Here is a 57,671-nt window from a genome sequence, read left to right on the forward strand (position 1 = left end):
CTACCTATTCAAAATGAAGCCTGTCATCTATGATTTCTCCATCCAAATCTTGAATCAAAAAATATTCAGCCAGAGTCTTATCATTAAAGCTTATTCTTAAAGAAGTAGATACATATTCAATATCGCTTTCATGCAAAAAATTTAAAACTAAAGAACCGCGCCATTTTTCAACTTCCAGTAGATCAATATCAATATTTTCGAAAGCTTCAAAAAATTCTTCTGGCTCTTCTTCTTTCCAACTTTGAACATAAATTTTAAAAGTTTTTTTAGCCACTTCAAAAGATTGATGTGTAAGCAAAAATGATTTTAATTCTGAGGTTTCCAAAGATATCACATTCCCTTTTCAGAGTTTACAAATGTTTACCAAAGTAATCAAAAATGTAATGACCATTTTCGTTCTCATATCCATAAATTCGATACATTTCATATTCACTATTTTTCACTTTTAATTCATGCGTATATAAGTTACCCTTCTTAACAAACCCTCCTCCTTTTAACGGCTTTATTCCATTAGCTCCAAATTCCGTTACAAATCCCCTAGCTGCTGCTTTTTCAAAAGCTTTAATAGCTTTAGGTCCATTTGTTTTTCCCCATTGCTTCATTACTGATTCGATTGCATTTGTTGTAATAGTATAAGCTATCTTGGCTTCTCCAGGACCAGTAGTAAATCCTAAAAAAATGAATAATGGATCATCCAAAAATGATATTGGAGTAGCATTACCATAAAAATGTTCATTATACATAGACATAGTAAACTCATACTGTTCTTTTGTTTTGCTCGGTTGTTGAGTTGCCAGACTAATATACGAAGTACGATAAACAGATTTTTGATACCCCAACCTTACTATATTAGCCATGTCATGCGCTGCTTGCATAAGGTAAGCATCATTTTGTTTTTGTCCAAAAGAAAAAAGTTGTTGATACATTTTTATTAAATTTTTGTCTCCAGCAGAATACGCGTTTCCGATCTCTGTATACATATGTCCGCTTGGATCTTTATATATTAGCGGATTAGACTGCACATACGCATATGAGTTTAAGGTACTAGGATCTTCTATCTTACCTTCATACGTATCCTCATTAATAAACCGTCCCATCGAAGGGTCATACCAACGCGCTCGCAAGTATTGCAGGTTCGTGGTATCGTCCCACAATTCGCCCGAATAGCGGAAAGGGTTGTGGACTTTCTCTTCTTTCATCAGAATATTTCCCCAGATGTCGTACGTATAGCGATTCAGCACTGCGCCCTGTTCGTCGCGAAGTTCGGTAATATCGCCGTGGCCGTTGGATTCTACGTACGCTTTGCTACCGTCCGCGTATTGGATCGCTTCAAGCTGCGCGCCGCGGATATAGTTGGCCGTCAGGGTCGGAGTACCGTCCACTACTTCGGCTTCCGCAATGATTTGGGCTGCATCGTCATAATAGTAACGGGTGACCTTGCCGTTCTCCGTGCGCTCCACGAGCAGATTATCGCCGTTATACGCGTAGTTTACCTGAGCGCCATTTTTTGCGGCGGCAGTCAATCGGTTTTTCTTATCGTACGTATAATCGCTTGCGGCCAAATCCGGATCGGCTTGGCTCGAAAGCGTTAAACGATTGCCTTGCCGGTCATACGTATATTCGTCCTGGTTAACCGTCGAGGTCAAAATTCGATCGAGCTGATCGTAAGAGAACGTATCCGTGGCATCGTCTTGCGTACGGTTCACGATATTTTTGTTTTCGTCGTATCCGTACGCATAGCGTTTTAACGTCTCCTGATTGCGTATTTGATTCAACCCGACCAGATCCAAGCCTCGATATTCCGTTTGAGTTTGAACGCCGTTTTGCGAAGTGGCTTCGCTCATTAATCCGTTTCGCTTATAGCTATATTGCGTATCCGGGGCGGTCGGCGAAGTTCCGACGGAAGTCAGACGGTTCATCGCGTCATGTCCGTAGTAGACGGTAGTTCCGAAAGGCCCGGTCATCGAAGTGCGTCTTCCGCTGATATCGTATTCGAACGTCGTTTGCAGCTTGTCCGGATACGTGATTTGTTTTAACTGGTCCGTAGCTTGGTTGTATGCATAAGTCGTCGTTCCGGTTCGATCGGTCATGCTTGTCCGCTTGCCGAGTCGATCGACGGTGAATGTAACGGTTTCTTCCGCATCGCTTTGCGCGATCAGATTGCCGCGCGCGTCGTACGTATACGTGAACGCATTTCCGTTTCGGTCTATCGAACGAGCGAGCGTACCGTCAGCATTGTAATAATTTTTCGCCGCGTTGCCCGATTTATCGGTGGTCTGAACACGACGCCCGACTTCGTCGAAACGATTTTGCTTCACGTTTCCGGCCGCATCCGTGGTCTGCGTCAGGTTGCCGAGAAGATCGTAACCGTAACGGGTTTGTTCGCCGTTCGCTTCGGCGACAAGGATCAATTGTCCCTGAATGTCATAGCCGTATGAAGTAATTTGACCTTTACCGTCGGTTTCCGTTAGTAAACTTCCGTTAATCGAATCGTACGTCATTTTTTGCAAAACAGTAAGCGGACTGTCCTGCCGCGCTCGCTCCTGCAACTGAACAACTTGGCCCCAACGATTGGAAGTTTGAACTTTTTCATATCCTTCCGCATCTTTCGTGGTGACGGTCCGAGCCGCATCGCTATATTTCACGGTCGTTGCAGAGCTATCCGCCCCCGTTGTGGACACGATCCGGCTCCATGCATCGTAATCCAGGCGCGTACGGTTGCCCAGCGCGTCCTCGTTCCAAATCACGCGCCCATAAGGATCGTATCCGAAACGCGAAGCAACCACATAATCGTTATCCTGATAATAGCCGGTTTCGATCTGTTGGCCGAGAGCATTCCATTTCATGACCTGTCTTTGATTATTTTCGTCCGTGACCGTAATCCGGTTGCCGATATCGTCATACGAAACGCTCAACACGCTGCTGTCCGGTTGCGTGACCCGAATAGCCCGTCCGAGAAGATCGTATCCGTAAGACGTCGTTCGACCGGACGGATCTGTAGAACTGCTCAAATTCCCGGTTGCAAGTTGATAAGCCGAAGATAAAGTAATATGGCTTTTGTTTCCGTCGACGTCCGTGACCTGGGTGCTTACCTGTGTCGGGAAAGCCTGTTGATACGCCGAATCGTATTGAACGTTTGTGATTCGATCTTGAGTTCCGTTTTCCAAACGTTGAGTAAGCAGATTGCCGAACGTGTCATACGTATAATCCGCCTGGCTCACAATTTCGCCGTCGCTGTTATTTTTGCGGCTTATGACTTGCGTAACGTCGCCTTGCGGGTTATAGGTCAGATTATTGATAAGTTTGTTATTTTGATCGACTGTTTCTGTAGAACCGATCAACCAGTGCCGAATTGCATCGTAAGCGGCCGTCATCGTTTTGCCGTTGGCATCCGTTCGGGACGTAACATTGCCGTAGTCGTCATATTGACTGGTCGTCGTAAACGTATCGTTCGTTTGATTGTCCGTCACGGTAACGGTTGTCGGTACAGCCGCCGCGTAATTCCGCCCGTTGACGGTTTTGCCGTAAGCGTAATTAGTCGTTTGCGTTTTTCCTTCCGCGCTTACCGTTGTGCGATCCAAGTAGTAAGCAGCCGGCGTTTCCGCGTTAGCGACCTCTTTGCGGTAGGTATACTGTGTTTCGGTGAGTCCGTTGCGGATCGTGGTTGCCAACGTCGCTTTTTGTCCGAAACTTGCCCCTAGATCCGAAGCATAGCTCACGGTCTGACGGTTATACTCTTCGGTCGTTCCGTTCTCATATGTCAGCTGATCTTTTCGAGATAATACGCGGTAAGATTCATTCGACGAATCGGCTCCGATATAACGTTTTACCGCCGCATTCTCGTATTCGTAGAATGTTTTGGCTCCCGTTTCATGCTGAACCGAGGTCAAAAGCGCGTACGGATTGGAGATTGCGCGCTCGGGACTGAAGCCCAATAAGTTGAACTTGGCTTCCGCTACCTTATAGGAGTAAGTCGTTTTTCGACCCAGCGGATCGATGACCGAATCAAGCAGTTCGACGCCGTTTTGATTTTTCTTTTGATATGTCACCGTACGGTCGCCTTGCCTAATCGTGACAGCCGATGGCGAATACTCGATATTAATCGTGTTTCCGACCGCGTCTTTAACCTGTTTGAGCAGTTTGCTTTGGTACGTCGCGTTTTGTTCGTAAAAGAATTGAATATCGTTTTGACGGGAGTCGGAAAGAAGCAATAAACGTCCGTCTGCCGTAAAGTATTGCTTCGATAGGCCGTCCGCCGAAGTGATGACTTGTTGGGACGTTTCTCCGTTGACCGTTACCGAAGCATCCGAGGTTACGGTCGTACCTTCCCAATCGGTGCCTTTGAGCGTATTGCCTACGATCTCGTATCGGCTTCCGTCCGCCAGCACGGCGAATGATTTCCCGTTTTCTTTTTCGATATAAGGGAGCTTCCAGGACCAGCCTCTTCCTAGTGGCGCGCGCTTATCGGCTGCAGCAGGCACCGTTTTGTTGTAATACGTCACGTCCGTGGAACTGCCTACTTGATAAGCCTGTATAGCCGCAATAGGTTGAGCGGAAAAATAATAGTTATACGTATCGTCGAAATCATATAACATCCCGGCATGCGAATTGACAAAAGTCCTCATTTCGCTTGCCGATGACCAGTCCGATCCGTTGGTGGCTAACGTGGCCGATTCGGCGTTTCCTTCCGTGATCTCGACTTCCACCCACGGTTGTTCGGCTATGTTATAGGCATTCCGTACTCTTGTTCCATTCCCGCTGCTGACCCAATTGTCGTACCTTGTTGAATCGTAGTAGCCGGGTTTGGTGATCGTGCCCGTATACAATTGCGAATAGTTTCGCGTATCCGATGCGGGTATCGTTATTGAACCCTCGTAAGTGGCGACCCAAGTCTTGGTACACTGATAATTTTTGCTTGCGATATTGGGAGAAGGACAAGCTTTCGTATTGGTTGTAGAAGTCCGGTTTAACGTGATCGCGTAGCCTTGTACCGTCGCCATTTTGGTTTGCGCACATGCACTTTCCGAACCGGTTTGTACCCATTTGCCGTTGGCGTCGTATTTTCCCGGTATACTATTCGTGCACGTTTGCTGTGGAGCCGTAATCGTTTTGGCAGGCGTATATTGTCCCGAAGAGACTTGTGAACTTCCGGACTTCGTTAATGTTCCGCTAAAGTCACCTTCGCTGTGAGAAATGCTGGAAGGAAAACTGTTTTGACTGCTATATCGGGTTTGTTGAGCAAAATTCGATTGGGGAGGCGTATAGTATACGATCCGATCGCTTGCGCTTTTCACAGCTTCAGACTGGGTTGTATACGTTCCTTTTTTGATCGTTTTTTTCTCTACGACTGCCGTGTCATCATCCTTTTTGCCATCGCCGTTAAAATCGAATTGCGTCCACATATTCTCTTTATACTTAACATGGTATAACGGAATTTTCTTTTTCTTAACCGCGTTGTACGTAACAAAGTATTGGTAGATCGGGTATTCGTACGTATTGTACGCGACATCCATATCGTAAATCTGGGCTGCTACGGAGTTGTATTGACGTTCCAATGAGAACGACATGCCACCCCGGCCAGGTAAAGAAGCATCGGCGTGCTCCAGAATAAGCCCGCCGCTCAACGAGGAGATCGTTTCCCCGTTTTCGCCGACGGTGTAAGGGGCTTCGTTGAAAGACTTCCGATCGAAAACAGGTGCTTTTTCGGAAATATGTTTGATCGGATCGGACAGGCTCGCAAACGTAGAGAACGAACGCGTTGCCGATATTTCCGCTGAATCGCTTGCCTGCGCTTGATCTTCATCGACGGATTGGGAATCGGCCGGTTTATCGGCATCCGGTGTTTCTGCGTCATCATCCGGCTGCTCGGAGGCTTCCGGCTCGTTCGTATCCGATTCCGGTTCGTCTTCCGAAGGCAAGCCGGCTTCCGCTCCGGAATAAACTTCTTCCGTCACCGTGAACGTATCGTAACGTTGCAAGATGCCCGATTGTTCCGCTTCGACGCTTTCGAGAGGAGGCTTATTTTCAATAACGGGATCCGTGTACACTTCGCTGGTGACGCTGGCAGATTCATTCACCTCTTGAGGGTGAACGGCCAATAAAGCCTCTTCAAAAGGCAATCCGGTTGCTTTTACTTTATAAAACGCTGTTGCTACTTCGTTTAGATTATAACCTTGATCCAGATAATTTTGGATGAAGGATTCCGTAGTGCCGAATTGATCGACAAGAATCGTGATCAACTCGGATGATGTGCTCTGTTCTTGTTCTTCGGCATAGGCAGTCGAAGAAGATACGTTGCCGAACAGACCTGCAAGCAAAGCAAAAATCATGATAACAGTCATGCTTTTTCGGATATGGGATTTCAAAAGGAGTCTCTCCGTTTCGGCTATGTGATAGTGTATATTAGGTTTAAAAACGTTCGGGTTTAAGAAGTCGGAATCTTCAGAACGCTGATTTTGATTTTGTTTTCCAACTTGTGCGACGAACCGTCTTTATGCTTGATTACGGCACTGATTTTGTATTCTCTCGCATCCAATTGCTGAACATAATTTGACATCTTGACGTTTAATTTAAATCCAAGATTACGATTTTCATACTCCGGATGATCGAAATAAACGGTATCGTTTTTCAAACCGTAAGTCGACTCGCCAATCAACAAATTGTCGTTCCAATAATACTGAACTTTTTCGATAGGTTTCTCGCTCAAGTACCAGCCTTTGAACGACAATGTGATTCCGTTCATAGATGCCGCGTCGTTTACGCTGTAGAAGCTATAAGATCCGCCGTCAAGTTCTCCGATATCCGGCAATGCAGCCAACTCTTGTTCCGGGAATTCCGGTTTCGAAGGCTGCGTTACGGGAGGTTCCGCAAATCCTTCTCTCGTTTTTTGAAGCAAGTTCCCGTTAGCGTCATAACGATAACGGATCTTTCCTTTGCCCGTATCGACCAACATCAGGCGTCCGTTCGCATCATAGGTATACGTGTATTTCGAAGGTCCGCTTGGATTCGGAGCAGGAGTTATGGGCGTCTTTTTCAAAACGATAAAACTCGCTTTTTGGGCTGAAACGACCGCTGATCCTCCTTTACCCGTAGCGACCAGTTGAATCCTCACGCGCGATGTTCCCTCCGGCGTCTCCCCTGTTTGATACTTCGCTTTTCTCGTAGGTTGCAGTAACCTCTCGCGGCCGATGACTTGATTGTCGGCACTCAGGAAGACGGCTTCCCAAAAGACTTCGGCGCTGGTGCTTGTAGATGCATGCCAAGCTTTCCAACCGTAGGATTGTTTTCCGGTTGCCGCGACTTCCTGAATCAAACGAATCTGATCCGTATTGTTCAAGCCAAACACAATCATATTTTGTTTGCCCGTTTCAGCTTTATTATTCAATATTGCTTGGCCTGCGCCTTGCGGATCTTGTTCCACTTTCCAACCGTCCGCAACTTCGCTTTCCTGCTTAAATAGAGAAAAATCTCCGTTTTTCAGTAACTCTTCGTAAGTTTGGACTTCAGGCTGGTAGGTTACCGATGCCGCATTGCCGCTCGCGGCTTCTGTTGGTAACGCCAATCCGGAACCGATCATTGTAAAAATCAAAAAAGCACTTAAAATAAAAATCTTCCTTTTCGAAACTCTCAAAGTTCCTCTTCCCCTCTATTTCTATATATAGGATGTTTCCAAAAGGAATTATAACCGAGTTAGCAAGCAATATAAATAGCATTTTTTTCATTTTGTTACTTAAAATAATTTTTATACAAAAGCATATAAAATAAAAAAACATTCTTCGAAGCGCACCGTATCCCTAAAGGAACATTCCGTGACGTTTCAAAGAATGGATCGTAAACAAATATTCGATTCCTGTACTCAATACGCAATCCCCACACGACAGCCCACATAAGTCCGATCCTCGATCTGCCTGTACGCAAACTCCGCCGTATCCCCCACCGTGATCTTCTCCCCGCCTTCCGGCAACCTATCCACCTCCGCCCGATACCCGCCTACCGCTTCCCCGTCCGGCAGATACGTCGGGCAAACGATCGTCCAGTCCAGTTCCGATGCTTGCAGCAGTTCGTACACCCGGCGGTGTTCTTCGGCGGCGCGGGTCGATCTGCGTTTGGATTCGTTCGATTCATAACGCAGCAGCTCCGGTTCCGTGCGGCTTTGCAGGATGCCAGCCGTTCCGATCGTGACGATGCGCCGAACGCCGAACTCCCGCATGGCTTCGATGATGATCGGGATGCTGTCGCTGAGCGTCGTCGTTTTATCCGTGTTCAGCGCGCTGATGACGGCATCCTGCCCTTCCACGGCTCGCCGAATGTCGGCAGCGTCACAGGCATTTCCTTTATTTACAGTGAGCCCTTCGCAAGCTTGAACCTTACCCGGATCGCGCACGAGCACCGTCACCTCGTGTCCGTCGTTTAACGCATGTTGGACGATCGCACTACCCGTCCGACCTGTTGCTCCCAATAAAAGAATCCGCATGTCTCGCCGCCTCCTTTTCCCATACTGCTCTCGCGTACTCCGCGCATTCCCGAACCGCCGCGCGCAACTCCTCCGTCCCCGCGCACCGTTTCTCCAGCAATGGATGTTCCCAATCGTAATCTTCAAACATGAATGGCTCCGCTCCTCCCCTAGGGAAAAGACCGCCCATCGCAATGAGCGGCCCCGTTTGTCTTACGTTCATCTTATCCTGCTTCGGCGGCGTGGACAATATGCTGCGAAACGGAGTGCCTCAATAGGATTGCCGCGATGCCGAGCGACAAAGCTCCGATACCCACCGCAATCACGTACGAAATCCCCATCCCCGCGATCAACACCCCGCCAACCGCCGCCCCGACCGTCGTGCCCACGTTGCAAGAAGCGATAAACAATCCGTTTGCGAATTCGGGAGCGTCCGGCGCAGCCGAAGAGATCAAGTATTGATTGATATTCGCCATGATCCCGCCTGCCAGTATGCCCCAGACGAACGTAATTAGCATCGTAGGCAACACGTATCCGCCCAGGACAAACAAAGCCGCATACACCGCGATCATCGCGGTCGGAAACAGGATCACCCACTTCATCGCTTGCCCGGTCAATAGCTTGCCCGCGACCAGATTGCCGATGATGTTCGCCGCGCCGAAAACGAATAACGTAAAGCTGATCGAGCCCGCAGACATTCGTGTGACGCTGCCCAAGTAGTCGCTGACATAGCTATAGACGCCGAAAACGGACGCATTCAGCAGCACGACGGTCAGAATCGAGATCCAGATCAGCGGCGTTTTCAATACGGACAGCTGCGAACCGTAAGATCCTTTTTCTCCGGCCACCGGCATCGAAGGCACCAAGATCCACGTCGCCGCGAAAACAATACCGCTCACCAGCACGAAAAAGGCCATCGCCGCCTCGTACGAAGCCATGCCGTCGATAAAGCTTGCGATCGGTACCCCGGCCACCATTCCCGCAGAGACGCCGATAAACACTTTGGATACCGCCTTGGGCGCTTCTTCTTTGCTGACCGAAGCGGCGGCGGCCGTAAAAGCCATCGAGCAGTAGACCGGATGGAACAATCCCAGCGCGACGCGAATTCCCAGCAGCAATGCGAAGTTCGAGACGAACACCGACAACACGTTGCCGACGATAAACACGCTCAGCACGACGAGCATGACTTTTTTCCGATCAATGCCCGACAGCAATAACGGCGTGATCGGCCCGGACACAGCAATCGCGATCGCGAACAGGCTCACGGTGAGTCCGGCTTGGGAGATACTGATCTGAAAATGCTCCGCGATCGAAGGCAGCAGCCCGATCACGCCCATTTCCGTATTCAAAATGCTGAACACCCCGATCGTCAAGATCAGGATCAGCATCGGATTGGATTTTTTTATCATGGATCGTTCTCCTCGTTCCTTTAAAGTTTGTCATCTGCGAGCCAAGCGCTTGACTGCATATTTTGTGTTCTAAGTTTAGACGTTCGCAACAAACATAACCAATACTTATATCTGATATGATGAAATGCTTTTCGGGCATGTTATATACTGAGTACATCCATAGAACAGAGGTGTTGAACATGGAACTTCGAGTGTTGCGCTACTTTCTCGCCGTGGCAAGAGAAGGAAGTATCACGGCGGCGGCCGACTTTTTGCATCTGACGCAGCCGACCTTGTCCAGACAATTGAAGGATCTCGAACAGCAGTTGGGGAAAAAGCTTTTTACGCGGGGAAGTCACAATATCGCGCTTACGGAAGAAGGCTTGCTGTTGCGGAAAAGGGCCGAAGAACTGGTGGAGATGGCGGACAAGCTGGAAGCGGAATTTGATGCGATGGAAGAAACGGTCGGCGGCGATGTTTATATCGGCAGCGGAGAAACGGAAGCCATGAAGCAGATCGCGCAGGTCGTCAAAGAACTTCAACGGTCGTATCCGCAAATTCGTTACCACCTTCTCAGCGGCAACGAAGACGATGTTACGGAACGGCTCGACAAAGGACTACTGGACTTCGGGATCTTGATCGAACCCGCCAATATCTCCAAATACAATCACGTCACCATTCCGGTCAAAGACATCTGGGGCGTCATTATGCGAAAAGACAGTGCTTTGGCGGCCAAAGACTCGATCGGGGTCGAAGATCTGCTGCACGTCCCTCTTCTTTTTTCCCGGCAGGCGATGAAGCAGACCTTGTCCAAAAACGACTTCGTGGATTGGTTTGGGGAGGATTTCGACAAGCTGAACATCGTGACGACGTTCAATCTGATCTATAACGCCGCGATTATGGTGGAGGAAGGCATCGGCTATGCGGTTACGCTGGATAAGCTCGTGAATACGTCCGGCGACAGCGAACTTTGCTTCAGGCCGTTAAGGCCGAAGCTGGAAGCAGGGCTGAGTCTGGTGTGGAAAAAGCATCAAACCTTTTCGGTGGCGGCGGAATTATTTCGGGAAGCAGCGCTCAAAAAGTTCGGGGAACGTTCGACGGATTCCCTGTAGCTTTTAGCCGCGCCATTGCCGGGAATCGACGAATCCAATCCAAAAAAGGACACGCTCTTCCTCGCGCGAGAAAGAAGTGTCCTTTTGTATGGATCATAGGCTTTACTCAATTCGAACGACGCGGCGAAAGCGCCGCAATTCCTTGCCGACGCAGCGTATGCAGCAGCGGGTTCCAGGCGTTGCGGTGCAGCTTCGCAGGCTTGCCCCGCGCAATGCGCTCCATCTGCTGCTCGTAGTAACTCAACCCGATCAGCGCGCCCAATTGCCGATCCAGCGACGAAAGCCCGGTTTTCAGGCGCTGCGTTCGAACCGTCTCGTAGCGACCCTGCATGATTTGGTTCGGAATATCCGGGACCAAAGCCAGCGGACGCGCGATGCCGATCATGGACGTCTTCCCGGCTGCCAGCGCTTCCTCCATGCCGACTTGCGACCGGAAGCCGCCCGTTACCACGATCGGCACATCAACGAGAGACTTGATCCGCTCCGCATACTTTAGAAAAAAGACTTCGCCGTCGTCCTCGGAAGACATTTTCGGATTTTCGTAGTTGCCGCCGGAAATTTCGATCAAGTCGATTCCGCGCTCCGCCATCGTTTTCACCACTTCTTCCGAATCTTTTTCCGTAAAGCCGCCTTCCTTAAAGTCCGTAGAATTGAGCTTGATGCCGATCGGGAACCCTGCTCCCAGCCTACTGCGCATTTCATCATAAATCTGAATCAGGAAACGCATCCGATTCTCCAAACTCCCGCCGTATTCGTCGTTTCTTCGGTTATCCGCGGGCGATAGAAACTGGTTGACCAGATAGCCGTGCGCGCCGTGGATCTGTACGCCGGTAAACCCCGCTTCTTTGGCGATCTCCGCCGTCACCGCAAAGCGCTTCACGATGTCTTTTACCTCCGTATTCGTCAGTTCCCGCGGCGTCTTGAACGCACGGCCGTAACTCCCGCCCATCGGAATCGCGCTCGGCGCGACAGGCTGCCTGGACATCGTGCGCGGCGACTGTTTGCCCGGGTGATTGATCTGCATCCACAGATGCGCGCTGCCTTGCGTTCCCGCCTTCGCCCATTGCTTGAGCTGCTCCAGATCGCGCCGATCCTCGATCGCGACGTTACCCGGCTCGCCGAGCGCGCCGCGATCCACCATGACGTTCCCCGTCACGACGATTCCGGTTCCGCCTTCGGCCCATGTTCGGTACAGCTCGATATGCAGGCGGTTTGGCGAGTTGGACCGGTTCGCCATCGCCTCGCTCATCGCCGATTTGAAAAACCGGTTTTTGATCACCGCTCCGCCCGGCAGCGTTAGCGGTTCCGCAACTTTTAATGTAGGGTTCATGGACTCTGCTCCTTTTAAACCAACGTAAATGTTTGGACACTTGTCAAGATCTTAGACTCATGATAAGCTTGCTCCCGACCTTCGGCAAGATTCAAATCCATGCAAATGTCCGGATTTGGACAGATCGAGAAATGTGTAAAAAGGAGGCGGACCCATGAAGCGAGACTGGACGAAAAAAACGACCCGCGGCGCACAGCGGACGCTGGATGCTTTTACCGCCGCTATGCTAAATGCCCTTACCGGAAAATCGTTCGAACAAATCACCGTGAACGAATTATGCGAGAGTAGCAATTACCCACGCGCCACCTTTTACAACTACTTCGACGATAAATACGATCTGCTGCACTATATGTGGTATTGCCTGAATCGGCAGATCCGCTTGGAACAGTATCAAGAAACAGCACCGGAGCAGCGCTTGTTCGTATTGTTTGATCGGGCTTACGATTTTATCGACGCTCATCGGGATACATTGAATCGGATCATCAAGCATAATGCCAAGGAGAGCTTTTTACTGTTCCATTTCCGCGTTCAGTTGAGCGCTCGAATCCGGCAAATGTTCGATCCGAATATTTGCCGCTACCGCGATCGGATTCCGCACGAAATCATCGCTGACCATTATTGCAATACCGTGCTGTTAGTGCTGGAATGGCGATTTTTGCACGGCAACGACGGCTCTAAGGAAGATACGCTGCGTTACCTGGAATATTTGCTCGGAGCTTTGAACACCAAGTCGTTGGGAGCGAATCTGACTGGCTTTCATTGACCCGCTTTTCAAATCGAACTATACTGTGTAGCAAAGAAGGTGAACCGATGAAACAAATAAGCAGTCGTTTTTCGATGGCTGTCCATATTCTCTCCATGATTGCGTTAGATCCGTCATATAGTACAGGGGATCGAATCGCCCGTAGCATCAACAGTAACCCTGTAGTCATTAGAAGGATTATGGCTCAACTTAAAAAAGCGGGGTATATTGACACGAAAGCAGGGGTTGCGGGCGCCTCTTTGCGGGTATCTCCTGAAAAATTAACTCTACTCGATATTTTTCATGCCGTGGAATCGTTGGAAGGCAACCGGCTTTTTAACTTTCACCAAGATACCGATCCCGCTTGCTCTGTAGGCATGAATATCGAATCCGTGCTGTTCCCGCAACTCTCCAATGCGCAGAAAGTCATGGAAAACGAATTAGCTTCCGTTACGCTGGCAGAGATCGTAGAGCAACTTCAGGCAAAAGCAAGGGATAAAGAAAAAGCTGCTCCTTAACGGAGTAGCTTTTATTTTGCGCTTGTAGCTGTTCGACTCATTAAATCGTAGCTTGATCAGGTTCCACATATTCAATAAAACTACCGTCAGGATGTTGAACAAAAATGCTTTGACCGATAGGGCCGTGCTGATCTCGCAGGATTGGAGTTTTGGAACGTTGCAATTGTTGCTTCAATTCGTTCATGGAATCCACGTACACGACTGCACGAAGCGATCGGGCAGGCTCGATCGACTCCGCGCTGCCCGATACGATCACGTAAGGATACACGGTGGCTAAAGACAAACCCGCTTCGGGAATATCCCAAGTTCGATCCCTGGATCGATTTGCAAGATGCTCGTAATAAGCAACGGTAGCTTCCAGTTCTTCAGTGAATACGGGAATAAAATGATCTAGGATCTTCATAGGAACCTCCGATTTTTATTTTTAATATAACCAATATAGTTATAACTAATTTAGTTATATTAGAATTACATTCGCTTGTCAACTCAAAAATGCCCCCGGCGTGTTAGCTACTTCCTAACCATTCGGAGGCATTTCTTATGAAGCTCTATTCAAGGCAAATCACTAAATCTTGTACGCCTTCATTGCTTTACGCAGTTCTTTAAACGAAGGGCGCTTGCCGTACATCAGCACGCCCGTCCGATAGATCTTCGCGGACAGCCAGCCGAAGAAGAAGATGGCGGCCAGCAGCAGCGCCAGCGACAGCAGAATCTCCCAAAAATCGATCTTGCCCAGGCCGATCCGCGCGATCATGGTCGTCGGCGACGTGAACGGAACGAACGACGAGATTTTCATCAGCAGCGAGTCGGTGCTATTCAGGCTGAAAATCCCGATGTAGAACGCGGCCAAGGACAGCATGGTCAGCGGGGTCACCGCTTGGCCGAGATCTTCCGTGCGGCTGACGATCGATCCGACAGCGGCGTACAGCAATGCGTACAGGAAGTAGCCGAGGATATAGAAGATCAGGCCGTAGAACAGCACGTCCAGCGGCATCTGCGAGAAATCAAGATCGAAGCCGGCCAGCACGTTGCGGTTATGCGGCAGCATCAGGTTGATCGCGATCGTCACGCCGAATACGCCGATTTGCAGCAATCCGACCAGGAACACGCCGATCACTTTGCCGAACATTTGCGTCAACGGCGATACGCTCGTGATCAGGATTTCCATGACGCGCGAGCTTTTCTCCGAGGTGACTTCCGAAGCGATCATATTGCCTGTCAGCATCGCCGAGAAGAAGAACAGCGTCATCAAGACGTACACGGTGATAAAGTTCATCGGATTGAACTTGTCGCTTTCCGGCCCGTCGGTCGGTTGCCCGCCCGTATTGCCGTTCAATTGATCGTAGCTGACCGAGCCGAGTTGAACCGGCGTCGTCAGCTGCGCGATCTGCTCGTCGCTCAGCACGCCCGCGGCAATAAAGCGCGTTTTGGCGCTTTCCAGCGCGGGTTGCAAAACGGCTTGCACGTCGGCGGGAACGGAGCCGTTTTCGGACACGTATTCAACGTCCGGGAAAGGTCCGTTAGCGAGCGGAGCTATCGTCAAATAGCCTTTCAGTTCCTGCTTTTTCGCTTCCGCGTTCAGCGCAGCCGCGTCGCTTCCTTGCAGAGCAACGAATTTCAGTTCGTTGCCCGGCAGCGCCGACACGTATTCTTCGATCTGCTGCGCGATTTCCGTTTGTCCGCCATCGGCGATCCCGATCTTGTTGCTCCCGGCATTGTCCCCGCCCGTAAAGAGCTGAATAAAGAACGGCACATGAATCCCGATCGTCATCAACAGCGCCAACAGCAGCGTCGTGATCACGAAGGATTTGGTACGCACTTTGTTTTTAAACGTAAAGCCGATCACGGTTCCCAGTCTATTCATTGCGCTCACCTACCGATCGAATGAAGATTTGGTTCAGCGTGGGTTCTTTCACTTCGAAATGCCGGACCTCGCTTTGGCGCATCGCTTCCGTCAGTACCGGCACGGCCGCAGACTCGTCCGAGATCCGCAGCAGATAACCGTCCGGGTCGCCTTCGATTCCCGTCACGCCGGGAATGGCATCCAGCCCTTCAACAGGCGAAGCGGTCTTGAGCAGAATCTGCTCGCGCGGGAAACCATTTTTGACCTCGCGGATATCGCCTTGCAGCACAGTCTTGGAGCGATCCAAAATTGTGATATTCCGACACAGCTCCTCAACATGCTCCATCCGGTGCGTCGAGAACAGAATGCTTGCGCCCTCGTCCCGCAGTTCTTTGACCGCCAGCTTCAGCAGTTCGACGTTGACCGGATCGAGACCGCTGAACGCTTCGTCGAGAATCAGGATTTGCGGACGGTGCACGACAGCCGCGATAAAGCCCATTTTTTGCTGATTGCCTTTGGATAGCTCTTCGATCCGCTTGTCGTAATATTCTTCGGCTTCGAATTTTTTCATCCAATAGCGCAGGTTCTTATCCGCTTCGGCTCCGTCCATCCCGCGCAGTTTCGCCAAATACACGATCTGCTCGCTGACCTTGACCTTCGGATACAGCCCCCGTTCCTCAGGCAGATAACCGACCATACGCTGCACGTCGCCGCCATATGGACGTCCTCCGTATGTAATCGTCCCGTCGTCGGGATAAATCAGTCCCAGAACCATACGCATCGTCGTCGTTTTACCTGCACCGTTGGCTCCGAGCAATCCGTAAATCTCGCCTTCCTTCACCCCGAGCGAAATCCGGTCTACCGCTGTCTTGTCGCCATAGCGCTTCACTACATTTTGTAAAATCAGCCGATCCGTCATCTTCATCCTCCTTCTCCATTTTCGTGGATTTTCTGGATGCCCGCCAAGCGTTACGCGGCTTTCTCTAGCTGATCGTTCTACAAGGTGTCTACGGAAATGCCGCCGTTCATCCAATGCTCCATCATCTCGTCCAATTCCAATGCGCGTACCCGAATCGGCTTGATGCCGGCTTCTTCAAGCAGCGCCGCCGCCCCTGCATAATCCAGTGTGACAAAGCGAACCATGCCCTCCGACTCGATCGCCGATTCGACCACGGCCGGCATCTCTTCCAGCAACTCGTCGTCGCGGGCAATCCAGATTTCCCGGCCGCGATCCAGCAAAGAATCCTTTTCCAGCATACCGAGTGAACGCCCTTTTTCAACAAAAATCAGATAATCCGCCATCCGCCGTACCTCTTCCACGATATGCGTAGACATCAGCACAGTCGCGCCGTCTTCATCCACGCAGCGGCGAATTTCGTTCATCATCGTTTTCCAGGCAAAAGGGTCAAGACCCGAAGAAGGCTCGTCGAGCAGCAGCAGCTTCGGCCGGGTCGCCAGCGCCACCGCAATCTCGAACTTGCGACGTTGCCCCTTCGACAGCTTATTCAACTTTTTGCCTCCCGGTACGTCAAAGCGATGCAGCAGTTCCTCGTACCGCTGCCAATCCCATTTGGGATACCAGGATGCCCGGAACTCCGCGACCTCATCCATTTTGAGCCCGTCTTCTTCGGCAATGAAATTTTCCGGCACATACGCGATCCGGGATCGAACCTCAACAGGCAATTCACCCGAATAGGTGTCTCCGAACCAGAACATCTCGCCCGAATCCGGGTGAATCAACTGGGTGGCCAGCTTCATCAAAGTCGACTTGCCGGAGCCGTTGCGTCCAATCAGCGCCGTCACATAGTTTTCGTACAGCTTGAGATCAACGGGGCCCAGTGTCATTCGGTCTCGTTTTTTCACGACGTTTCGCCATTCAAGCACTGCATGTTCCATCGCTTCCACTTCTCCTTCATCCTCTGGTTGCCGTTTCTCGGCTCGGATCGGGAAGCACTCCTCCAACGTCTTTGCCGCAATTATGCGCAAGGGGCTTTTTGGCAGGATTCCCGTCTATTTACGCTCTTGTTCGCGAAGCGTTTCATCCAATAGCTGACGCAGCTCATCCGGCGTATAGCCGACTGACCTCGCCGTATCCATCAGCTCGCGTACCGCTTCCAGCACGATCTGCTTTTTATAAGCCTCGCGATCGTCCGTATCGATCTTCGTGACGAAGGTTCCGGTTCCTTGACGCGTGCGCAGCAGCCCTTCGTTCTCCAGATCCTGGTACACGCGCCGAATGGTGATCACGCTGCACTTCAGATCTGCGGAAAATTCACGGATGGACGGCAGCAGCGTACCTTCGGCGATCTGCCCGGTCACGATAAGCGAGCGCAATTGCGTCTCTATCTGATGATACAAAGGCTCCGCGCTGCTTTCGTTGATTTGAACGGGTATCCGCATGACTTCACTCCTTTATATCCCATGATGCTTATGCCAGATTCCGCTTGGGCAACTTAGCTGCGAGGATGCGATACGCCACATAGATCGACAAGGCTCCCGCTACGAAAAGTGACCACGCGATAGGCGAAAATACTCCGTACTCCCGGCTGATCCGCACGGTATTTTCTACAATATGAACGCCTGAAAAATGCAGAACCAGCACAAGCAGCGTCAAAACAACGACCAACAATATATTGTACCAAAAGTAAGCTTTTCCCCGGACCGACAGTTCAAGCACGATATAGACACTGTTGCTGATTAGACCAAAGCCTGTCCATAGCAGCGCAAAAGAAACAAAAGCGCCTGGGTCCAGCTGTTCGCGAACACCTGAATGCAAGGCATACATCAGCCCAAACAATAAAATGCCGTTGAATACCGTCGCCAACGCCAATTGCTGGCAGCGAGCCAATGCAATGACCTTCGGCGAGATCGGTAGCACGCGGTAATAAGCCAGCATCTGCGTATACGAATCTTCCGCGATGTATTTCATTATGCGTCTGGAAAAATAATATCCGGTCATCGACGCGACGGCCCAAAAAAACAAATCGGCGACTAGCGAAAATCTCGGTTCCTCAACGATCATCGAAACCATAAGTCCGCTAAAAAAGGCCATGTACGCAATAAATAAAGTCGAAGCGGCCAGATAATACCGATCGATTTTCAATTCCCGAACCACGATTCGCCAAGCTTGGCTCCACATTCCGTCCACCCTGTACCTCCGTTCTGTTCTAGGGCGTGTACGCAAACTCCGAAGGGCGCAGATTGAGTTGAATTTTCGTTCTCATCAAGGAACTTTTCCGAAGGCGTGCCGGGGCACGTCAAGGGAAAGTGACGTAGAGGAGGGCGAAAAGGCAGTTCAAGATGCACGTCGCCTGAGTTTGCGTACACGCCCTAGTACTCTGTACCAATTAAATGTAAGGATACGCTTGTCCGAAACGCACTAGAACCGTGCGCGTTTCGGACAAACGTAAACCCACTATTTGACCTGGTACAGAGTACTAGCCTGCACAGAAATACGAACCAATTTTCGTTTTCTGTGCTCCTGTATATATTGATAAGCACAATTTAACCGAATTATTTCTTTTCGTCAAGCAAGCCCTTCGATAACCAAAAAAACCGCCCTCCCGGCATAAAGCCGAAAAGGACGGTCGAGAAAGTTCGATAACAAGGTATTTCGCATATTGCCGATTTTGATCGTTTTGTCTGCGTTGGGTCGCAAGACAAAGGCATCTTCACGATAAATCCGGTTACGGCCTAAGCCGCCTGAACCTTTTTTTTAGGAAGCGGACGAGTTGAGCTTGCCCATCTCATTCTCTACTACCAGTGTCAATTCTTCCTCGTAGCCGCCCATGATGTGATACTTCCGAACGTATTCTTTTACGAATTTCTTCGGATCGCTCGGACGGAAAATACGAGTCATTTCCCGCAGACTTTCCTTGACTTCGTTATGACCTTTGGTCGCCATCATAATTCCCTCCCGGAACGTATTTCGTTATCGAGAATGTCAAAAAAATCTGCTGCCGACAGACGCCCCTTGAGGTTATCGCCTTGTCCGCCGCGCTCCGTTGCCTAGTGTTACGGCCAACGACGGTGTCGCCGCGAAGCTAAACATCCACCTAACTTCTTAGATACCCGACGAAATGCTTACTGAATCACTTCCGGTTTGCCCTTTCTTCTCTCTCTTTGGCCGGATGCGACTCTCCTCCAAACGAAAAACGAAGCTAATGAACAGATTTTAAGAAGATGCTTACTTACGAGTATAACATTTTTCGACGAAATTGGGTATGAAACGAAAGAATAACCCGAAATCCAATTTCGTTGGGGTATAACTCCAGTTCTTAACGAACCTATATGTATAGACGCGGAATGTTCGGGAAAGTTGCTGGGAGCGGGAGCGAGTTCGTTTCGACCTTCGCTTGGTTCGTTTTCCTCCCCCTTTGATTGGAATAAAAGATTTAGAGGAAGGGGAGGAAAGCCAAAGGCGCTACGGTTCGAAACGAACTCGCTCCCCGGGGTGTAGTGGGGAGAGGGGATTAAGACATTTAAGGGATTAAGACATTTAAGGGATTAAGACATTTAAGGGATTAAGACATTGAGGGATTAGGAGATTAGTACTTTAAGAGATTGGTGCTTTAAGAAATTTAAAAATAAAGATATTGAACTTGTTTTAACGTATCTTACAACTCTAAAGTAACTGGAAGCGAGAAGACGGAGAGAGAAATTCAGGTCAATACAGGATTTCGAAGAAAACCTGAGGTAACATCCAGCGCTATGTTGACGCCTTTGAACTTGGAAAACACCTTTATAAAATTCCAATCGACTTTTCCAAGTGAGACAGCGAATTGAACTGAATTTCTCTCGCAGCCTTCTCGCTTCCCCCCACCAAACGCCAGCCTAAAGACGCTGTACTGCGCGAATTGTGAATGTAGGAGGAAAGTTGATATGATAGAGTCATCTCGCACTTCCCAGGGAGGAACATATGCAAGCGCAGGAACCTAACGTGCTGATCCTGTATGCCAGTTATGGCGACGGGCATTATCAGGCGACCAAAGCACTTGAGAAAAGTCTCAATGAACGCGGTATTCATCAAGTCAAAATGCTGGATCTGATGGCCGAGGCGCATCCGAAGCTGAACGATCTGACTCGATTTGTGTATATGCAGAGCTATCGAACGATTCCGGGCCTGTACGGCCTTGTCTATAATATGACCAAAGATATGAAAGCCGATAAGCCTTTTGCCCATATTCTGCATGCTTTCGGTACCCGCAGGCTTGAAGAGTATTTGAAAACCGAGCGGCCGGGCGTGGTGATCCATACGTTTCCGCAGATGGTCATGCCAAAGCTGCGGCGCAAGATCGGGATGGATATTCCGATCGTCAATGTCGTGACCGATTTTGATTTGCACGGCCGTTGGTTGCATCCGGACGTGGATCGCTTCTATGTCGCGACCGAAGAGATGCGTCGGGAAGCGGCTTCGATCGGAATCGATCCGGAGCGCATTACCGTTAGCGGGATTCCGATCAAAGAAGGCTTCGGATTTGATGCGGCAAAAAGCGCTTATGCGCCGGATGTGGATGGTGCGGTCGGAAGCGTCGCGGTTGCCGATGCAGCAGCGAAAGATGCTGTTGTCGGCGGTTTCGATGCAGGCGCCGCTTTTGGCGAACGGGAAAATATTAAGGACGAAGTGTCTGTAGCGTTGCATCCGTTGTCCGATTCTGTAAAGTCCGCTGCTTTTGCCGCATCAAACGCGAACGAGTATGCCGCAGCCCGCGCTTTGCGAACGGGCGAATCGCCCGTACCCGGAATCTCGCTTGATCCGGCGCGCAAAACCGTACTGCTTATGGCCGGAGCCTACGGCGTCATGCTCGGGCTGCGCCGAGTCTGCGACCTGCTGCTGGAACAAGACGATATCCAGATTATCGTCGTTTGCGGTCGCAATGAAGACATGCGCGCGGGACTCGCGCAGCAGTACGCAGACAGCGAGCGCATCCAGGTGCTCGGCTTCACCGACCGCGTCGCCTCGCTCATGCGCATGAGCGACTGCATCGTGACCAAGCCCGGCGGCATCACGCTCGCCGAATCGCTCGCCTGCCAGCTCCCGATCTTCCTGTTCCGCCCCGTACCGGGGCAAGAACGCAATAACGCGGTCTATCTTGAACAGCAAGGCACAGCCTTCGTCTCCCGCACCGCCGACGAATTGGCTGCCCAGATCGCCTCTTTGCTCGGCGATCCGCTCAAACTTCACGCCGCCCGCGACCGCGCCGCCGCGCTAGGACATCCCCACGCGGCCGACGAGATCGCCGACGACCTGATCGCGCGGTACCTCAGCCATCAGCCTGCGGATATTCCGGGCTGATCGCTTCGCGCCCGATACGCAAGCTCCAAAAAGCACGCATCGACGCTTCCGTTTCCCTTCGGAGCGTCTTTCTTGATCCGGTTCCTTGTCCCTTGTTCGTTCCCTACTCCAGCAAATCAATCTTGACGAAAAGTCAGCATTTTCCCAACAAATCTTCACTCTTCGCTCAATTGCTGACTTTTCGTCAACATTTTAGCCTCATTTCCTCACAAATCGCTCAATACTCAGAAAAATGCGAGCAAAACGTCAACTTTTCTCGTCTATCGACTTCTTCAGCCTTCAAATTTCTAACCAAACGTCAACATTTCACTTCTTCACACCCCGCTTCACTATTCTCTCACCGAATTCCTTCACAAAAACGCCTCTATCCATCCATCTATCTATTTATTGCAATTCTTCCTTCTCCCGTCTTCTCCCATCTCTTCCTCCCCCCAAAAAAGAGCCTCTCCCTTTTTTCGAAAAGGCTCCCGCACTTTTTGCCGTTTCGCCAAGGAGAAGCGCAGCCCGCGGAGGGGGAGTGTCGCGAAGGTCGCCTTTGAGATCGAAGATCGAGACAGCGACCGCAGCGATACTCCCCCGCAGCATCCCAGGCGCAGCCCCTCCCCCGCGAAACAATCCGGCAAAAAGTCAAAGCCTTCCCGAAACCACCGGGAAGGCTCTTTTTTTAACCTAACTCAACTTATACACCCGCGTCTCATACGGCCGCAGATTCAGACTATACAGCTCTTCGCCGTCGATCGGCTCATAATTCGAAATCAGCAGCTCTTCCTTCATCCCCTGCAAATCTTCCGGCCACTCGAACGTGGGAGCGCCGCTGAAGAAGTTCAGGATCACGAGCAGCTTCTCATCTTCCCAATTCCGTACAAACGCATAAATTTCCTCATGCACCGGCAGCAGCAGACGATAATCGCCGTAGACAATGACTTCATGCTTTTTGCGCAGCTCGATCAGTTTGCGGTAATGGTGGAAGATCGAATCCGGATCGCGGCGCGCCGCTTCCACATTGATTTTGGGATAATTCGGATTGACGCCCATCCATGGTTCTCCGTCGGTAAATCCGGCATGCTCCTCGTAGTTCCACTGCATCGGGGTACGGGCGTTATCGCGGCTCTTTTTCCAAATCCGCTGCATCACTTCCTGCTCGTCCATGCCTTGCTTCATGCACTGGTTGTAGTAGTTCAGAGTCTCCACGTCGCGATACTGGTCGATCGACGGGAAACTCACGTTGGTCATGCCGATCTCTTCGCCCTGGTAAATGTACGGCGTCCCTTGCAAGGTATGCAGGAACGTCGCCAGCATTTTCGCGGAACGTACCCGGTAATCGCCGTCATTGCCGAAACGCGAGACCTGGCGGGGTTGGTCGTGGTTGCTCATATAGTTGGCGTTCCAGCCCTTTTTATGCAAAACGGTCTGCCAGCGGCTCATGATCTTTTTCAGCTCGACCAGCGTCCATGGCTTGATATCCCATTTGCCCGTACCGCCGGATTTCGCATCCAAAAACATATGTTCAAACTGAAAAATCATATCCAGCTCGTTGCGGCCTTCCCCGACATAATCGAGCGCTTGCTCAGGCCCCAGACCCGAGACTTCGCCCACGTTCATGATGTCGTAAAAGTCCAGCACGTCTTCGTTCAGCGTCCGCAGGAAATAATGCACTTTGTCCAGATTGGAGAAAAAGCGATACGCCTGCACGACCGGAAGGTTTTGCGGATTGTCCGCGTCGGGCAGTCCTTCGGCTTTGACGATATGCGAGATCGCGTCGAACCGGAAGCCGTCCACGCCTTTTTCGAGCCACCACTTCACCATGTCATGCAGCTCACGAACGACTTCGGGATTTTCCCAGTTGAGATCCGGTTGTTCTTTGGCGTACAAGTGCATGTAATATTCCTGCGTCCGTTCGTCGAATTCCCATACGGAGCCGCTGAAATACGATTCCCAGTTGTTCGGATAACCGCCGTTCTCCTTCGGTTCGCGCCAGATGTAATAGTCCCGTTTCGGATTGTCTTTGGACGACGAAGATTCGATAAACCATTCATGCTCGTGCGAACTGTGGTTGAGTACCAGATCCATGATGATGCGGATATTGCGGGCATGCGCCTTTTGCAGCAGTTCGTCGAAATCTTCCATCGTTCCGTACTTGCGGTCGATGCCGTAATAGTCGCTGATATCGTATCCGTTATCGTAATCCGGCGACGCGTAGATCGGACAAATCCAGATCGCGTCGACGCCAAGCTCCTGCAAATAATCCAATTTCTCGATGATTCCGCGCAGATCGCCTTTACCGTCACCCGTCGTATCTTTGAAGCTTATCGGATATATTTGGTAAATGACACTTTCTTTCCACCATTTCTTATTCATGAATTCACCCCGGAGCGGATAGTGTAGTACTTGGTCAACGTTAGTCATTGGTTCCGTACAAGTGTCATCTTAATCTATTTCTCTATCTTTATTGTAACCACGTTGAAGGCAGGTTCTTTCAAAAATACGGAAGGTGTATCAAAAATGACGAGCGAAATCGTAGGGTAGCGTCAGAACTTTCATCATAATCGGGTCGTTCATTTGTAAAAGAGGAGGAACAATCGTGGAAAAGATCAAAAAAAGCCGGCGACGAATCGGAGCGTTATCGGGGATTTTGGTTCTGCTGGCAGTCGCTTGGTTGCTGTGGAACAATCATACCTCCTACACGCCTAACTCCGAGCTTTACGATCTGGGAAAAGGTTCAGCTCCCGAGGACGGAAGTTATTTTCTGCAAACGGACGGGGAACGCACCTTTTTTATTGATCGGCAGGCAGGGCAACGAATTTATGCTATGAATACGTCAGCCAAGCTGCACCGTGCCCGTTTGCCGCAATGATTCCTTTTTCTCAGGCAAAAAAAGGAACGGATGCCCTCTAACGAGAGAACTCCGGTCCTTCGATTTATATCGAAAAAATGGTTTACTTAGACTGAATTAAACCGCACTGCCTACGCCTTTTTTCGAAGTTGCCGATGCCGCCGAATCTTCCTGCGCCGCAGCTTCTTCCGTACCCCCGAACACATCGTTATCCGACGTGACTTTGAGATGCCCGTTCTTTTCGCCCAGTCCGTTAAAGAGCAGGTTCATAATAATCGCCGTGAAGCTGCCCGCGATGATCCCGTTGTCTACCAGGATACGAAGCTCTTCCGGCAGTCCTGCAAACAGGCCGGGTACAACCGAGACGCCAAGACCCATGCCCACGGAGCAAGCGATGATGAACAGGTTCTCGTGGCGGGACAGATCGACCTGATCGCCGAGCACGCGTACGCCGGAAGACAGAACCAGACCGAACAAAGCCACCATCGCGCCGCCCAGCACAGAAGAAGGAATCAGTTGCGCCGTCGCCGCAATCTTCGGAATGAAGCCGACGATCACAAGCAGAATACCGGCAACCGCAACGACGTCGCGAGTCTTAACGCGGCTCATTTGTACGAGGCCGACATTTTGCGAATACGTCGTATACGGGAACGAGTTGAAAATGCCGCCCAGCATGATCGCGAGTCCCTCCGCACGGTAGCCGCGCGCAAGCTCTTTGGAGCCGATGTCCCGGCCGACGATACGTCCCAGCACCATGAACACGCCTGTCGACTCGACCACGCTGACGATCGCAACAAGGATCATAGTCAGGATCGCGCTGAGGTTGAAGACCGGAGCCGCGAAATGGAACGGCGTGATCGCGTGGAACCAGCTTGCGTTCGCGACCGGCGAGAAGTCCACTTTTCCCATAAAAGCAGCCACAACCGTACCGACCACAAGGCCGATCAGGATGGAGATGGAGCGAATAAATCCGGTCGACACACGGTTGAGAATCACGATAAAGATCAGTACGCCGAAGCCGAGCGCGATATTGGGCAAGCTGCCGAAGTCTTCCGCACCCTGGCCGCCGCCGAGATTCGTCATGGCTGTCGGAATCAAGGTCACGCCGATGATCGTTACGACAGAACCCGTCACGATCGGCGGGAACAGACGAATCAACTGACCAAATAAGCCGGAGAAAATGAAGATGAACAAACCGGAAGCGATAATCGCCCCGTAAATGGCCCCAATGCCCATGCCCGGCGCGTTGCCGATCATGATCATAGGCGAGACGGCCTGGAACGCGCAGCCGAGCACGACCGGAAGCTTGATGCCGAATAAACGGTTGCCCCATACCTGCATCAGCGTCGCGACGCCGCAAGCCAGCAGGTCGATCGCAATCAGGTACGTGAGCTGCTCCTGCGTCATGCCGATTGCGTTGCCGACGATCATCGGCACGACAATCGCACCCGCGTACATTGCGAGCACGTGCTGCAAGCCGAGCGAGAAAGTTTTCGCCGGATGGCGATGCTTTTGGAAAATACGATCCGAACTCATAAAACGTGATTCCCCCTAAAAAGATTGAAGTCGAAGTGCATGGTATCTATGAAGTGAGCTGTGTGCAAAAAATATTAATGTACCGTTTCTTCGGTTGCGAACGTCACTTTGCCGTCTGCGAGCGAAGCGATCCGGACCAGCGATTCCACGCGGTAGCCGGCTTCCTTGATCCGCTGAGCGCCGCTTTGGAACGACTTTTCGATCACGATGCCGATTCCGGCCACTGTAGCTCCGGCTTGTTCCGCGATGCGCGCAAGGCCCAGTGCCGCTTCGCCGTGAGCCAGGAAATCGTCGATGATGAGCACGCGGTCGGTCGGGAACAGGAATTTTTTCGATACGGTTACGTCGTTGCTTTGCTCTTTGGTGAACGAGTAAACCTTTTCCACGTAAATGTCTTCCCGCAGCGTCAGCGACTTCTGCTTGCGCGCGAAGATCATTGGCACTTCGAGTTCCAACGCGGCCATGATCGCCGGAGCGATGCCGGACGATTCGATCGTCAGCACTTTGGTAATGCCTTCGGCTTCGAACAGACGCGCGAACTCTTTGCCGACTTCTTTCATCAGCACAGGGTCCATCTGGTGGTTCAGGAACGAATCCACTTTCAATACTTTCTCGCTCAACACGATACCTTCGCTCAATACTTTGTCCTGCAACAATTTCATCATTGGTTCCCCCCGGATGTCTTTTATAAGGCTCGCGCCCAAAGCGGAAACGCAAAAAAGCCCGCCTCTCTCCCGGTGCGGAAGAAAAACGGACGATAGAAGAAACGACTGCGGATCTTGGAAAAAGATCAAACCCGGCAAAGGCGAAGGCTTCTGTTCGGGCGACGGGTACATCCTGCGCGAGATCCGAAGAATCACTGCGCGGGGCCTGCTGCCAGACTCAAAAGAGGTTAAAGCTATTCGCAAAACGCCGGTAAACCGAAGCGGCAAACGCTCCGGGCAGTCGTTTTCCGTAGTCCGATCGTTCCGGCGACCGGGTAGAGACATGCGGGCCAATTCCCGCACCTATACGAAAAACAGAATAATGGTTGAAGTATACTCCGAATCGGAGAAAATGAAAAGTGAAAATTACATGAAAGGTGAGTTCTCATTTTGGCGATTTGGTGTACAATGGAAAAAACGCGATACATATTCACATGACCATTTCAATTCATAAGGAGGAGTTTTCGTGGGAATCGTTAAAGAATTTAAAGAGTTTGCCATGCGCGGAAACGTGATCGATCTGGCAGTCGGCGTTATTATCGGGGCAGCGTTCGGTAAGATCGTGACGTCGCTCGTTAATGACATCATCATGCCTCCGCTCGGAAAAGTGATGGGAGGGATCGACTTCGGCAGCCGGTTTTTGAATCTTGATCCGGATATTACGCTGGCCGACGGCTCGCCAATCCGCACGCTGGCTCAAGCGCAGGAAGCCGGAGCTTCGGTCATCGCGTATGGACAATTCATCAACAACATCATCGACTTTTTGATTGTTGCATTCTGTATTTTCATTCTCGTGAAAGGCATTAATATGCTGAAACGGAAAGAACATGAGAAGCCGGCACCGGAAAAAACGACACGCGAGTGCCCGTATTGCCGCACGGAAGTGTCGGCGAAGGCAAGCCGTTGCCCGCAGTGCACATCGGAGCTGGAGCCGGAGAAGATCGGGGCTTAGTACCTTCATCGGGTGCAGAATACTACAAAGGGATGATAAAAAGCTCTCGATATCTTCCGCTCAGGGAGATGCCGGGAGCTTTTTCGTGTGTGAAGAAATCGGAATACCTGCAAATATCCAGTTAATTTCTTCCCGATGAGCGTAACTTTGAAAATAAATACATAAATACAGTTAATTCAGGCAAATCAATCGAATCGGTTAAAAAAAGGGAGAATTAAATGGATATATGTATTTATTTTTTCAGGAATCAGATACTTGGAAGAATTAAGTGGATATTTGTTGTTATTTTGGGTTTGGCGTAGGGATTAGTGCCTGGCTATTTGAATGCTGGGTGGTGTAGCTTTTGAAAGCGCGAAGCTATATCGCGTGAGGGGTAAGCCTTCTTAAAGCATGAAGGCTTCCTCTGTGTGCATCGTCTCCTTCTAAGATCGGGAAGGAGTTCTCAATGCGGGGGAAGCCTTCTTGAAGCGTGAAGGCTTCCCCTGTGTGCATCGTCTCCTTCCAGGATCGGGAAGGAGTTCTCAATGCAGGGGAAGCCTTCTTGAAGCATGAAGGCTTCCCCTGTGTGCATCGTCTCCTTCCAGGATCGGGAAGGAGTTCTCAATGCGGGGTAAGCCTTCTTGAAGCGTGAAGGCTTCCCCTGTGTGCATCGTCTCCTTCCAGGATCGGGAAGGAGTTCTCAATGCGGGGGAAGCCTTCTTAAAGCGTGAAGGCTTCCCCTGTGTGCATCGTCTCCTTCCAGGATCGGGAAGGAGACGATGCACACTAAATCGGTCTGTTCCGATCGGGGAGTAGGTTGGCTACGATCGAGTTCAAGTCATGATCGTCTTGCGTCTTTTCCTCTCCGCAATCGACTTCGCGGATACGAAGCGAGCGGTAGTTTGCATAGGGGTCGAGGGGGGTGAAGATTAATTGCTCGGCGTTGTCCAAGCGGACTTTATAGCCCATCCGGGCAAACATCTGTACAAACTTCTCTTCGCCGGGCTGTTCGCCTTTGCCGACTATAATTAAGCCTCTAAGCTGCTTGGGCTCGTCTCCGTGCATGATTTCAAAGTGTACGATACATTCCATAATCCTTCATCCTTTCCAAACTGAGCTTTTACACAAACTTTGAAACTTTTTTCACATCTATATATGTCCATACGCATCAGCCTATAAAACGTTGCAAAAATCAGAGAATCGACGCCAAAACGCCAAACTTCCAATCCCAGTAGCTTGACCGCATCCAATCTAAGGTTTGCGTTCATCAGAAACACGTACGGTTTAAGCGGGTTTTCGATGAGCGTAACCTAACCTTTTAGGCGGTCAGGGTACGAGTAGCTTGTCTTGAATAAATTGCAGGTTTAAGTTCGTCTGAAACGCGTATGATTCTAGTGCGTTTCAGACGGGCTAACCCCTTCCTTAATCGAAGACAAGCTACCCGTACGTTTGCCACCCAAACTACACATTCCATAGGGTCAACGTACCAAGGGAGAGGGTTGAAAAGCCGATACGGACATTTTGGAACAGGCGGATCAGATCTGCTCGGATGCGCAGTGCGGGCACCATTTGGAGCCCTTCGGCAGTCCGCTTCCGCAGACTTGGCAGCGCACGACCTCGCCGACAGGTCGACGAACAATTCGCTCACTATCGTCCTGGTGGTCAACTCCGCGGTCCCAGGAAGCGATCAGGCGATCCAGTTCGTCTTGACGCTCCTTTTCACGTTCCTCACGTTCGCGCTGACGTCGCTCATGCTCGGGATCAACGGTTGGCTCCGCATCGTCCAACTGTACATCGTCTGGTTGTGCGTCGGCTGGCTTTTTGTCGCCGCGCTCTTCGTTCATTTTACGACGTTCGCGGATACGAATTTCGCGCAATTCGCGACGCTGACGTTCTTCGCGTTGTTCGCGTGTCTCCTCCGCATCACCATAGGCATCAGCTTGATCGTATTGATTCTCCAGGTACGAATCCGATTCATCGGCTTGCCCCAATTCAAAGCGCTTCGTCTCAAACTGCTCATCTTCGTCCTCTTCGCCGGACCATTGCGCAGCGAGTACGCTCTCCCGTGTCGTTTGCTCCGGATAAGCCTCGTCTTTGTAAGCATATTCTCCGCCTTGTTCTGCTTCATCGGAGCGATATGTCGTAACGTCCTGCGTGTCAGGAGCGGAATCGTAGAACGGTTCATCTTCACGATCTTCCACAAGCTCAAAATCAGGATCCTCCACCAAATCGTGAACGGCTTCCGCTTCGACACGAGGCTCATCGGAAGCTTTTCGCAGCTCTACATGCCCCGCCGTATCCGAAACGGGCTTCTCCGTAGCCGTATCGCTCCCCCATTGCCGTCCGCAATGCGGGCAGGATACCGCCTCGGCATCCAGACGCGCTCCGCATTCGCACAGTTGCTCGTTGCGCAGATCCGCAATCCGCGACCGCAGTTCCGCAATTTCCTCGGTCAACAGATCGCAGGCCGTGCAAAGCTCCAGAATTTCCTCTTCCGCCGGTGCTGTGTTCCGCTTGCTATAATTTTCGTAAAAGACCTGTCCCATGCGCAAATAATGCACTTCGATCTCACGCTGAATATCCGAGATATGGCTGTTTAGTTTGCCGATCTCCACCGCGCTCTGGGCACGTTCGGAAGCACGTCCGGCCCCGTCCCTGATCCGCTGTAAAAAGTTCAATGTTGTCTCCTCCTCTATCCCGGCCTTTCGCAGCCTTCAACGGCCGAAAAGACCGGTGCCGCGCACTCCCATTTTCACACTCGCGATTGCGGATTCGTTCCCCTGCTTATCCGGTTACATGAATAAGACAGGTATTCGCAGTGGGATGTCGAATGTTTTCAAAAGCGCAAGGTCTTTCTGGCATTCAGCCTTGTTTAGGCAATATAGTACCCTATGCTTGTCAGTTTACAATAGATGCGCCGTTCTCACAATCCAACCCCATTTCAGGAGAAGATCAATTTGCATAGACAGCTTACCGATTTCACATCTTCCATGTCAGACAGAACCCAACCAGACCCGACACGATGGAATGAACAGCACGAACCTTTTTCAAATCAAGACGCACCCGAAAAAGGCGAGCGCGAAGCCCTGCTTGTAGCCGCCTGCCATCCTGAAGACGGAAGCCTGTTCCCCGAAGGAGAATGGGTGCACCCTCCTTTGCTTTACCAACATGCTTTGCGCAAGCTTCAAGACGAGATCGAAAGCATCCGTCAGGAATGGAAAAGCGCCGAGGGCTTTAGCCCGATCGAACATATTAAGACGCGAATCAAGGAACCCGCCAGCATGATGAACAAACTGGAACGACTTGGCGTTGAAGCGTCTGCCGAGCAGCTTGCGGATCAGGTACACGATATCGCGGGTATGCGCATCGTGTTTCCTTTTGTCACCGATGTGTATCTGCTGCTGGAACGAATCTGGCAAAGCCCTGATCTGCGCATCCTTTGGATTCGCGATTATATTATGGAGCCCAAGCTTAACGGTTACCGCAGCCTTCATGTCCTCGTATCCGTGCCTGTCGTATGGAATGGAGCAGATTGCCGGGTTCGCGTAGAAGTACAAATGCGAACGCTGGCTATGGATTTCTGGGCCAGTCTGGAGCATATTTTGCTTTACAAATACGACCGCAGAGTGCCGGAACATCTGGAGCAGGAACTCGCTTCTGCCGCCGGAGCAGCCGGAGAGCTGGATCACAAAATGCTGGCGCTGCGCAGCGAAGTGCTGTCCTTGAGCGATGAGGATGAGCGGTCGGGAAAGTGAAAAAGCTTTGCTACAGAAAATGACCTCGAAATCCATGTATATATGGAGATCAAGGTCATTTTTTATGCCCGATTTGTACCGGGCTTTGTCCCGGCATTTCATTTGTGTCCGAGAAACATGGCTTCTCCTAAAAGCAACCGCGGCTTACTTGCCGCCTTTCAAGTTGCTCTCATCCAGATATTCTTCCAACGACAGCCCGCTGGTATGTACGGCTTCGGCCAGTTCTTTGCCTACATAACGGATATGCCAAGGCTCGTACGAATACCCGGTCTGTTCTTCTTTGCCTTTGAGATAGTGCACGATGAAGCCGTATTCCTGCGCATGTTCAGCGATCCAGCGGCCTTCTTCCGTATCGCCCAAAGACTGCTCCAGCTCGTTATTCACGCTGAGCGCGGACACATCTATGGCAAGTCCCGTCTGGTGCTCGCTCGTGCCGGGGAGAGCACTGACTTTAGCGGCTTCTTCCTCGCCTTTGATCGAGACGTTGCGGTCATAGATATTTTTTTGCCGCGCGTACGAACGGTACCCGGATACGGCATACAGCTCGATATTCGCGGCCTTTGCGCCTTCGAACAGCTGCTCCAGCGCTCCGGCAGCTTCCTGGCGCATATGGCTCTTCTCCTGCGCTTCCACATCGCCGTACGCAAACGGAACATCCGGAATGACCAGATCGGAAGGCTCATAACCGTCTGGCAAATAACGTTCTTTATTCACGACGACACGCACGGAAGTCGGATTGGTAACGACGTCTTTGCCGTCTTTTTGTTCGACCGTGGCTTGAAGCGAATCGTCCGCGAACGGACTCGACGGGTTTGTTTCTTGCGTGCCGGACGGATCTCCAGACGGCTGTTGCGCTTGCTGGTCCGCTTTGTTCGTCGCTTCCGCGTCTCCGCAAGCGCTAAGTAATCCGGCGGCCAGTGCCGTCCCCAGTGCGACGGCTCCCCATCTGGATCGCTTATGTGTATTCATGCTAGTTCCTCCCTGCTGTCTTGCTCTGCTCCGCTGCTGCTGTTCTCGTCTCGTATGATTCTAGTTCCCTATTCGTGCACGCATCGCCCGGCGAAGCTCGGTGAGCGCCGCCTGTGCCGGAGCATCGTCCGGCAACAGCGACAGGTCGCAAGGCTGCGGCGCCGCCGCATCCCCGCCGGATTCCGGCGCTTCCGGCAAGCGGCCGTGCTCGTGCAGCACGCCCTTCTCCGCCGCCGAGGCGATCCACTCGGCGATCTCCCGGCCGCCGCCTTCGGAGGCGGCGCGAGGCGCGGCTTTGGGCGCCTCGTCCGGGGCGACTGCCCAGCCGTCGCCCCACGCGGCCAAAGCCGCGTCGGCCAGTTCGCCGGGATCGACGCCGGCGAGCGTCAGCCCGAACGCCAGATGCGTTCGGGCGACTTCAGCCGCCGCTTGGAGGGCGGCCGGCACTTCGGGGCCGCCTACTTCCGCGGCGGCCAGCTCCCAGGCGGCTTCGCCGCCGTCGAACGGAAGCTCCGTTCGGACGAACGACAATCCTGCGTCGTTCGTCTGTGCGGCAACGGCGATGCCGCCCGTCTCGTCTGCCGCATCCGGATCATGCTCGCCGGATGCCGCTCCCGGACGAGACGCCCCGGCTTCCGCCGAAGCCGGCCTTCGCTTCTCCGCGGATCGCCCGGGAAGCCGTACGGTCTGCTCGCCGCACTGGGCGAGCAGATCGTATAGGCCAACCGCCGAGCGCCCGGCCAGGCGCTGCCAATCCGCCCGTTGCTTCGCCGTAGCGGGATGCAGCGGAATCTCGACTTGGCGAGAATCCCGGCCTTCTTCGATCACGGCGATCAGCAATCCGGGCTTCGCCTCTAATTGTACTACGTGCAGGCTGTTCATCTCTATATAACCCCTCTTCGCCGGGCGCGCATCCGTCATGTTTGCCGTTTCTGCCCCCGGACGCCTATGCGGCGCTTACTGAATCTGCTCGCCCTGTAAAGACACGAGCGTACGCAGCTCTTCGTTGGACATCTCCGTCAACCAGCGTTCTCCGGTTCCCGTGACGCGTTCAGCCAGCGTTTTTTTATTTTCGATCATCTCGTCAATCCGTTCTTCCAGCGTTCCCTGACAGATCAGCTTGTGCACCTGTACGCCGCGCTGTTGCCCGATTCGGAACACGCGGTCCGTGGCCTGGTTCTCGACAGCCGGGTTCCACCAACGGTCAAAATGCACCACATGGTTCGCGCGCGTCAGATTGAGTCCGAGTCCGCCCGCTTTCAACGACAGGATAAACGCGTTCGCGCCCTCGCCCTCCTGGAAGCTTGCAATCATGCGGTCCCGCTCTTCCTTTTTGACGGCTCCGTGCAGGAACATCGGCTCTTCGCCGTAGCGTCGATTCAATTCTTCGGCCAACAATTTGCCCATTCGCACATATTGAGTGAAGATCAGCACCGACTCGCCGTTTTCCCGAATCCGATCAAGCAGCTCGACCAACTGCATCAGCTTGCCCGACTTTTCGGCCTTGAACGCGCCAGTATGATCGCGAATCAACGCCGGGTGGTCGCAGATCTGCTTCAGCCGCGTCAAAGCCGAGAGCACGATGCCCTGACGGACGGTACGGCTCGACGCTTCGCGGCTTTCCACCTTCTGCATCAGCTCGCCGACCACCGATTGATACATCCCCGCTTGTTCGATCGTCAATTCGCAGTACGATTTCAGCTCGATTTTCTCCGGCAGATCTTTGCGGATATCCGGGTCGCTTTTCAGACGGCGCAACATAAACGGAGCCACCATCGTACGCAGCTTGTCGCTTTCTTCGGGAATCTGCGGCGCGTTGGCGCCGAAGCGCCTGCGGAACGAAGCGGCAGAGCCCAGATAACCGGGATTCATGAATTGGAAAATGGACCATAGCTCGGCGAGACGATTCTCGACCGGCGTTCCGGTTACGGCAATACGGTGCGGCGAATTCAGCTTCATCACGTTTTGCGCCTGTTTCGTGCCATAGTTCTTGATCGACTGCGCTTCGTCCAGCACTACCGATGTCCACACGATGCCGCGGAATTCTTCCACGTCGCGTCCTATCAACGGATACGTGGTCAAAATGATATCGTGCTCGCGCACGCAACGCTCGAACGCTTCGCCGCGCAATCGCTGAGTGCCGTGGTGAACATGCATCGTGAAGTTCGGCGCAAAACGTTGAATCTCCCGCTGCCAGTTGCCGAGCAGCGAAGTCGGACAGACAATCAGCTTCGGCCCCGGCGATGGATGATCGAGCAGACAGGCGATCACCTGAACGGTCTTGCCCAGACCCATATCGTCGGCCAAACAAGCCCCAAAGCCCATCTCGCGCATCGAAGAAAGCCAGCGATAACCGCGCTCCTGATAAGGCCGCAGCGTGCCGTTGAGCGCATCCGGTACCGTATGTTGCGAACCCGAACGTCCTCCGCCCCGCAGCAGATCGTACAGCAACCCGTACGTCTCAATGCCCGAGACGCCGACGCCGTTCCAGATCGTATCTTCCTCGGACGCCGACAATTTGAGCAGTTCGCCGAACGTCATCTCGTGCACGGTCTGTTTTTTGAGCAGCCGCAGCACCTGGCGTACTTCCTTCACGTCGACTTCGATCCACTCGCCGTTCAAGAACACCAGCGGCACGCCGTCTTCGGCAATCCGTCGCAGCTCGTCCAGACCGATCGACGCATCGCCGATCGTCGCTTCCAGATCGAATTCCACCAATTGCTTGATCCCTAGCGCCGCTTCGCCTTCTCCGCTTCGACTCGGTTCCAGTCTGGCTTTAAGCTTGACGCCCGCCGCACGCCGCCCCCGCTTCGTGAAGCGCGAAGGCATTTCAATCCGAACACCGGACGCACGCAAAGCCGACACGCCGGACATTAGAAATTCGAACATCTCCTGCGCACCCAACCAGGCTTCTTCCGGATGCGGTCGGCGAAGTGCCGCTTGCAGTTGCGGCGCCTGCTGCGCCGCACGTCCGAGCAGCATCAGCAGCTGACGCTTCGGTTCCGCATAACGGCGACCTCGCAGTTCCAACTCATCGCTTTGCAAACGCCAAATTTCGGAAGCGGGCAACGAAGCCCCTGTCTCCACTTCGTCTTCGGCACGAAAAGCCAGTCGCCAACGATCCTCTTCCGCGCTATCGGGATCAGAGATTCGCGGTTCCAGACGAAGCCCCAGACGAAGCTGAGAGCTTGCCGCTTCTCCCGGATCGGCACTCTCCGGTACCGCTCCGCCCAATGTCGCGATCTGTCCGGACAGCTCTTCAATATCTTCCGATCCGCCTTGCACTTTGGTTTCCCGCTGCGGATCGATCAGGCTGTTCCACCATAGCGAAGAGAGAGGCGAATACCCGCGACGATAAGGCAAACGCATTTGCGGCAACGCACTTCGCATGGTACCCAGCATCATTCGCATCTGCCCGTCGATGATTGCCGACAGGAACGAATGCAGCACCAGCTCGCGCGCTCTACCCAGCGGAGGCGACTCTTCTTCCGCCCCGACTGCCCCGGGTGCGGTCAGACCTACGGGCGGCATCGCCGCCGCCAATGCGGAGAAGCGTTCCCGATGCTCCGGTTGTTCCAGCAGCGGCTTCCAGGTACCCGTGAACGTCAGCTCGGACGCGCGCCGCGCGCTTACTCTTGCCGCCGGATCTGCTCCCGGCGCGAAGCATCCCGCCGCCAACAGCTCACGCGCGAAGCTCACTGCCGCGCTCCAATACCGCATCTCCGCGCCTGGCGTGAATCCCTGCGCCGCGAACTGCGGCTCGTTCAGATCCGAAAGCAGCGTGAACGCTTCCGAAGCGGGTAAAGCCAATCCTTCCAACGTACGACCTCCGAAGCCTCTCCCGCGTCCACGACGCGAAGAAGCTCCCGGCCAACGCAGCTCGGCCAATCGTAGCGCCGCCTGCATAAGCGGCTTTTGACCGCGAATATCCAGTTTTCTCACCTGCCGGGTCCAGGCGTCTACCTTCGGCTCCGACGTTTCGCCGGAAAAGCAGAAGAAGACGTCTCCCAGCCATATCCCATAAAGCGGTTGATTCATGATTGTCCCCCGTCTTTTCCGCTTTTTTCGAGTCTATAATCCAACAAGCCAAAATTGCCCTTCTCCCCATTCTAAACGATATCCGGGATTTTTTCGACCGCTTAAGCAATGTCTATGCGAGCAATCGTCAGCAAGCGGGCAAAAAGACTTGACGGAGCCGCAGAGCAACATCACGATAAAAGAACAGAGACGCAAGCTGTATTTAAAAGACCTTGCGCCAACCGCGCTTCTGCTGCAAGGCACTCCTCAATCCTTCGAGGTAGACTACATTTGAAAGGGAACGGAAATTCAGGATCACAATCGAGCCTGCTTGGAGTAGGCGAACGAAGGAGCTTTCTATCATGGAATGGATGACACGAATGAATGCGGCACTACACTATATCGAGTCCCATTTGACGGAAGAGATTTCTTATGCGGAGGCCGCAAAGAAAGCATGTTGCCCTGCGCAGCATTTTCAACGGATGTTCGCCTTCGTGACGGACGTTCCATTGTCGGAGTATATCCGCCGCAGAAGGCTCACACTGGCTGCATTCGAGCTGCAACACAGCACATCCAAAGTCATCGATATCGCGCTCAAGTTCGGTTACGAATCGCCCGAAGCGTTCGCCCGAGCGTTCCAGCAGCTGCATGGCACGACGCCGACGAAAGCTCGAAACATCGGAACAACGCTCAAAGCTTATCCCCGGATCACCTTTCAATTTGTGTTAAAAGGAGCTGCGGAAATGAACTATCGGATGGAAAAAGCGGAAGCTTATCTTCCACCCGGGGAGAAGCGCAATGAATTATGGATTCCGGTGATTCCGAAAAGCTGAGCGCTATCGCTCAGCTTTTTTTGCAGTAAGAAGGATGTGTATAATGGATGCCGAGGAGGTGCTTGGCATGACTGAAAACGATAAACGCAGCCTGGAATTCGACGAAGAGCCGCTTCACGCTGAAGCGGTAACGGATCGCGAATTGCTTCGCAGCGCACTGGAGACTTACAAAATTCCGTACGGGTCGCTGGAGCGCTTGACAGGTATCGGAAGCGGCGATCTGGAGGCTTATCTGGAAGGCGTTACCGATCTGGAACATGTGGACGCTGACCGGCGATCTTCCGGGCTTGGCCTGATCGCGTTTCTGGGGATGGGCATTAATACGCCTCAGATTCCTCCGGAGGATCGAGTGCTTGTCCTTTTAAAAAACCTCGAAGAGGAATACGGCTTGAACGCCGAAATGATCGCGCTCCAAAGCGGGCTTGAAACCTCCGACGTTGAGCGTTTTCTGGCAGGCCGCAAAGTCGCGGCCGAGAAACGGTTCAAACTGAGCGTCGGCGTCTTGTTCCTGCATTTCCTGATCCATCAGACGCGGGATTAGTCGGCATTCTTCGCATCTCGCCAGGCCCGGCACTTCGGGCCTGTTTTCCTATTTTCCAACCTGCCCTTTTTCACGCTTGCCCAGTATCTTGACCACGTTCCGTGCGAAGTTTGCGTTCAAAATGCTCAAAAGCACTAAGGTTTTTTCTGAATCGGCTTGATGTGGGGCAAAGTCTGTTGAAATAAGTGCGCCTGTGCAACTGTTTCGTTCGGTTTACTTTTGAATATTCGAATAGGTGCAAATATACAGTTAATTCAAGAAAAAACGCGTAAAAACGTATAAACCGGAGAAATTAAGTGCATATTGATATTTAATTTCTCTAAATCGCAAAATCCGAGGCAAATAGATGTATATTCGCGCTTATTTCTGAAACCATTTATCAAAGCATATCGCAATCCGGATTTTTCGTGCCTGCCTTTTTCCGTTCTGCCATGTACGTTTCGTCCCGCATCTTACCCGACTCTTCAGATCGTCCGCCCCCGGCTTTCCACCAAGTTCGCGATCCAATCGTCAAAAGCACCGAATTCGCATTCTGCGATCCAATGTTGGGACGGAATATCCGCGCCAAACACACCGTAACGCTCTTCCCGATCGCTACCCGGCCTAAAGCCTCCAAAATGCCCCAGCTTGGGAATCGAAATGCCGAGCAGCAGCTCCGGATACAGATCTTCCCCGAATCCTTCGAACACCTGACGCGAAAAAGCCTGGATTTCATCCGGCCCCAGCACCTCGATCCCCGCGGTCAAAGGCCCCACAAACAACTCCACCCCGCCTACCCCGATCAAAAAGCGCTTGTATTCAGCCGGAAGCTCAATTCCCGACGCTTGTTCGAATGCCTCCAGCTCTTGTCCGGCAAACGTTCTTTTCCGCATAAACCGATACGATTCTCCGTTATCCAGCTCTATAAATTGTCCTTCGCTGGCTCTGATCCAGGCGTTGATCTGATCGTAAGCCTCTATGATTCTCCACATCTTTCATCCGACCTCCGCTTCACGTATGGAACAGGCGGTGCGCCCGTTTTCAAATCTGTTCGGTATCCTTTTTGCTATGTATAACGATCCTATGTATAACGATTTCTTTCATTCTAAACGTTCGACGCCCAAACACCAAAAAACAAGCCGGCACGTTCCCGACTTGTTTTCCTACCTGATCGCAGCCGACTTTTACCCTTTGAGCTTGAAAACGGCCCCCTGGCTCATATCCTGCACTTGAATCGTCAATCCGCCGGTCTGCGTGTCGATATACCAGCCTTCTTGCCCGTGATCCGCTTCTTCCTCGGTCAGTTCGGTCAGTCCTTCGATCTCCGACGGCTTGAACGATGTGCATACCAGCGCAAAACGCAGCAGATTGCGGTTTGCCGCATAGCCCCGACGTTCGTAGCGGTAACTCAATTCAAGCTCGTTTTCCCCGCCGCGCAGCTCGAATTCGATTAACGACGAGACGCCGCTGACGTAATCGAAGCTGGAGCCGTCGTCCTCGTACAAACTGTAGCTCGTTTTAAAACCCGGTCTTGCTTTCGCCCCGTACACCCGCAGCGTCAGCGTCTCGTCCGTCCGATCGTCCGCATACAGCTTCGTTCCGCCCTCCGCGATGACCGCACCGGATTTGATGTACAGCGGCATAATACTCAGCGGAGCGTGGGCCAAAATATGGCGTCCGCCCTGAATGATCTCGCCTGTCCAATAGTCGATCCATTCGCCTTCCGGCACATAAACGGCGCGATGCTCGGTGTCCGGCCGATAGATCGGCGCCGCCAGCACGTCGCTGCCCACCAGAAACTGGTCGCACAGATTGGTCACGTTCGGATCGTCCTGATACTCCAGAATCAGCGGCCGCATCGGCGGCAATCCGTTTTCGGACGCTTCGTGGAACAGATTGTACAGATGCGGCATCCAGCGATAACGCAGACCGATATACTCGCGCAAAATGCTTTCGATCTCCGGCCCGAACGACCACGGCTCTTGCCGCAGCGTGCCGATCGACGAATGGTTGCGGCAGTACGGGAACAGCACGCCCATCTGCGTCCAGCGCACCAGTAGTTCGGCCGATGTATGGTGCGCGAAGCCCCCGATATCCGGACCGGCGAACGCCAAGCCCGACAGCCCCATATTGAGCACCATCGGCATCGCGAGCGCCATATGCTCCCAGAAGCTGCGGTTGTCGCCGGTCCAGACGGCCGCGTAGCGTTGGATGCCGGAGTAGCCCGCCCGCGTCAGCACGAAAGGCCGCTGTCCGTCCAGGTTCTTTTTCAACCCTTCGTACGTGGCTTTGGACATCAGCATGCCGTACAGATTATGCAGTTCTTCGTGCGTTTTCGGATTGCCGTTGTTGCCGTGCATGACGTCGAGATCCATCGTTTTGGAATTGTTGAACACCGCCGGCTCGTTCATATCGTTCCAGATGCCGGCGATGCCGAGATCGGTGTAGTATTTATGCAGATTGCCCCACCACTCCGAAGCCGTATCGTCCGTGAAGTCGGGAAAAGCGCTCGTCCCCGGCCATACGTCGCCCAAGAAAATATCGCCTTCCAGTTTGCGGCTGAAATGGCCTTCTTCGACGCCTTGACGGTAAACCGCGTATTTCGGATCTTTTTTCACGCCGGGATCGACGATGGGGACGATGCGGATGCCGAGTTCCCGCAGCTCCGACATCATTGCTTCGGGATCGGGAAAACGCACCGGATCAAACGTAAACACCCGATACTCGTCCATATAGTGGATATCGAGATAAATGACGTCGCACGGAATTTCTTTTTCCCGGAACGTCCGCGCCAGATGCAGCACTTCGTTCTGATCCATGTAGCTGTAGCGCGACTGATGGTAACCGAGCGCCCACTTCGGCGGTAGCGCGATGCGTCCGGTCAGTCCGGTGTAATCGCGCACGACCTCTTTCAGATCCGGCCCGTACACGAAATAAATATCATAGTCGCCCGTGGAGCAGCCGATCGTATACGCGATGCCGTGCGAGCGCATATCAAAGTCGGTGCGCCCCGGATTGTCGAGAAAAATGCCGTACGACGAACTGCCGTGCATATGGATCAGCAGCGGTATCGACTCGTACAGCGCTTCGATCTCCGGCATATGCGGCGCGTACACGTCGGTGTTCCACATCGTGTAGCGCTCGCCGCGTTTATCGAGGAAGCTGGCTTTTTCGCCAAGTCCGTAAAAATGGGAGTCGCCCGGCATATCGTACACCGAATGGATCGCCCCGCGCGGGTTCCAGCTTATATTGTTCTGCCTGGCGACCAGCCGTTCGTCCAGATCGAATACGGATAGCGCGGATGATTTTTTCTCGATCTCCAGCACCAAACGGCCGCTGCTCAGCTTCCAAGCCGAATCGGTTTCTTCCACGGTCGCTTCAAGCGGCTCGGTTTCCCGTGGCAGAACGGCAACCGTCGTGGACAGGTCGAGTTCTTTGCCCATGAACAGTTTCATTCGAAATATTTTGTCGCTCAGAAAAACAAACGCCAACGACGCCCGTTCTCCCCTGCACACGTACACGCCGTTCATATGCTCCAGCGCCAAAGCCTTTCCGATCGTTCCCCATGCTTCCTGCACGATGATCGGGCCTACCCGGTCGGGGTGTATTGCTTCGCTCGTATCCATGTCTGCGTCAGCTCCTTGTCGGTTCGCGCTTCATCGCGGCGTTTGCCACGGCAAAGGCGAGTATCGTATCGCGTTGTATGTTTTGGCGGATCGATGAATCCATGCCTCTCAGCGTATCGGTTATCCCTATTTCACCTTTATTTCGGCAGATGAATAATGGATAGATCGTAGCAAAAACGGTCTGTATGTACGGATATGGATATGAGGTTTAATATGGGGCATCAGCTTGCTTGTTCCGATTATGCCATCGCTTTTCGCCTTCGGCAATCGAAAAATTCGCGAATCCGGGTACACGCCGGCCTATTCGGGGTAAAAAGGGTGTAGATAGAAATGACCTACCGGTCATTCTTGGGTATCGCGGATACTTCTCACAATCGAAAGGAGCTGTTTCTTTTGCCATCAACCTCAAAAAATCCGTACAAATGGCTAAACGCGATTCTTTTCGTAGCCGTAATCGTCGTGAACGCGCTCGCCACCCTGCTGCCTTTGGCCGGACGCGACACCCGGGAAATCTCGGACATGTACAAAAACCTGCTGACTCCGGCCGGATTCGCTTTCTCGATCTGGTCCGTGATTTACATCCTGCTGCTCGGCTTCGTCATCTACGCCTTCGTCGCCGAGCGCAAAGGCCGCGCTTCGGCCGCCGCGCCGGGTCCGCTGTTCGCGGTCAGTTGCGTGCTGAACATGGCGTGGCTGTTCTGCTGGCATTATCTGCTGACCGAACTATCCGTCGTCGTGATGCTGCTGTTCCTGGTCACGCTGATCCTGATCTACCTGCGGACGCGTCTGGACAACGAACGGCTTGAAGTGCTGGACATCCTATTCGTCAAAGTCCCGTTCAGCATGTATCTGGGCTGGATCAGCGTCGCGACGATCGTCAACATCTCGGCTTTGTTCGCCAAACACGACTTCGGCACGTTCGGTCTGGGCCATGCAGGCTGGGCGATTGTTATGGTGATCGTAGCGGCTTTGCTGGCTTTTATCATCGGCTTCCGTTTCCGTGACGGCATCTATCCGCTGGTGTTCGCTTGGGCGCTGTATGCTATCTCGGTCGAACAATCGGACGCATCGCAAGCCGTAAGAACAACAGCTCTGGTAGCTTCCATCGTGGTAGCGGTGTTCGCCATATGGATGTTCATCCGCTCGATCATGGATCGGGATTAAGGACGGGCGGCGCGGGACTCCTCTTGGTGGGAGCGCTCGCCGTATTTCGGGAGCGGTTGGGCGGAAGGTTCGAGCGGGGGCAGTTATGCCGCGGGAAGCCGCTCCTCAGTGAGGAGCGGCTTTTTGCAGGACAGAGACCGCGCCTTGGCGGACTCGGCTCGTATGTCCTTTACAACCGCAAATCAACCTTCACCGCAATTTTAACGGAACGCATGTCCGTTAGCCGCGAATTTCACCGTCTTTTCCGCCAAAACCAAGCAAATTTATTCTCTAAGCGCCATCTCGATCCGTTAAATCCACGATCCCCGTTCCAAGCTTCTCCCCTACTCCCCGTGTCCCGCCTACTCCATAAAAAGGCTCCGAACAACCCAAGCCTCCCGCCGTCTTTTGATATTGATTTTTCCCTTGCTCATACACTTGACTTTCTCTTGCAGCCTCTTTTCCCTTGCTGCCTTTTTGTCTCGTCCTTGCCCTACCCCTACAAAAAAACCGACTGCATAGAGCAGTCGGTTTGGTTCGGCCGGAGAAACCTCCGGCCAGGGAAGGCCCAGTGGGCGCAGGGTGTAGTTGTGTAGGAGCTAAAGACTTTCGAAGAAAGTCACATCGTAAGCATAAGCTATAGCATTCGCCTTTGCTTTCGGAAAATCCCCATAATGATATCCATTCCAATTTTCCGAAAGCAACACGCGACCGAAACAACTACACCCGGAGCCCACGCCCCGCCTTCCCCACAAGCCCGGTTTCTAATTCGGCCGAGTCAAAAGGCCGCCCCCGAGATCAGTCGGCGAGCGCGATGACTTCGACTTCAACCAACGCGTCTTTCGGCAGACGAGCGACTTCGATCGTGCTGCGCGCCGGGAAAGGCTCGCTAAAGAACGTGCCGTATACCGCGTTCGCCGCCGCGAAATCGTTCATGTCTTTCAGGAACATCGTCGCTTTCACGACGCGATCCAGGCCGCTGCCTGCCGCTTCGAGCAGAGCGCGAACATTTTCCAGCGATTGCTTGGCTTGCGCCTCAACGCCGCCGGACGGGAATTCGCCCGTCGCCGGGTCCAATCCGAGTTGTCCCGAAGCAAAAATGAATCCGTTCGCCGCAACGGCTTGCGAGTAAGGTCCGATTGCGCCCGGCGCTTGATCCGTAACGATTGGCTTTTTGGTATTCGACATGTGATCCCATCCTTTTCGGCTTATCATATAATCTGCTGGCTAAAAAGCGTTTAAAAACGCTTAGGCTGTCGAGAAAGTTAAGTTGACGCGGGAAGCGAAGAGACTGCGAGAGAAATTGCCAGCATACGCTTCCGAAGTGCATTTCTTCGAAACGCTTTAAGTCGCGTGTTTAAATCGGGAAAAGGATTAAATTTTTAGCGGAGTTTTCTCAATTTCAAAGGCGAACGCTATCGCTCCTTCACTGAATTTCTCTCTCCGTCTCTTCGCTTCTAGCTACGTTTAACGTTCTCGACATCCTTAGCATTTAAAAACGCTTTATTCCGCTTCGCATATAGGCCTATTTTAAGCGGTGAATCGCCTTCCCGCAAGCCGTCCGTGAAGGACGGACGTCGCGTACGGGGATACAAAACAGCAGCTTCCGCATTCTTTTCAAGCCCGGACAGTCTTCCGTCTAATCAAACGTCGCAGCGGTGAAGCATCTTCGCGTTTTCCGATCAGTACCCGGCGTCCGACGGTGACGGAAAAAACAAACAGCAAACCGCCGATCGTCATCTGCACCCCGTACGCCTGCACCCATCCCGGCGCGCCGTCGATCCATCCGTAGATCTGTCCGCCGATCAACGGTCCGAAAAAGGACATAAGCCCGGTGGAAGCGGCATAGACGGCGGTGAACATCGGCCGTTCCCGCTTGGGCGTATCGCCGATGATGAAGTTGAACGACAGCTGGTTGAACCCGCCCACGCCCGCGCCAAGCAGCACATGGGCGATGACCAGCGCGGCGACCACCGGGAGAAATGCCTGAAGCCCCCAGGACAGACAAGAGACCGCCACGATCGGCAGCGTCCAGTACAGAAGCTGTTTGCTGCTGTAGCGAGCGTTCAGATTTCCCCACACGTAAAAGCTGGCCATCATCGTAAGCGTCTGAACCACCGTCATCGTCGATACCGTTTTATAACTCAAACCCAGAATATCCAGCATCACGTACGAGTACAGCGGAACGACGATCGTCTGAAGCAACAGGAAAAACGACAAAAAAGCCGTAGCCCGTATAAACGAAGCGTCATGCAGCGGCTTGCGCAGCATCGGCATGAACTTGGTTTCTGCGGAGCGTTCGAACGGGACGTCCGGGAATTTCAACAGCACCAAAATATTAATCGCTATACAGGTCCACACGATCCCGTACAAAATCAGAAAACCCGGACCTCCCGGATAGGCATCCAGAATGATCCCGCCCGTGAACAGCGTCGCGCTCCCCACCGCGTTCACGATCATATTTCGCATCCCGAAGTAACGTCCGCGCACGGATGGAGGCACCAGATCGCTCACGATCGAAGTCCAAAGCACGGTCACTACCGTATTTGCGAAAAAAGCAGCCACGTACAGCGCGACAAAAGCGGCTACCCAGAGCGAGCGGTCAAACACAAAAGGAACCAGACCGGTCGCGCCCCAGATCAGCCGCTGCGCGATGCCGAACGTGACAAATAATTTTTTTCTTTTTTCCAAACGTTGAATCAGAAAAGCTACCGCCACCTGAGCGATGTTCACAAAGGTGGTAATCGCGAGGACGAACCCTACCTGACCTGCGTTTGCACCCAAATACAGCAGAAATCCGGTCAGAAAAGGGCCTGCAAGCAGCGTTTGAAAAACAATCGCCGGAATTCCTTCCAAAGTGGCGACTCTCAAATGCTGGCGCTGCACAGATGACTTTCGCTTGGTTCGGCTTCTGATAATGACGGGGGCTTTGATAAGGAACACCTCCTCTGAAAATTTTCAGGAAGTTTCTTTTGTTTCCCACCATTTACCCACGCTTTTCTGACACGAAAACCATTTTTTCAAGAGAGCGGCAAAAACAGCGCAAACGTGCTGCCTTTTCCTTCCGCGCTCTCCACCTTGATAAAGCCGCCAAGCAGACGTGCCAAATCGCTACTGATCGACAGACCCAGACCCGTGCCGCCGTATTTTTTGCTAACCGTAGTGTCGGCCTGCTGAAAAGCTTCGAAGATGGTAAAATGTTTTTCCGGCGAGATGCCGATTCCCGTGTCGCTGACCGCGAACACGATCCATTCTCCTTTTAACTGCGGCTCCTCGGCTTTGTAAATATTCAACTCGATCTTGCCCGCTTCCGTGAATTTGAACGCATTCGACAGCAGATTTCGCAGGATTTGCTGAAGCCGCTGCGGGTCGGAACAGATCGTATGGGGCAGGCCTTCCTCCACGCGTGTATCGAACGCAAGCTTTTTCTGTTCGGCCACCAATCCGAAATGAGGGCCGACCCAGGCCGGAACTTCGAGCAGGCTGATCTCTTCTTTGACGATCTCCAGCTTGCCCGCTTCGACTTTGGACAAATCGAGAATATCGTTGATAATTTTCAATAAATCTTCGCCGGAATTAAAAATGAGCTGCCCGTAACGCGCCAAATCTTCCCGGGTCGTATCTTCCGCGGAATCTGAAATGAACTGCGACAAATTGATGATCCCGTTGAGCGGCGTCCGGAGTTCGTGCGACATATTGGCCAAAAACTCCGATTTGTATTGCGAAGCGAGCTGCAACTGCTTGGCCCGGTCTTCCAAAATCACTTTGTTTTTCTCAAGTTCTTCCGTTTGCTGCTGCAACAATTGGTTCAATTCGCTGAGTTCGATCGCCCGATGCTGGTCCTTTTGAAAGTCTCTCAGGATAAAAGCGAAAAACGAACAAAGCAAAATGCTGGTAGGCAGCGTATACGGCACGATATGAATCATATACTCGTCCGCCGGAATCACGCCGAAAATCGCGATATTGATACAATTCAGCATATTGATGAAAAGGATAGCGGCAACCGCCTGCCGGAAAAAGCTCCAATCCACCCGGCGGAACCAGACATTCAGCAGCGCTCCGACCATACCGAGAATCGTCAAATTGATAAAGCCGGCCAATGCCGCGTCGGTCCAACCGAAAGCGAAACGGGTCAGGCCGATCCCAAGCCCTACAGCGAAAACGACAGACGGACGCCTATACACGAAAATCGCGATAAGAAGCGGAACGATCCGCATGTCAAATATGATGCCTTTGCTTAACTCAAAACCGAAAAACGTAGCGGACCAGCCGCCTGCAATCAACAGCAGAACCGAGCCTATGTATTTCACGACGCCCGACGTACGGTAAATCGCATACTTGTAGATGAGATTGGCGATATACGCAAACGTAACGAGAACCGCCATATTTTGAACGAACATTTTGGAAAATTCCATTTTTTCGCCTCTGTTTCCTGGGTGTCCCGCTCCGGCATTGTTGGCCCCATCATATCACGAAGTATCGGTTGCGGATATATTCATCATTTTTCGAACATATGATCTTTCATTTTCGTATACGATACATTTTTTGTCAAGAAAAAGCGGTTTTTTGATACGTGTATGTACAACGTTTCCGCGCTGCGTCTGATTTGTTATGATGAGGTTATCTTGAATTCAAGGAGGTTTCACGCCAATGAAAATGCGCGCAGCCGCCGTGCAATATCACCTGCATTCGATCTCGTCTTTCGACGAGTTTGCAGCGCAGGCCGAACACTATGTCAAAACCGCTCAAGAGTTCGAAACCGAATTTTTGCTGTTCCCCGAATTCTTCACGACGCAGTTACTATCGATTCCGGATGAGCAAGGAAAGGCCCAAGGCATCGAAAGTCTCCCTGATTATACGCCGGCCTACCTGGATTTGTTTCGCGACCTTGCGGCCCGCTCCGACATGCACATCATCGCAGGCACGCATGTAGTGCGCAGGGAAGGCAAGCTTTACAATACGGCCCATCTGTTTTATCCGGACGGTCGGGTGGAAACGCAGGAAAAAATCCATATCACGCCGACCGAAGTCCACGAATGGAATATGGCCAAAGGCGACGGGCTGACCGTTTTCGAGACGGACAAAGGCACGATTGCCATGTTGACCTGCTACGACATCGAATTCCCGGAGATCGTCCGTATGGCCCGGGCAAAAGGCGCCGACGTGATCTTCTGCCCTTCGTGCACGGACGATCGCCACGGCTTCCATCGCGTCCGTTACTGCTGCCACGCGCGCACGATCGAGAACCAAATCTATATCGTGACGACGGGAACTGTGGGCTCTTTGCCGACGGTCGACTTTATGCGCGGTAACTTTGGCCAGGCCGCCGTACTGTCGCCGAACGATGTCCCTTTCCCGCCCAAAGGCATTGTCGCCGAAGGCGAAATCAATGATGATATGATTATCGTAGCCGACTTGGACCTTAGCCTTTTGGAGCAGGTACGGGAAAAAGGATCGGTCACAACGTGGCGCGACCGTCGCACGGATCTCTACACGGACTGGTCTTGAGGTGACGGATGGGTGAAAAGGTGATGTACGAAAAAAGCTGCTACGTTTTCCGAAATGGACAGCCGGAGCAATTGCGCATTCGCAACTACACGGAACGCGATATCGAAGCTCTGATTGAAATCCAACGAGAGTGCTTCCCTCCCCCGTATCCGTCTGAATTGTGGTGGAACCGCGAACAGCTATTGCGGCATATGGAGCGTTTCCCGGCAGGTGCATTATGCGCAGAAGTCGATGGGCGCCTAGTTGGATCGCTGACCACGATGATCACGTCTTTTGACCCGGAACATGCTGAACATAGTTGGGCCGAAATGACAGATAACGGGTGCATCGGCACCCATGATACAGAAGGCGATACGCTTTATGTGGTAGATATCAGCGTTTCTCCTTCGGCACGCGGCCTCGGATTGGGCAAACAGATGCTTCAATCCGCCTATGAACTTGTCGTCGCCCTGGGACTTACGCGTCTGCTTGGCGGGGGTCGGATGCCCGGATACGGTGCGGTGCAACACGAAGTGACGCCCGAGCGTTACGTAGACGATGTGCTGCATGGAGGCAGACGTGATCCGGTTATCGGATTTTTGCTGCACTGCGGACGCACGCCACTTGCTGTCGTACGTGACTATCTGGATGACGAGGAATCGGCCAACCATGCTGTACTGATGGAATGGCGCAATCCGTTTCAATAATAAAGGAGGAATCATAGAATGGAATATACGCGGATAACCGACATTGCCGATCCGCTTTTTGCGGGACTGCATCGGCTGATGAGCGAGATCTTCCCACGGGAGGAAGTGCTGGCGTTCGATCTTTGGAAAGAACCTTTGCAAGATCCTGGCATTCGAGTGTTCGTGGCTGTGCATGACGGTGAAGTCGTGGGCGCTACGGAGTACCGGTATTATGCGGAAGACGATATTGCCATGACGGACTTTACGATTATCGGTCGCCCCGGGCTTGGAATCGGACCCTTTTTGGCGAATCGCCGCGAAGCTGATCTGAGACGGCTGGCTGGCGAAGCAGGCGGAACGCTCAAAGGCATGTTTGCCGAAATTTATGATCCCTATCAATCACAGGAGCATGAATTCGGTAGCGTAAAACCGATGGACCCGTTCGTTCGGCGCGAAGTGTTGGCTCATCTGGGCTACCGTCGTCTGAATTTCAGCTATGTGCATCCTTCCTGGCAAGGCGATGGCGAAGCCGTAAGCGGTCTCGACCTCTGCTTCCTGCCTTATGAAGACACTTCCTCGCTCACCGGACGCTTCATTGCCAAGTTCCTGCGTACGTATTACAGCGTTTTGGAACCAAAGCCCACGCAGTGGACCGAGATGGTCGAAGCACTGGAACAGCGAGATACTGTGGAGTTGCTTCCTCTATAAAGAAAACGGTACGATTCAAAAAAAAGAGTGCGACCGCGCCGTTAGGCGCGATTGGCACTCTTTTTGTGTCCGTGTTCGGTGGGTGTGGAGAACGCCCGGCGTTTCCACTTGGAGAGCACAACGGGAGAAGGCACGGAACGAAAAGAATTTTCCGCTTCCTCGTCTTGCGTCGTTTCTCCTTCCGGAAGTTTGTAGTAACGAAGGTCATAGGAGCTTACAAGTCCGCCTTGAACGGTAATGACGACATGGCCGCGCTGTTCAATAATCCTGCCGGATACGACATAAGATTCCACCATGGCTGCGTCCCCTCTCTTCTGCTTCCGGATGTGCTGTCCGCAAGTTAACGGTCACTACCTGTCGTGAGCGCCGAGGCCCAGGACTTATATTCCAATTCGGCCGCTTGGGCATCATGCCCGTAGCGCTCGCGAACCTTCTCGATCAACTTTTCCTTTTCGCCATTTATATACTCCAGATCCGCTTCCGTCAGTTTGCTCCATTGTTTCTTTGCCTCATGCTGCGTCTGATTCCATCTGCCTTTAATCACTTTGGTTTCAATCGGATTACTCATGAAGTCAGCTCCTAACTAATTGGAAATCGGTTTAATTTGAATTACCCTAGCCCCTATTCCCTGAATCCGGCGGATATCTGTTCAGGCCATAAGCACGAGGTAAAAAAACGAATTTCGACACGGAACGCGCAGAATGAGACATATGCCACATACTTTGTGATTATTATCACATAAATACTTCAAATTGTATGTTATTCTGATAACGAAAACGGTGACGGACGGAGAACGAACCCAAGCAGCATCCGTATTCCGAAGCTTTTTAGTCGGATGAACACCGCTCTGACGGAATCGTTTTCGGTAAATCGCTGATCGTTCGGAACGATTCATTCAGACAATGACGGAGGGGTTAAGGAATGGGTAAAAAACATTGGTCCATCATGATGTGCAGCGTGCTTTTGTTGGGTGTGCTGGCAGCATGCGGAAGCAACAACGAAACAGCAACGACGACGGAACCGGCAGCGCAGACAGAAACAGCAACGGAACCCGCAACTACCGAAACGACGGAACCGGCTGAAGCGGCAACCGAGCCTGCTGAAGCCGCATCCGATCTGCAAGACGGCATGTACTTCGCGCAAGGCGAAATGGACGCTGAATCCGGCTGGCAGCCGTATGTGATCCTTCAAGTCGAAGGCGGCAAAATCACGGACGCCACATGGAGCGCATCAAGCATCAATGCAGGTCTCGACAAAAAGACTTCTTCCGAAGAAGGCAAGTACGGCATGAAAGCAGGCGGCGCTTCTTCCGAATGGCACGAACAAGCCGAGCAGATCGAGCAGTACCTGATTGACAACCAAGATCCGGCAAAAATCACGACCGACGCCGAAGGACATACGGATGTCGTATCCGGCGTGTCTATTCACGTGAATGATTTCACTGAGTTGGCTGCAAAAGCGCTGGCGGCCGGACCGGTTGAAGCCGGCCCTTACAAAGACGGAGCCTACCATGCAGAAGCAGCCGATTTTGACGCAGACAGCGGTTGGAAAGAAACGGTTGACGTGACTGTTGCTGCCGGCAAAATCGTTGCGGTTAACTTCAGCGGCGTGAACGCGGCTGGCGAAGACAAAAAAACGAACTCCAAAGAAGGCAAGTATGGCATGAAAGCGGGCGGCGCTTCCTCCGAATGGCACGAACAAGCCGAGAAAGCCGAGCAGTACCTGATCGAGAAACAAGATCCGACGGCTGTCGAAACAACGGAAGACGGCAAAACGGACGCAATCAGCGGCGTATCCATCCATATCGGTTCTTACCTCCAGTTGGCTGAACAAGCTCTGGCAGGCGCGAAGTAATAGAAGCTCTCTGCATCGCAACAATATCCCTGCATATTTTTAATCTGAAACAACGGACGGGCCGCCGCCTGCCCCTCGCGAGCGATCGCGAAGGCTGGCGGGCGCGCGAAGTCCGTCAACGGAAAGGTTGGTTTCCCTGATGAAGAAGATAGTCGTATTGGGCGGCGGTTACGGCGGCGTTCTGACTGCAAAGAAATTAGCAAAAAACTTCAAGAAAAACGACGATGTACAGATTCAACTGATTGACCGCAATCCTTATCACACCATGTTGACCGAGCTCCACGAGGTCGCGGCAAACCGGACTTCCGAAGACGCGGTTAAAATGGATCTCAAAAAGATTTTTGCCGGCCTTAAGGTCGACGTAGTCCTTGATGAAGTGGAGAACATCAACTTCAACGCCCAGTCTCTACAGGGGCAACGGGCTTCCTACGCGTATGACTATCTCGTCATCGGAACAGGTTCCAAACCTACCTTCTTCGGTATTCAAGGCGCTGAAGAAAACAGCTATACGCTGTGGTCTTACGACGATGCCGTGAAGCTGAAAGACCGCTTCCGTCAGATGTTCACCGAAGCTTCCAAAGAAACCGACGTAACGATCCGTCGCGAAAAACTGTCGTTCGTCGTGGTCGGCGCAGGCTTCACCGGCGTCGAACTGATCGGCGAAATGGCCGAGTACCGCAAAGAGCTGTGCCGCGAATTCTTTATTGAAGAATCCGAAGTTCGTATGATCGTTGCCGATATGGCACCGAAGATCCTGCCGCTGCTGCCGGATAATCTGATTGCCAAAGCCGAAAAACGTCTGAAAAAGATGGATATCGAAATTATTGTCGGCAAACAAATCACCGGCGTATCCGAAACGGGTGTCGACCTCGGCGATCAAAAGCTGATTGCGCGTACCGTGATTTGGACAGCCGGCGTCGAAGGCGCAGGCATTCTCGATAATCTCGACGTTCAACAAAAAGGCCGTAAACGGATCGAAACGAATGCCCATCTGCAAAGCCTTGACCACGAAAACGTCTATGTTGTCGGCGATAACATCTTCTTCATTCCGGAAGGCGAAGAACGTCCGGTTCCACAGATGGTCGAAAACGCCGAGCATGCCGCTCCGCTGATCGCGCACAATATCACCGCCGATATCAAGGGCGGTACGAAAAAAGAATACAAACCCGCTTTCCACGGCACGATGGTGTCGATCGGCAGCCGCTACGGCGTCGCAAGCGTGGGTCTGCCGGGTAAATTCTTCCCGCTGACCGGACTGTTCGCGATGTTCGCCAAGCATGCGATCAACGTGCTGTATCTGTGCACGGTTCTGGGCTTCAACAAAGTCTGGACGTATATGATGCACGAAGTATTCCACGCTCACGATCGCCGTACATTCCTGGGCGGACACTTCTCGAAACGTTCGCCGAACTTCTGGCTCGTTCCGCTTCGCGTATTCGTCGGCTGGATGTGGCTGCATGAAGGCTGGGACAAGCTGCAAAAAGTGATCGACAATCCGAATAATATCTTCCTTATTCCGGCCGATCCCCGCGCGGACGTCGTCAGTGCCGCTTCCGAAGCCGTAGGCAACGTAGCGTCGACCGTCGACGCCCAAGCCGCCGCTTCCGCAGTCGAAACCGCGGGTCAAGCGGTTACGGCGATTCCGGTTCCGGGCTTCGTATCCGACATGGTTCAATCCATGATGAACCTGATGTTCTACACAGGCGACGGCGGCTACACCTGGCTCGCTACCGCTTTCCAAATCGGTATGGTTGCCGCCGAAATCATCTTCGGCTTGATGCTGATCGCCGGTCTGTTCTCGGCTATCGCTTCGATCGCGACCATCGGCATGGGCCTCATGATCTGGTCGTCCGGCATGGCACCGACCGATATGTGGTGGTACTGGTTCGCGGCATTCGCCCTTATCGGCGGATCGGGCAGCATCTTCGGTCTGGACTACTACGTCCTGCCTTGGCTCAAGAAACATTGGAAAAAAACCTGGTTTGCAAAACGCTGGTATCTGTATACAGACGACTGAGGCGTTTCTATAATAGAACCGCTATAACCAACCGGCTTTGCGTTACGGGCGGGGTCATGTGCAGCTTACAACGCACATGGCCCCGCTTTTTTCAAACCGCCTAGGGCGTGTACGCAAACTCCGAAGAGCGCAGATTGAGCTGAATTTTCGTTCTCATCCAGGAACTTTTCCGAAGGCGTGCCGGGGCACGTCAAGGGAAAGTGACGTAGAGGAGGGCGAAAAGGCAGCTCAAGATGCACGTCGCCTGAGTTTGCGTACACGCCCTAGAGCACGTGCTTTGCATAATCAAAGAATTTGTCTCATAATGTGGGGGAATCCGAGTGAACACGCTGTATAAGCCAATTCGGTATTTTGTTAGTCCGTCAAGGGGTGCCTCAATGAACGACACAATGATCCGGGAAGCACTGGAACGTCTCCAGGCCGAGATCGACCCGGTCACACGCATCCGCCTCAAACCGGAAAAGTCGGTACTCGTCGAAGCGCTAACTGTTTTCGAACGCTGTGGCGTAGAACCACTACGGCGACCGAGGCTGTTGGCCATTTATATGCTTTTGGCCTCAGCGTTCGCTCGGCATTCCGAGCCGCTGGAGCTGGACGATACAGAGCTGACCCGCCGTATCCTGGACGGCGATTATCTGTACAGTCTCTATATTCAATATGCTTTAAAATGCAAAGAAGAATCTTTGCTGCGCGACTTGTCTCCATTCGTCAAAAAAATTCAGATTGCACGCGCACTGGGTCGAGACGAAGAAATCCCTCTTCTATCCGCCTTCGAGCAAATCCTTTTGAATCAAAAGGAGGCGAACTAGGCATGCCGCTGCACCAAAAATTACGAATTGACCTGCGCCGAGTCGATCGGGAGATGAAGCGCATTGTGAAGTACGACAATGACGTCCCGCCTGATTCGGAACTGGAAAAGTCTTTGCTGCAAACGATTGATGCAGGCGGAAAACGCCTGCGCCCAATGCTCGTTACCGTCGGCAGCCGCTTCGGCACGCGTCAGAACGACAATCGGATCGTACAGCTTGCCGCAGCTGCGGAATTCATTCACACCGCATCCCTGATCCACGACGACCTGATCGATCGGTCGCCGCTGCGACGGGGAGAGCCTTCGCTCCATACGCTCATCGGCCCGGCAAAGGCCGTCTACGTCGGCAACTATATGTCGGCACGCGTTGTCGAGCTATTGTCGCAGGTCGACGAAGAACCCGGCGGAGACCGTCAAAGCTTCACCGCCGTCGCTACCGCGGAACTTTGTCTGGGCGAATACGAACAACTGGAACATGCCTACAATTACAGCATGAGCCTCGATGACTATCTGCTGAAGTCCAAACACAAGACCGCCCATCTCATGGCCGTCTCCCTCGAATTCGGCGCCCGAGCCGCCGGAGCCCCGGAAGCGATCTGCCAAAGCCTGTATCGGTTCGGCGAACATTTGGGCTTGTCTTTCCAAATCCGCGACGATCTGCTCGACTTCACCGCTTCGGCTGAACAGCTTGGCAAACCGGCCGGAAGCGATCTGCTCGGCGGACAAGTAACGCTGCCTGTGCTATACGCTCTCGAAGACCCTCGGCTCGCCGTCCAAATTCGCAGCGTTGGCCCGCACACCAAGGCGGAAGACATCCAGCCTCTGCTGGAACAAATCCGCACCAGCGGGGCTTTGAAACGCGCCGAGACATTCTGCGACGAAGAATTGCAACGCGCCCGCGACATCGCTCTTTTGCTAGGCGATTACACCGCCCACGCCGATCTGCTGTCTTTGGCCGACTATTTTGGCGGCCGGACGTTTTAGGGGAAGTTCCAAAAGCCGGAACTTCAGAAGCAGACCCAAAAGGCCGACGGACCCTGTACCGTCGGCTTTTGGTTTTAGATTAACAACTGCTGGCGCCTTCGTGTTATTCTTTGCAGTTATGTGAGATGCAGATAGCTTTATTCGCGCATCGTATTCTTACTTTTCGGGCCCCACCCAAGCGATGTTCCAAAGCAACAAGCCTTTCCCCCTGCCTCTCCCCAAAAAGGAAATCCCTCTCCCCGCGTCGAATACCCACATCTCAGCACACAACAAAGGAGCCACTCACCCTCTATGACTACAGAAGAACAGCTGGCGCAAATGCGGCAGGAAGAAGAAGAATTGCGGTTTCGCGCATTTGACGCGGACACGGCGCTTGCGCTCGGTTTGGTTTTGATCGAAGAAGCTCGCCAAACCGGTAAAAAAGTTACGGTCGATATCACTCGTAAAGGCCATCGTCTTTTCCTGCACGCGATGGAAGGCACTTCGCCGGAAAACGAGGACTGGATTCGACGCAAAAACAACACCGTGGGCCGATTCGTCAAAAGCTCCTGGCACACCGCCCTCCAGCTTCGCAGCGAAAACAAAACCTTGTCGGCAGACTTTGGTCTGAGCGACCATGAATTCGTACTGGCCGGCGGCGCTTTCCCGCTGATGGTAGCCGGAGAAGGCTTAATCGGAACCATCACCGTATCGGGCCTCCCCGATCAAGAAGACCACGACCTCGTCACCTCCGGCATCCGCCGCTTCCTGAGCGAAAGCCAGCATTAACGCCCGGACCGCTTGAGCGCTACCCGCTTGCTGTCGAACGTGCGAGGCCTTCTGGCGAGACGAGCGATTGGGATTGGAATCTCGATAATAAGTGCGAATATGCACTTATTCCTCTCGAATTTTACGGTTTCGGCAAAATAAATGCGTATATGCACTTAATCATTCATTCGCATGCTCTTTTGCTCGTTTTTTCTTCAAATAATTGCAGATTCGCACTTATTTGAAAATGCGGCAGAAAACCGAGCGAAATAAGTGTATTTAAGCACTTATTTCGACCCTACGGAGCCTGAAACCTTTGTGAAGTGGTCGAACTTTTCCTTTTCATCCTGTTTCATCCTGCTTTCCGATTTCGATACGTTCGATATACCGCCTATATTTGGTCTTGCGGAGAACGTGGTTTCGGACACCTACGCTTATCGTTCCATCGGAGGCCTTTAGTTTCGCCGGAGGCTTTTCGCTTCCCCTGACGTAGTTCTTTTCTCCACAACCTGAAGACGCGAGCGATGCTCGCGTTTTTTTGTTTTCCCCATCATTTGGTTTGCCCTTACTCTTTTATCTTTTCTCCTCCTCAAGTTTAGCTTGAGTTTACCCGGCAAGGTTACGATGACTCCAGCATTCCGGATCGGCCGAACACGGTCCATCCAGGATTTCAATCATTTCGCTGGCGAGGGAGAGAACAAGACCGTGACTCATAAAAAGCCGTCCAAACGCTTCAATTCGATCCAATTCAAATTGGTTATCGTCGTGCTAATCGTACAAATCGCAAGCTCCAATATCGGAGGGATCATCAACAATTCCATGTATCAAGGCAAAAAAGCGCTGGAGCAAATGGGCGTCGGCACGTATTTCCTGGACGGCTCTTTCGGTGTCGCGATCTCGGCGGTACTTAACATCATCATCTGCTCCCTTCTGATCGTGCTGATGTATGACCGATTGATTCTGAAACGTTTGAAAAAAGTGATCGCTCACGCGGAGAATCTGGGACAAGGCGACTTTTCGAAAAAGCTGAATTTCAAAGGCAGCGACGATATCAGCCTGTTGGCCTCATCACTCGATAAAGCGGTTGGCAACGTACAGGAGCTGCTGGGCGATATCTCGGACAGCTCACGCTCCATGAACGCCTCCAGTGCGGGATTGCTCGGCTCCGTCAGCCATGCTTCGACTTCGATCCATCAGATCAACGACTCCGCTTCGGCTTTGGCCGGCGAGACTGAATCGCTCAGCGCGAATATGGAAGAAGCCTCGGCAGCGACCGAAAGCATTCGACAATCGGTAGACGTTTTGCTCGACCGGGCCAGCCATGCCGCAGCAGCGTCGGAACAGATCCGCTCCCATGCCAAACAAACCAAAGAAGAACTGCTCCGGTCTATTCGGAAAGCCGATACCATGTATGCGCAGCGGCATAGCGAAATCATGCAAGCCGTGGAACGGGAAAAAGTGGTCGACGAGATCGAGACGATAGCGGCGGCGATTCGGAACATTGCGGTGCAGACAGGAATTCTTGCTCTGAATGCTTCGATCGAAGCGGCACGGTTCGGCGAAGAAGGCAAAGGTTTTGCCGTAGTCGCGGAAGAAGTCAAAAAGCTGGCGGAGCAGTCGGGAGCCGCTGTCGGCAATGTCGATCAGATCGTCGCCCAGATCCGCCAGGTGTTTACCGACCTCTCGTCCAGTTCCAAAAACGTATTGGATTACATGGAGCGGGAAGTGAAACCGCAGTTCGGCATGCTGTTGCAAAGCAGTGCCGGTCATGAAGAGGAAGCGGAACGCATGCACGGCATCGCTTCGGCGGTCAACGAATCGGCCGAGACGGTC

At 52.5% G+C, this 57,671-nt stretch carries 46 protein-coding genes, 1 pseudogene and 1 riboswitch (1 of these 48 running past the window's edge); of the genes and pseudogenes, 19 read left to right on the forward strand and 28 right to left on the reverse strand.

Features of this window, described 5'->3' with window-relative positions; genetic code table 11:
* Positions 1–4: 4 nt before the first annotated feature.
* The 5 genes from WKI47_RS12805 to WKI47_RS12825 all read right to left on the reverse strand — a co-directional run bounded on the left by WKI47_RS12805 (position 5) and on the right by WKI47_RS12825 (position 9,858).
* On the reverse strand, positions 5–325 hold the full coding sequence (locus WKI47_RS12805) for a hypothetical protein (protein WP_340227533.1): 321 nt from the start codon (positions 323–325) through the stop codon (positions 5–7).
* 25 nt (positions 326–350) lie between these two features.
* The gene (locus tag WKI47_RS12810) at positions 351–6,365 is read right to left on the reverse strand and encodes an RHS repeat-associated core domain-containing protein (RefSeq protein ID WP_340227534.1); all 6,015 of its coding nucleotides are present in this window, start codon (positions 6,363–6,365) and stop codon (positions 351–353) included.
* A gap of 59 nt (positions 6,366–6,424) precedes the next feature.
* Positions 6,425–7,588 carry an RHS repeat domain-containing protein gene (locus WKI47_RS12815; RefSeq protein WP_340227535.1) on the reverse strand — a complete coding sequence of 388 codons (1,164 nt, stop codon included), beginning with the start codon at positions 7,586–7,588 and terminating at the stop codon, positions 6,425–6,427.
* A 267-nt stretch (positions 7,589–7,855) separates the two neighbouring features.
* Positions 7,856–8,473 carry an SDR family oxidoreductase gene (locus WKI47_RS12820; RefSeq protein WP_340227536.1) on the reverse strand — a complete coding sequence of 206 codons (618 nt, stop codon included), beginning with the start codon at positions 8,471–8,473 and terminating at the stop codon, positions 7,856–7,858.
* A 203-nt stretch (positions 8,474–8,676) separates the two neighbouring features.
* Positions 8,677–9,858, reverse strand: coding sequence for an MFS transporter (locus WKI47_RS12825; protein ID WP_340227670.1), 1,182 nt, complete (start codon positions 9,856–9,858; stop codon positions 8,677–8,679).
* 182 nt (positions 9,859–10,040) lie between these two features.
* On the opposite strand from WKI47_RS12825, the gene WKI47_RS12830 reads away from it, so the two are divergent.
* The gene (locus WKI47_RS12830) at positions 10,041–10,952 is read left to right on the forward strand and encodes a LysR family transcriptional regulator (RefSeq protein ID WP_340227537.1); all 912 of its coding nucleotides are present in this window, start codon (positions 10,041–10,043) and stop codon (positions 10,950–10,952) included.
* Between the two features lie 106 nt (positions 10,953–11,058).
* Here WKI47_RS12830 and WKI47_RS12835 read toward each other — a convergent pair whose 3' ends face one another.
* Positions 11,059–12,282: an NADH:flavin oxidoreductase/NADH oxidase family protein gene (locus WKI47_RS12835; RefSeq protein WP_340227538.1), complete on the reverse strand. Its 1,224-nt coding sequence runs from the start codon at positions 12,280–12,282 to the stop codon at positions 11,059–11,061.
* A 154-nt stretch (positions 12,283–12,436) separates the two neighbouring features.
* On the opposite strand from WKI47_RS12835, the gene WKI47_RS12840 reads away from it, so the two are divergent.
* A complete protein-coding gene (locus WKI47_RS12840; protein WP_340227539.1) occupies positions 12,437–13,045 on the forward strand; it encodes a TetR/AcrR family transcriptional regulator in 609 nt (202 codons plus the stop codon).
* 47 nt (positions 13,046–13,092) lie between these two features.
* Positions 13,093–13,542, forward strand: coding sequence for an Rrf2 family transcriptional regulator (locus tag WKI47_RS12845; protein WP_340227540.1), 450 nt, complete (start codon positions 13,093–13,095; stop codon positions 13,540–13,542).
* Between the two features lie 40 nt (positions 13,543–13,582).
* Here WKI47_RS12845 and WKI47_RS12850 read toward each other — a convergent pair whose 3' ends face one another.
* The 7 genes from WKI47_RS12850 to WKI47_RS12880 form a co-directional block, all read right to left on the reverse strand.
* On the reverse strand, positions 13,583–13,945 hold the full coding sequence (locus tag WKI47_RS12850; protein WP_340227541.1) for a VOC family protein: 363 nt from the start codon (positions 13,943–13,945) through the stop codon (positions 13,583–13,585).
* A 162-nt stretch (positions 13,946–14,107) separates the two neighbouring features.
* Positions 14,108–15,406 (reverse strand): ABC transporter permease, encoded by a 1,299-nt coding sequence (locus tag WKI47_RS12855; RefSeq protein WP_340227542.1) that lies wholly within the window; start codon positions 15,404–15,406, stop codon positions 14,108–14,110.
* Complete coding sequence (locus tag WKI47_RS12860) at positions 15,399–16,304, reverse strand: ABC transporter ATP-binding protein (protein ID WP_340227543.1); 906 nt, start codon at positions 16,302–16,304, stop codon at positions 15,399–15,401. Before WKI47_RS12860 ends, WKI47_RS12855 begins: the two co-directional genes overlap by 8 nt.
* A 77-nt stretch (positions 16,305–16,381) precedes the next feature.
* On the reverse strand, positions 16,382–17,281 hold the full coding sequence (locus WKI47_RS12865; RefSeq protein ID WP_340227544.1) for an ABC transporter ATP-binding protein: 900 nt from the start codon (positions 17,279–17,281) through the stop codon (positions 16,382–16,384).
* Positions 17,282–17,395: 114 nt separating this feature from the next.
* On the reverse strand, positions 17,396–17,785 hold the full coding sequence (locus WKI47_RS12870) for a GntR family transcriptional regulator (RefSeq protein ID WP_340227545.1): 390 nt from the start codon (positions 17,783–17,785) through the stop codon (positions 17,396–17,398).
* 28 nt (positions 17,786–17,813) lie between these two features.
* A complete protein-coding gene (locus WKI47_RS12875; protein WP_340227546.1) occupies positions 17,814–18,533 on the reverse strand; it encodes a hypothetical protein in 720 nt (239 codons plus the stop codon).
* A 567-nt stretch (positions 18,534–19,100) separates the two neighbouring features.
* Positions 19,101–19,289, reverse strand: coding sequence for a hypothetical protein (locus tag WKI47_RS12880; RefSeq protein WP_018977850.1), 189 nt, complete (start codon positions 19,287–19,289; stop codon positions 19,101–19,103).
* 1,014 nt (positions 19,290–20,303) lie between these two features.
* Between WKI47_RS12880 and WKI47_RS12885 the strand changes: the two genes are divergently transcribed.
* Positions 20,304–21,680: an MGDG synthase family glycosyltransferase gene (locus WKI47_RS12885; protein ID WP_340227547.1), complete on the forward strand. Its 1,377-nt coding sequence runs from the start codon at positions 20,304–20,306 to the stop codon at positions 21,678–21,680.
* Between the two features lie 669 nt (positions 21,681–22,349).
* Here the strand turns inward: WKI47_RS12885 and WKI47_RS12890 are convergent.
* On the reverse strand, positions 22,350–24,038 hold the full coding sequence (locus tag WKI47_RS12890; protein WP_340227548.1) for an alpha-glucosidase: 1,689 nt from the start codon (positions 24,036–24,038) through the stop codon (positions 22,350–22,352).
* Positions 24,039–24,261: 223 nt separating this feature from the next.
* Between WKI47_RS12890 and WKI47_RS12895 the strand changes: the two genes are divergently transcribed.
* Complete coding sequence (locus WKI47_RS12895; protein WP_340227549.1) at positions 24,262–24,534, forward strand: hypothetical protein; 273 nt, start codon at positions 24,262–24,264, stop codon at positions 24,532–24,534.
* 96 nt (positions 24,535–24,630) lie between these two features.
* Here the strand turns inward: WKI47_RS12895 and WKI47_RS12900 are convergent, their stop codons facing one another.
* Together WKI47_RS12900 and WKI47_RS12905 are read right to left on the reverse strand one after the other, a co-directional pair.
* A complete protein-coding gene (locus WKI47_RS12900) occupies positions 24,631–26,049 on the reverse strand; it encodes a nucleobase:cation symporter-2 family protein (protein ID WP_340227550.1) in 1,419 nt (472 codons plus the stop codon).
* Positions 26,050–26,123: 74 nt separating this feature from the next.
* Positions 26,124–26,711, reverse strand: a complete 588-nt coding sequence (locus tag WKI47_RS12905) for a xanthine phosphoribosyltransferase (protein ID WP_340227671.1) — start codon at positions 26,709–26,711, stop codon at positions 26,124–26,126.
* Positions 26,712–26,984: 273 nt separating this feature from the next.
* Positions 26,985–27,084, reverse strand: a riboswitch (purine riboswitch).
* 135 nt (positions 27,085–27,219) lie between these two features.
* Here WKI47_RS12905 and mscL point away from each other — a divergent pair.
* On the forward strand, positions 27,220–27,705 hold the full coding sequence (gene mscL / locus WKI47_RS12910; RefSeq protein ID WP_340227551.1) for a large conductance mechanosensitive channel protein MscL: 486 nt from the start codon (positions 27,220–27,222) through the stop codon (positions 27,703–27,705).
* A 765-nt stretch (positions 27,706–28,470) separates the two neighbouring features.
* On the opposite strand, the gene WKI47_RS12915 is transcribed toward mscL, so the two are convergent.
* Both WKI47_RS12915 and WKI47_RS12920 read right to left on the reverse strand, forming a co-directional pair.
* The gene (locus WKI47_RS12915) at positions 28,471–28,776 is read right to left on the reverse strand and encodes a hypothetical protein (protein ID WP_340227552.1); all 306 of its coding nucleotides are present in this window, start codon (positions 28,774–28,776) and stop codon (positions 28,471–28,473) included.
* Between the two features lie 443 nt (positions 28,777–29,219).
* The gene (locus tag WKI47_RS12920) at positions 29,220–30,362 is read right to left on the reverse strand and encodes a hypothetical protein (protein ID WP_340227553.1); all 1,143 of its coding nucleotides are present in this window, start codon (positions 30,360–30,362) and stop codon (positions 29,220–29,222) included.
* Positions 30,363–30,641: 279 nt separating this feature from the next.
* On the opposite strand from WKI47_RS12920, the gene WKI47_RS12925 reads away from it, so the two are divergent.
* On the forward strand, positions 30,642–31,439 hold the full coding sequence (locus tag WKI47_RS12925; protein ID WP_340227554.1) for a GTP pyrophosphokinase family protein: 798 nt from the start codon (positions 30,642–30,644) through the stop codon (positions 31,437–31,439).
* Between the two features lie 144 nt (positions 31,440–31,583).
* On the opposite strand, the gene WKI47_RS12930 is transcribed toward WKI47_RS12925, so the two are convergent.
* The 3 genes from WKI47_RS12930 to WKI47_RS12940 form a co-directional block, all read right to left on the reverse strand.
* Positions 31,584–32,408, reverse strand: coding sequence for a M15 family metallopeptidase (locus WKI47_RS12930; RefSeq protein WP_340227555.1), 825 nt, complete (start codon positions 32,406–32,408; stop codon positions 31,584–31,586).
* A 60-nt stretch (positions 32,409–32,468) separates the two neighbouring features.
* Positions 32,469–33,290, reverse strand: a complete 822-nt coding sequence (locus WKI47_RS12935; protein ID WP_340227556.1) for a hypothetical protein — start codon at positions 33,288–33,290, stop codon at positions 32,469–32,471.
* Positions 33,291–33,365: 75 nt separating this feature from the next.
* Positions 33,366–36,446 (reverse strand): DEAD/DEAH box helicase, encoded by a 3,081-nt coding sequence (locus tag WKI47_RS12940; protein ID WP_340227557.1) that lies wholly within the window; start codon positions 36,444–36,446, stop codon positions 33,366–33,368.
* A gap of 341 nt (positions 36,447–36,787) precedes the next feature.
* Between WKI47_RS12940 and WKI47_RS12945 the strand changes: the two are divergent.
* Positions 36,788–37,201: pseudogene (locus tag WKI47_RS12945) on the forward strand (helix-turn-helix domain-containing protein); the annotation flags it as partial.
* Between the two features lie 124 nt (positions 37,202–37,325).
* The gene (locus WKI47_RS12950; protein ID WP_340227558.1) at positions 37,326–37,799 is read left to right on the forward strand and encodes an HTH domain-containing protein; all 474 of its coding nucleotides are present in this window, start codon (positions 37,326–37,328) and stop codon (positions 37,797–37,799) included.
* A 464-nt stretch (positions 37,800–38,263) separates the two neighbouring features.
* Here the strand turns inward: WKI47_RS12950 and WKI47_RS12955 are convergent, their stop codons facing one another.
* Together WKI47_RS12955 and WKI47_RS12960 are read right to left on the reverse strand one after the other, a co-directional pair.
* Entirely contained in the window at positions 38,264–38,770 is a 507-nt protein-coding gene (locus WKI47_RS12955; protein WP_340227559.1) for a hypothetical protein, read from the reverse strand.
* A 192-nt stretch (positions 38,771–38,962) separates the two neighbouring features.
* Complete coding sequence (locus WKI47_RS12960; RefSeq protein WP_340227560.1) at positions 38,963–41,404, reverse strand: glycoside hydrolase family 31 protein; 2,442 nt, start codon at positions 41,402–41,404, stop codon at positions 38,963–38,965.
* A 393-nt stretch (positions 41,405–41,797) separates the two neighbouring features.
* Here WKI47_RS12960 and WKI47_RS12965 point away from each other — a divergent pair, with 393 nt between their 5' ends.
* Complete coding sequence (locus tag WKI47_RS12965; RefSeq protein ID WP_340227561.1) at positions 41,798–42,568, forward strand: TspO/MBR family protein; 771 nt, start codon at positions 41,798–41,800, stop codon at positions 42,566–42,568.
* Positions 42,569–43,345: 777 nt separating this feature from the next.
* Here the strand turns inward: WKI47_RS12965 and WKI47_RS12970 are convergent.
* From WKI47_RS12970 to WKI47_RS12980, 3 genes are all read right to left on the reverse strand, one after another.
* Positions 43,346–43,735 (reverse strand): RidA family protein, encoded by a 390-nt coding sequence (locus WKI47_RS12970; RefSeq protein ID WP_340227562.1) that lies wholly within the window; start codon positions 43,733–43,735, stop codon positions 43,346–43,348.
* 429 nt (positions 43,736–44,164) lie between these two features.
* A complete protein-coding gene (locus WKI47_RS12975) occupies positions 44,165–45,490 on the reverse strand; it encodes an MFS transporter (protein ID WP_340227563.1) in 1,326 nt (441 codons plus the stop codon).
* Between the two features lie 77 nt (positions 45,491–45,567).
* Positions 45,568–46,962: a sensor histidine kinase gene (locus tag WKI47_RS12980; protein ID WP_340227564.1), complete on the reverse strand. Its 1,395-nt coding sequence runs from the start codon at positions 46,960–46,962 to the stop codon at positions 45,568–45,570.
* A gap of 235 nt (positions 46,963–47,197) precedes the next feature.
* Here WKI47_RS12980 and WKI47_RS12985 point away from each other — a divergent pair, with 235 nt between their 5' ends.
* From WKI47_RS12985 to WKI47_RS12995, 3 genes are read left to right on the forward strand one after another with little or no spacing between them, the layout of a single operon-like run.
* Complete coding sequence (locus WKI47_RS12985; RefSeq protein WP_340227565.1) at positions 47,198–48,055, forward strand: carbon-nitrogen hydrolase family protein; 858 nt, start codon at positions 47,198–47,200, stop codon at positions 48,053–48,055.
* A gap of 23 nt (positions 48,056–48,078) precedes the next feature.
* On the forward strand, positions 48,079–48,741 hold the full coding sequence (locus WKI47_RS12990; RefSeq protein WP_340227566.1) for a GNAT family N-acetyltransferase: 663 nt from the start codon (positions 48,079–48,081) through the stop codon (positions 48,739–48,741).
* An 18-nt stretch (positions 48,742–48,759) separates the two neighbouring features.
* Complete coding sequence (locus tag WKI47_RS12995; protein ID WP_340227567.1) at positions 48,760–49,428, forward strand: GNAT family N-acetyltransferase; 669 nt, start codon at positions 48,760–48,762, stop codon at positions 49,426–49,428.
* Positions 49,429–49,469: 41 nt separating this feature from the next.
* On the opposite strand, the gene WKI47_RS13000 is transcribed toward WKI47_RS12995, so the two are convergent.
* Together WKI47_RS13000 and WKI47_RS13005 are read right to left on the reverse strand one after the other, a co-directional pair.
* Entirely contained in the window at positions 49,470–49,724 is a 255-nt protein-coding gene (locus tag WKI47_RS13000; protein ID WP_340227568.1) for a hypothetical protein, read from the reverse strand.
* 44 nt (positions 49,725–49,768) lie between these two features.
* Positions 49,769–49,996 carry a hypothetical protein gene (locus WKI47_RS13005; RefSeq protein ID WP_340227569.1) on the reverse strand — a complete coding sequence of 76 codons (228 nt, stop codon included), beginning with the start codon at positions 49,994–49,996 and terminating at the stop codon, positions 49,769–49,771.
* Positions 49,997–50,349: 353 nt separating this feature from the next.
* Here WKI47_RS13005 and WKI47_RS13010 point away from each other — a divergent pair, with 353 nt between their 5' ends.
* The 6 genes from WKI47_RS13010 to WKI47_RS13035 all read left to right on the forward strand — a co-directional run.
* Positions 50,350–51,282, forward strand: a complete 933-nt coding sequence (locus WKI47_RS13010; protein WP_340227570.1) for an FMN-binding protein — start codon at positions 50,350–50,352, stop codon at positions 51,280–51,282.
* 139 nt (positions 51,283–51,421) lie between these two features.
* Complete coding sequence (locus WKI47_RS13015) at positions 51,422–53,299, forward strand: FAD-dependent oxidoreductase (RefSeq protein WP_340227571.1); 1,878 nt, start codon at positions 51,422–51,424, stop codon at positions 53,297–53,299.
* 377 nt (positions 53,300–53,676) lie between these two features.
* On the forward strand, positions 53,677–54,108 hold the full coding sequence (locus tag WKI47_RS13020) for a hypothetical protein (RefSeq protein ID WP_340227572.1): 432 nt from the start codon (positions 53,677–53,679) through the stop codon (positions 54,106–54,108).
* Positions 54,109–54,110: 2 nt separating this feature from the next.
* Positions 54,111–55,091, forward strand: a complete 981-nt coding sequence (locus WKI47_RS13025; RefSeq protein WP_340227573.1) for a polyprenyl synthetase family protein — start codon at positions 54,111–54,113, stop codon at positions 55,089–55,091.
* 291 nt (positions 55,092–55,382) lie between these two features.
* Complete coding sequence (locus tag WKI47_RS13030) at positions 55,383–55,859, forward strand: heme-degrading domain-containing protein (protein WP_340227574.1); 477 nt, start codon at positions 55,383–55,385, stop codon at positions 55,857–55,859.
* Between the two features lie 684 nt (positions 55,860–56,543).
* Positions 56,544–57,671 carry the 5' portion of a methyl-accepting chemotaxis protein gene (locus WKI47_RS13035; protein ID WP_340227575.1) on the forward strand. The gene runs 198 nt beyond the window's last position, so only the first 1,128 of its 1,326 coding nucleotides appear in the window; the start codon lies at positions 56,544–56,546; its stop codon lies beyond the right edge, outside the window.

Source organism: Saccharibacillus sacchari, assembly GCF_037722395.1.
GTDB lineage: Bacteria > Bacillota > Bacilli > Paenibacillales > Paenibacillaceae > Saccharibacillus > Saccharibacillus sacchari_A.

What these genes read in the sequence shown, in the direction of transcription:
- WKI47_RS12820 (WP_340227536.1), bottom strand. Translation starts at nt 8,473, where the DNA reads ATGCGGATTCTTTTATTGGGAGCAACAGGTCGGACGGGTAGTGCGATC.
- WKI47_RS12830 (WP_340227537.1), top strand. Translation starts at nt 10,041, where the DNA reads ATGGAACTTCGAGTGTTGCGCTACTTTCTCGCCGTGGCAAGAGAAGGA.
- WKI47_RS12835 (WP_340227538.1), bottom strand. Translation starts at nt 12,282, where the DNA reads ATGAACCCTACATTAAAAGTTGCGGAACCGCTAACGCTGCCGGGCGGA.
- WKI47_RS12840 (WP_340227539.1), top strand. Translation starts at nt 12,437, where the DNA reads ATGAAGCGAGACTGGACGAAAAAAACGACCCGCGGCGCACAGCGGACG.
- WKI47_RS12845 (WP_340227540.1), top strand. Translation starts at nt 13,093, where the DNA reads ATGAAACAAATAAGCAGTCGTTTTTCGATGGCTGTCCATATTCTCTCC.
- WKI47_RS12850 (WP_340227541.1), bottom strand. Translation starts at nt 13,945, where the DNA reads ATGAAGATCCTAGATCATTTTATTCCCGTATTCACTGAAGAACTGGAA.
- WKI47_RS12855 (WP_340227542.1), bottom strand. Translation starts at nt 15,406, where the DNA reads ATGAATAGACTGGGAACCGTGATCGGCTTTACGTTTAAAAACAAAGTG.
- WKI47_RS12860 (WP_340227543.1), bottom strand. Translation starts at nt 16,304, where the DNA reads ATGACGGATCGGCTGATTTTACAAAATGTAGTGAAGCGCTATGGCGAC.
- WKI47_RS12865 (WP_340227544.1), bottom strand. Translation starts at nt 17,281, where the DNA reads ATGGAACATGCAGTGCTTGAATGGCGAAACGTCGTGAAAAAACGAGAC.
- WKI47_RS12870 (WP_340227545.1), bottom strand. Translation starts at nt 17,785, where the DNA reads ATGCGGATACCCGTTCAAATCAACGAAAGCAGCGCGGAGCCTTTGTAT.
- WKI47_RS12880 (WP_018977850.1), bottom strand. Translation starts at nt 19,289, where the DNA reads ATGGCGACCAAAGGTCATAACGAAGTCAAGGAAAGTCTGCGGGAAATG.
- WKI47_RS12885 (WP_340227547.1), top strand. Translation starts at nt 20,304, where the DNA reads ATGCAAGCGCAGGAACCTAACGTGCTGATCCTGTATGCCAGTTATGGC.
- WKI47_RS12890 (WP_340227548.1), bottom strand. Translation starts at nt 24,038, where the DNA reads ATGAATAAGAAATGGTGGAAAGAAAGTGTCATTTACCAAATATATCCG.
- WKI47_RS12900 (WP_340227550.1), bottom strand. Translation starts at nt 26,049, where the DNA reads ATGAGTTCGGATCGTATTTTCCAAAAGCATCGCCATCCGGCGAAAACT.
- WKI47_RS12905 (WP_340227671.1), bottom strand. Translation starts at nt 26,711, where the DNA reads ATGAAATTGTTGCAGGACAAAGTATTGAGCGAAGGTATCGTGTTGAGC.
- WKI47_RS12915 (WP_340227552.1), bottom strand. Translation starts at nt 28,776, where the DNA reads ATGGAATGTATCGTACACTTTGAAATCATGCACGGAGACGAGCCCAAG.
- WKI47_RS12930 (WP_340227555.1), bottom strand. Translation starts at nt 32,408, where the DNA reads ATGAATACACATAAGCGATCCAGATGGGGAGCCGTCGCACTGGGGACG.
- WKI47_RS12935 (WP_340227556.1), bottom strand. Translation starts at nt 33,290, where the DNA reads ATGAACAGCCTGCACGTAGTACAATTAGAGGCGAAGCCCGGATTGCTG.
- WKI47_RS12940 (WP_340227557.1), bottom strand. Translation starts at nt 36,446, where the DNA reads ATGAATCAACCGCTTTATGGGATATGGCTGGGAGACGTCTTCTTCTGC.
- WKI47_RS12950 (WP_340227558.1), top strand. Translation starts at nt 37,326, where the DNA reads ATGACTGAAAACGATAAACGCAGCCTGGAATTCGACGAAGAGCCGCTT.
- WKI47_RS12955 (WP_340227559.1), bottom strand. Translation starts at nt 38,770, where the DNA reads ATGTGGAGAATCATAGAGGCTTACGATCAGATCAACGCCTGGATCAGA.
- WKI47_RS12960 (WP_340227560.1), bottom strand. Translation starts at nt 41,404, where the DNA reads ATGGATACGAGCGAAGCAATACACCCCGACCGGGTAGGCCCGATCATC.
- WKI47_RS12970 (WP_340227562.1), bottom strand. Translation starts at nt 43,735, where the DNA reads ATGTCGAATACCAAAAAGCCAATCGTTACGGATCAAGCGCCGGGCGCA.
- WKI47_RS12980 (WP_340227564.1), bottom strand. Translation starts at nt 46,962, where the DNA reads ATGGAATTTTCCAAAATGTTCGTTCAAAATATGGCGGTTCTCGTTACG.
- WKI47_RS12985 (WP_340227565.1), top strand. Translation starts at nt 47,198, where the DNA reads ATGAAAATGCGCGCAGCCGCCGTGCAATATCACCTGCATTCGATCTCG.
- WKI47_RS12990 (WP_340227566.1), top strand. Translation starts at nt 48,079, where the DNA reads ATGTACGAAAAAAGCTGCTACGTTTTCCGAAATGGACAGCCGGAGCAA.
- WKI47_RS12995 (WP_340227567.1), top strand. Translation starts at nt 48,760, where the DNA reads ATGGAATATACGCGGATAACCGACATTGCCGATCCGCTTTTTGCGGGA.
- WKI47_RS13000 (WP_340227568.1), bottom strand. Translation starts at nt 49,724, where the DNA reads ATGGTGGAATCTTATGTCGTATCCGGCAGGATTATTGAACAGCGCGGC.
- WKI47_RS13005 (WP_340227569.1), bottom strand. Translation starts at nt 49,996, where the DNA reads ATGAGTAATCCGATTGAAACCAAAGTGATTAAAGGCAGATGGAATCAG.
- WKI47_RS13010 (WP_340227570.1), top strand. Translation starts at nt 50,350, where the DNA reads ATGGGTAAAAAACATTGGTCCATCATGATGTGCAGCGTGCTTTTGTTG.
- WKI47_RS13015 (WP_340227571.1), top strand. Translation starts at nt 51,422, where the DNA reads ATGAAGAAGATAGTCGTATTGGGCGGCGGTTACGGCGGCGTTCTGACT.
- WKI47_RS13020 (WP_340227572.1), top strand. Translation starts at nt 53,677, where the DNA reads ATGAACGACACAATGATCCGGGAAGCACTGGAACGTCTCCAGGCCGAG.
- WKI47_RS13025 (WP_340227573.1), top strand. Translation starts at nt 54,111, where the DNA reads ATGCCGCTGCACCAAAAATTACGAATTGACCTGCGCCGAGTCGATCGG.
- WKI47_RS13030 (WP_340227574.1), top strand. Translation starts at nt 55,383, where the DNA reads ATGACTACAGAAGAACAGCTGGCGCAAATGCGGCAGGAAGAAGAAGAA.